This is a genomic window from Streptomyces sp. NPDC088350 (assembly GCF_044753545.1).
In the GTDB taxonomy this organism is placed as follows: domain Bacteria; phylum Actinomycetota; class Actinomycetes; order Streptomycetales; family Streptomycetaceae; genus Streptomyces.
Genome location: NZ_JBIVNL010000020.1, coordinates 56,850 through 114,520 on the forward strand (window position 1 = coordinate 56,850; position 57,671 = coordinate 114,520).

Sequence of the window (57,671 nt, forward strand, 5' to 3'; positions counted from 1 at the left end):
CCCACGCAACCGGACACCGGCCGAAGCCGATTGCGGCGGTACGGCTCGAACAGGCCCTGCCCGTCGAGCTGTTGCCCACCACCGACCTGCGCACCGTCCCTGCCTACGCCGAACCCCAGGCGGCGGCACGGGCGTTGGCCCACGCCGCCCACCGCGCGGCCTGGCTCGCCCGGCCCGCCGGGACCATCCCCGACCTCGACGGAGTCGAGACCGCGCGCGCCCACACCGTCGTCGAGACCTACCTCGACGCCAACCCGGACGGCGGCTGGCTCGACCCGCGCCAGTGCGCCGAACTCCTCGGCTGCTACGGCATTCCCCAGCTCGCCTGGGCCTGGGCGGAGACCGAGGACGACGCCGTCCTCGCCGCCGACCGGCTGCGCGGCGCCGACGGCCGGGTGGTCATGAAGGGCCACTGGCCGGGCCTGCTGCACAAGAGCGAACAGCGCGCAGTCCATCTCGACCTGCGCGGCGGCGCCCAAGTGCGCGCCGCCTTCAGGGACTTGGAGACACGGTTCGCCGGACTGCTGACGGGCGTGGTGGTGCAGCCGCTCGCCGAACGCGGCACCGAGCTGTTCGCCGGCGTCGTCCAGGACCAGGTCTTCGGACCGCTCGTCCTGTTCGGGCTCGGCGGCACCGCGACCGAGATCCTCGCCGACCACACCGCCCGGCTCGCCCCGCTCACCGACCACGACGTGCACGACCTGATCACGGCCCCGCGCTGCGCCCCGCTCCTGTTCGGCGCGCACGGCAGCCGGCCCGTCGACCTCGAAGGCCTCGAACAGCTGCTGCTGCGGCTGTCCCGGATGGCGAGCGACCTGCCGCAGCTGGCCGAGGCCGACTTCAACCCCGTACTCGCGGCACCGGGCGGAGTCTCCGTCCTCGATGCCCGCGTCCGCCTGCTGCCCCGCGGGGCGCAGGACCCGTATCTGCGCCGACTTCGCTGAGGAGGGAACACCATGAAGCACAACAAGGTCGGCTCCGTGATGACCATGGAGGTCGTTCGCGCCACCTACGGAACGTCGTTCAAGGAGGTGGCACGCCTGCTCGGCGAACACCGCATCAGCGGCCTGCCCGTGATCGACGAGGACGACAAGGTCGTCGGAGTCGTCTCCGAGACGGACCTGATGGCCCACCAGGCAGAGGCCCCCGACCCGTACGAGCCGAAGAAGCGGTTCCGGTTCGCCGACCTGACGCGCAGCGCCAGGCGCCGGGCGGTGAAGGCTGCAGCCCGCACCGCCGGTCAGCTGATGACCGAGCCACCGGTCACCGTGCACGCCGAGGACACCATCGTCGAGGCCGCCCGGACCATGGCGCAGCATCGCGTGGAGCGGCTGCCCGTTCTCGACGAGGAACAGCGGCTCGTCGGCATCGTCACCCGCCGCGACGTGCTCCAGGTCTTCCTGCGGCCGGACAAGGACATCCACGACGAGGTCGTCGAAGAGGTGCTGGTCCGTGCCCTGTGGCAGGGCCCGCGCAGCATCGACGTCTCCGTGGTGGAGGGCGTCGTCACACTCGCCGGCCAGATGGAGCGCAAGAGCGAGACGGAGATCGCCCTCTCCATGACCCGCCAGATCGACGGCGTCGTCGCGGTCGTCGACGAGCTCACGTATCGGCTGGACGACTCGCAACTCCGCCCGGAGGAGCCGAGGTTCCACGGTGTCACCGAGGACTGGGTGCGCCACCTGTGAAGTGAGAGGAGGGGACCGCCATGCCCACCAGCGTGCTGGTCACCTACGGAACGACGAACGGATCGACCGCGCAGATCGCCGAGGCCGTGGCCGAGGTCCTGCGCAAGGCGGGCCTCACCACCGACCTGCTGCCCGCCAGGTCCGTCGTGGACGTGCGGCTGTACGGCGCCGTGGTGCTCGGCAGTGGCCTGTACGCCGGCCGCTGGCACCGCGACGCCCGCCGGTTCCTGAGCCGGCACGGCCGTCAACTGGCAAAGCGCCCGCTGTGGTTGTTCAGCAGCGGTCCACTGGATGCCTCGGCCTCGGAGCGGGACATCCCGCCCGTGTTCGGCGTGCGGCGGGCCATGTCCCGGCTCGACGCCAGGGGCCATGTCACCTTCGGCGGCTGTCTGGAGGACGGCGCCAAGGGGCGCATCGCCCAGTCGATCGTGCGCAACGGGAAGGGCGGAGACTTCCGCGACTTCGGCGCGATCGAGGAATGGGCGGCGTGGATCGCGGACGAGTTGCTGGCGGAGAGGGAGGAGGGCTGACCTGTTGTACCTCCCCTGCGGCAGAGAACGGCCCCGGCGCGACGGATCTGCGCCGGGGCCGTTCCATTGACCGTTCGAAGCGAGCACGGCAGCCGGGGCGGCGACAGCCCCGGCGGACGGTCCGGCACCGGTCCGGCATCGTTCCGGAGGGGGCCAACCAGGCCTGACGAGGGGACGGAAGGCCCATGCGCCGGGGGCCGGTGAGCGAGGACCCTGAAAGGGAACGGTTGACGAAGGAGTCACCATGTCTCTGGCTCACGAACAACACGGCCGTGCCACCCTGCACTTGGCCCACGCCGCGTCCCTCGCGCCCTCGCCGCACAACAGCCAGCCCCGGTTCTTCGTCGAGGAGGGCCACGACCAGGGCTTCGAGATCCACGCGGACCGCGGGCGGCGCCTGGCCCTGACCGATCCGGGCGGCCGGGAAACGGTCATCGCCTGCGGGGCGGCGCTGTTCAACGCGCGGATCGCCGTACGCAACCTCGGCTTTCGGCCCGCCGTCGACCCGCTTCCGGAGACCGGGAACCCGGCCTACCTGGCCCGCCTTCGGCCGGTTCCCGCAGATGGTCCTGCGCCTGGGCCACACGACCCAGGCCTGGGCCACGCCACGACGCACGCCCGCCGAGACGCTGCTCCGCAGTGACACGCGGGTCAGGTGAGGACGGTGGCCCCCAGCAGGCACGGAAGGCCGGCCGGAGTGCGCGGGTGGCGGCTTCGGCGCAACCCCCTCAGGCGCCGCAGCTACCTCGTCGAGGCCTGGCTGTTGCTCGCGGCCTGGATCCTCGCGGTCGTGGCGGCGGTCGGCACGGGCGCTTGGACGGCCCTCGCCGTCGAGCGGCACATCGATGCCCTGCGGGCCGAGCGGCACCCGGTGTCGGCCGTGCTCGTCTAGGACGCCGTGCGCACCGTGGGCACGAGCGACGGCAGCGACAGCTACCGGGCCACCGTGCGCTGGACCGGGTCGGACGGGACGCAGCGCATGGGACTGGCCCACGTGGACTCCAGTAGCAAGGCCGGGTCCACCACCCACGTGTGGCTGGACGCCGAGGGTCGTCTCGTGCCCAACCCCCCGACCGCGGCTCAGGCACGGATCGAGGGTGTGGTGCTGGGCGTGTGGGCCGCCGGGGGCGCCGGCGGGGCAATGCTCCTCGTCGGCCGGGGGCTGTCCGGGCTGCTGGAACGGCGGCGCCTGGACCAGTGGGACGCCGAGTGGGCGCGCATCGGTCCGCAATGGGGGCACAAGACCGGCTGATGCGCCTGTAGGTCAACGGTCGTTATATCTATGGGAGTTGGTCGACTCAGCCGCCGCTGGGCGAGTACCGGCCGGGAGCCGGTACTCGCCCAGGGAACTTCAGCGGTGCGTGAGGTCGAGCCGGACGTCCACGACCCCTTCCACCGCCCGCATCGCCCGGGCAGCCACAGGCACGAGCGTCCGGTCGGGCAGGGAACCCCCGAGCGTGACGACGCCGTCGGTCACCTCGACGGTCAGCGCGGTGGTCACCGGGAGCCGGCCGAGGACGCTGCGCCGGATCTCCCCGGCGATCTCCTCGTCGGGACGGAGGAAGACCTTGAGCAGGTCTCCGCGGCTCACGACCCCTTGCAGCAGGCCGACTCCGTCCACGACGGGCAGCCGTTTGACATGCAGCCGGGCCATGATGCGTGCGGCCTCCGCGAGCGAGGCATCGGCATGTACGGTCACGGCCGGGCTGCTCATCAACTCGCCCGCAGTGACTGCTCCTGCCTTGGCGCGGTGCGCGGAATCGGTTTGGCTCGCCGTGCCTTCGCCGCCGCGGAACTCCTCCTTGGCGAGCAGGTCCGCCTCGGACACCACCCCGACGACCCGGCCCTCGCCGGCCAGCACCGGGACGGCGCTGACCTTCCACTGATCGAGCAGTTCGACGATGTCCTTGAAGGGCGCCTCGCTGCCGACGGCGACGACGGTGTGGGTCATCACATCGCTCACGGTGTACGGAGATTCAGACATCACAGCCTCCCGTGGTCTTTCCTTGGGTGGGGACGGGCGTCGGATCGAGGAAGCGGGTGGACCTCCGGATCCCGTCGCGTGGGTACGGCGGTCATCGCGGTTCTTGCTCCGCGTATGTCGAGGGAAGGCTGACCAGTCGGACGCGGGCAGCACTCAGGCGGTGGGCCAGCACCCGGCCGACCCAGTGCTCGACGGCCTGGCCGAACTCGGCGTCGTCCAGGCACATCAGACGGACGGCGACCGCGTCGAACTCGTAGGCCTGCACCTGGGTCACCGCCGCGGCCCCCAACTGCCAGGCGTACGGCTCGTACAGCCAGGACCAGCCGACGAGATCACCGACCCCGAGCGTTTCGACGACCGGCTGCCGGCGGTCGGGAAGGCGTATGTCGAGAGCGGCGGTGCCGGCCTTGATGATCCAGAACCGGTCGGCGTGCCCGCCTTCCTCGAACAGCCGAGTACCCGGCGGGAAGCTGACCTCGCGGGCGATCCGCAACAGGCGTTCGCGATGGACGGAAGGCAGCGCGTGGTTCATGCGGAGCGCTATCGAAGGGGGCATCGCTCTGTCTCCGTTCCGTGTTCGGCCTCCAGCGCGGAGACTTACAGTTCGTGGCCGGACCAGGTGCCGGCGTCGACTTGGGCCGATGGATACGGCCAGGGTGTCTGGGGTGTGCGTGGGCCGTGTTGTCGACCACGCTGAGCGCGGCGCGCTCCCACAGCCCGACCAGCGGTCCGGGGTCGCCATCGGGCCGGAACTCGTTCCCGACGCCGATGACGGCGATGCGCAGACGCATCCTCATACCTTTCACCGTGCGCCACCGGCGCCCGGTCCTACAGGGGCCGAACGACCCATCGGCCGGGGCCGACCCGCCTTGCCCGGACTAAGCGGGCACAATGGCGACCGGGCAGCGCGCATGCCTCAGCAGGGCCAGGGCGGTGGTGCCCGGTGCGGTGTGCCGGCCGACCACCACCAGCCCTGACGTCTCGGAGGCGTGGGCCAGGGCCTCGGCCGGCGGGAGCAGCAGCGCGTCCGCCCGGACCTCGACGTCCGGGTACTTGCCGCGCCACGGGCGCAGCGCGTCGGACAGCAGGTCCTCCTCGTGGTCCTCACGGGCGGCGCGCTCCTGCTCAGGCAGCGGGAGGAGCGAGGCGGCGGCGCTCGCGGGAAGTGCCCAGGCGTGCACCGCGTGCAGCCGGACGCGGTGCAGCCGGGCCGTCTCGAAGGCGAAGGCGAGGGCGCCGCCGGACGGGTCCCGGGCGTCGACACCCACGGTCACGGCGTCGGTGTGACCTGGCACATCGCGCCCCGCGAGAGTCCCGGGCACGAGGACCAGCGGCCCGGCGCACCCGGTGGCGAGGGCCGCCGTGGTCGAGCCCAGGGGCATCCGGGCGTGCTGGCCCTCGCCGCGCAGCCCGAGCACGACCAGTTCCGCGTGCGCGCTCGCCGCGCGCAGTTCGGGGACGGGCGCCCCGGTGAGGCTCAACCCTTGGACGGTCAACGACGGGTGGCGGACGGTGAGTTCGGCGACCACACGGCCCGCCACGGTGTCCGGGCGGTAGGGCCACCGTTCCACCGGGTCGAGGTTCTCCGGTGGTGCCACATGCACCACGCGCAGCGGCAGCCCGCGCCGCAGCGCCTCGCGCGCGGCCCAGTCCGCGGCGACACGGCTACGTCCCGACCGGTCGACTCCGGCGATGATCACTCGTTCCATGGTGTGCCGCCCTCCAGATCCGTGGCCTCTCCACCATGACGGTCCGGGGCGGACGTGTGCTGGGGCCGAACGGACCCGGGTGGTGACCTGGCGGCCCATACCTGCGGGCACGGCGCCGGACGACGCTGGAAGCGAGGGGCAGACCGAGCGCAGGAGGTGCGGATCATGCTTCCGCCCGTCATCGCCGGAGTCGACGGTTCCGCGGAGAGTCTCGCCGCGGCCGACTGGGCCGCCCGGGAGGCGGCACGCCGCGACCTGCCGTTGCGGCTCGTGCACGTCTGGAACTGGCATCCGCGCCAGGAGGACGGCGAACCCGTCACGGCGGCGCAGCGGCAGCAGGCGGGCCGCGTCCTGCGGCAGGCCAGGGCGAGGTGCCGTGCCGTCGCCCCGGAGGTCCGCCCGTACGAGGAGCAGGTGGAGGGTCCCGCGACCGCCGCCCTGCTCAGGGCGGCCGAGGAGGCGGAGCTGCTGGTGCTGGGCTCGCGCGGCCTGAGCGGGTTCACCGGGCTGCTGATGGGCTCGGTCGCGCAGGGCGTGGTGGCTCGCGCCACGCATCCCGTGGTGCTCGTGCGGGCGGACGAGAGGGCCGCCGACGAGCACTTTCCGGCGGGCGACGGACGCGGTTCCGTCCTGACCGGCTACCGGGACGTGGTCCTGGGCGTCGACCTGGGCGATCCCTGCGACGCGGTGATCGAGTTCGCCTTCGAGGCGGCCCGGGTGCGCGGCGCCCGGCTCCGCGCCGTCCACGCCTGGCGGCCACCGACCTCGCTGGGGTTCGGCCCCGGCGAGATCGGTCTGGTGAGCGGCCCGCGGCGAGCCGAGGAATGGCACGGCTTCCTGTCCGCCGTGCTCCAGGTGTGGCGCGACAAGTACCCCGGCGTCGAGGTCACCGAGACCGTCGCGGAAGGCCGGGCACAGTCCGCGCTGCTCCGGGCCGCCTGCGAGGCGGGCCTCCTCGTCGTCGGCCGGCACCTCACCGACCGGCCGGCGGGACCGCACATCGGCCCCGTCACCCATACCGCCATCCACCACGTCGGCTGCCCCGTGGCCGTCGTACCCCACGAGTGAGAGGCCCGAGTCCTGATGACTGCGCCCACCAAGTACGTGTACGAGTTCACCGAAGGCAGCCGCGAGATGGCCGCCCTGCTGGGCGGAAAGGGAGCCGGACTGGCCGAGATGACCCGCCTCGGGCTGCCCGTGCCGCCCGGATTCACCGTCACCACCGAGGCCTGCAAGGCCTATCTGAAGACGGGGGAGGAGCCACCCGAGCTGGCCGTCGAGACGGCCCGCGCGCTGGCCGGACTGGAACGGACGATGGGCCGCACCCTCGGCGCGCCCGACGATCCACTGCTGGTGTCCGTCCGCTCGGGCGCCCGCTTCTCCATGCCCGGCATGATGGAGACCATCCTCGACATCGGCCTCAACGACCGTTCCGTCGTAGGGCTGGCCGAGGCGTCCGGGCAGGAGCGGTTCGCCTGGGACTCCTACCGGCGGCTCATCCAGATGTTCGGCCACACCGTGATGGGCGTGGACGGCGACCTGTTCGAGGAGGCCATCGCGACGCACAAGGCACAGCGCGAGATGACCGGCGACCACGATCTCGACACGGTCGAACTCGCCCTGATCACCGAGGAGTTCAAGGCCATCATCCGCAAGGAGACCGGCGAGGACTTCCCCCAGGACCCGGCCGAGCAGCTGACCCGTGCCATCCGTGCGGTCTTCGACTCCTGGAACGGCGAACGCGCCCGTATCTACCGCCACCGCGAACACATCTCCGAGGACCTCGGCACCGCCGTCAACGTCCAGGCCATGGTCTTCGGCAACCTCAGCTCCCCTGTGACATTCGAAAGCAGCGGCACCGGCGTCACCTTCACCCGCGACCCCGCCACCGGCGAACGCGGCATGTACGGCGACTACCTGCCCGACGCCCAGGGTGAGGACGTCGTCGCGGGCGTCCGCGACGCACTGCCCCTGACCGAGTTGAAGCGGCTCAACCCAGGCGCCTACCACCAGCTCGCCGATCACCTCCAGACCCTGGAGCACCACTACCGCGACCTGTGCGACGTCGAGTTCACCGTCGAGCGCGGCAAGCTGTGGATCCTCCAGACCCGCGTCGGCAAGCGCACCGCCGAGGCCGCCTTCCGCATCGCCCACGACCTGCGCGAGGAGCGCACGATCGACGCGGACGAGGCCCTGGTCCGCGTCGACGGCACCGAACTGACCCGCCTGATGTTCCCCCGCTTCGACACCACCCCGGCCGACGTTCCCCTCGCCCACGGTGTCCCCGCCTCCCCGGGCGCGGCCGTCGGCGTCGTGGTCTTCGACTCCGCCGAGGCGGTACGACGCGCCGAGGCCGGCGAGGCCACGGTTCTCGTCCGCCGGGAGACCACCCCCGACGACCTCCCCGGCATGATCGCCGCCCAGGCCGTCCTGACCAGCCGGGGCGGCAAGACCAGCCACGCCGCAGTCGTCGCGCGCGGCATGGGCAAGGTCTGCGTCTGCGGCGCCGAATCCCTCACGGTCGACCCGACAGCCCGTCAATTCACCACGGAATCAGGTGTGCTGGTGCACGAGGGCGACACCGTCTCCGTCGACGGCACCGAGGGTACCGTCCACCTCGGCGCACTCCCGCTGACCGCGTCCGACGTAGGCCGCGCCCTGGAGACCGGCACCGCGAGCGGCCCGCTCACCGAGGCGGTCCTCGGCGCCCTCACCCACGCTGATTCCGTACGACGCCTCGAAGTGCGGGCCAACGCCGACACCCCCGAGGACGCCGTACGCGCCCGTAGCCTCGGCGGGCAGGGCATCGGCCTCTGCCGTACCGAGCACATGTTCCTCGGCGAACGCAGGGCACTGGTCGAGGCGATGATCCTGGCCCGCGACGACGGCGCCCGCCAGAAGGCCCTGGCCGCCCTGCTGCCCCTCCAGCGCGAGGACTTCACCGGCATCCTCACGGCGATGGACGGACTCCCGGTGACCATCCGGCTCATCGACCCGCCCCTGCACGAATTCCTGCCGGACCGCACGGAGTTGGCCGTACGCCTGGCCCGCGCCGAGCACCCGGACCCGCACGACCGCGAGCTGCTCGCCGCCGTCGAGCGCATGCACGAGCAGAACCCGATGCTCGGCCTGCGCGGCGTCCGGCTCGGCCTGGCCGTGCCCGGACTGATGGCCATGCAGGTGCGGGCGATCGCCGAAGCAGCGGTCGCGCGACTGCGGGCCGGCGGCCGGCCGCGCGCCGAGATCATGATCCCGCTCGTCGGCACGGTCGAGGAACTGCGACTGGCCCGCACCGAGGCGGAAGCGGTCCTCGCCGAGGTCCAGGAGGAGACCGGTACGACCCTCGACTGCCCGATCGGCACGATGATCGAACTGCCGCGCGCCGCGCTCACCGCCGCCCGTATCGCCGAGTCCGCCGACTTCTTCTCCTTCGGCACCAACGACCTGACCCAGACCACCTGGGGCCTGTCCCGCGACGACGCCGAGGCCTCCTTCTTCCCGCTGTACCTGGAGAAGGGCGTCTTCACCGTGTCACCGTTCGACACCATCGACCAGGAGGGCGTGGGCCGACTCGTGGAACTGGCCGTCGAGGCGGGCCGAGCCGTCAACTCCCGCCTGGAGACCGGTGTTTGCGGCGAACACGGCGGTGACCCGGAGTCCATCCACTTCTTCCACCGGGTGGGCCTGGACTACGTCTCCTGCTCGCCGTTCCGCATTCCGGCGGCCCGGCTGGAGGCGGGACGGGCGGCGCTCATGGACATCACCGGAGGCAGCGACAGCAGGTGAGTGGTTCGGTCAGCGATGAGGGCAGAGGGCACAGGTCTCCGTGGTCAATCAAGGAGCGATGACCATGGGCCGTGTGCCCGCCTGGGCTTGCGGCTTGGCCGCCGCACTCTAGTGGCCGTCCGTGCACTCGTACTGTCCCCAGCTCAGTGAGCCGTGCGCGCGGTCTACCTTGATCTGTCCGTGGTTGAGGACGTACGGGGCGGCGGCGAGACCGGGGTCGGTCCGGACAATATTGGCGGCGAGCGCCGCGACGCGTGAGTCGATCGCGGGCTCGGCACCCAGCAGGATCTGATCCAGGTACGCGGCGTAGTGCCGCGCGGCGCCGGGGCGTCGGTCCAGGGCGGACCTGGCGGTACGGAGCTGCTGCTCGGTCAGCTCGCCGTCCTGGTGGTTGCGTTGGCATCTGCGGCACAGGCGGATCGGTCGCCACGGATCGGGTGCCTCGGGCTGCTCTCCCGTCTTGCGGAATCCGGGTGGCCATGGCGTCGGTTCGGGGTCCTCCATGAGGACGATGTCGATGAATTGTCGGGTCTCCCCGCACTCTGAGCACTCGGGGCTGAGCGCGTGCATCAGCCCCCGGGTGGCGTCGGACATGGGTGGCGGCTCGGCCTGGTTGGCTTGGGCATCCTCCTCGTGGCGGGCCTGCTTCCAGAGCCGATCAATGCGCCGGTCGATGTTGTCGAGACTTTCCTCGCGGTCGGTCTCGGTCCCCAAGTCTCTTGCCCGCTCTGCCAGTTGGAGGGCGACGGCCGTCACTACGTCCAAACTGGGCAACTTCGCCTTGGCGAAGGCGTTGTGGATGGTGGTGTGGCGGGGCCGGCCTCCGAGACGCTTGGCGATGTCCCGGGTGGTGGGGCACCCGGCCCTTTGGTGCAGCATGTGCAATTGCCGATTGAGATCGCGGCGTGCACCGGGAGGCAGTTGAGGCTGTTTGATGGCTCCAGCTCGGCCCATGTAGCGCTCCCTTCCGTACCAGTGTCGGGCATCAATTCTCGGAGGTTTCTGCGTCTGGCATCGGCGCCAATGCAACCTCACCCGGCTGATGCCCCAGACGATCAGCGCGACGAGGAGGCCAGAGGCGACGTTCTCGATGAACGACATAGGGCGAGCCTTCACCCGGCCCAGGGCCGGATGGACAGATATGAACAGCGGAGGCCCGCCGATTTCAGTGGGCCGGACGAGAATCGCATTTCTGATGCTGGGCCAGTTCTCCGACGCCGTTGGTCAGGGTGGTACCGGGACGGAAAATCCTGCCCGGATGTCAGTGGCTGCGGCCACACTGGATGCATGACGCAAGACCGTGCCGCTTGGGCATCGCAGTTGCTGGTCCCCACCGGGCCCGCCATCAACCCGATGGTGTTGAGCCGGCAGATGCTGCTGCCCATCCTCGATGCCAACGCGCTCCTGGTCGAAGCCTGCTCCATGGTCAAGCACGGCCTTCACCAGGACAAGATCACCGGTCTGGCGGGAACGGGCCGATCCAACCCCTACAGACGTCGGCCGCGCCCAGTTCGAGCAACTGCCCGCCGAGCGTCTCCACATCGGCTTCGAGCCGCTCGGTCGACTGCCCTTCGAGGACCGCGACCAGATAGGCGAGTGCCGTGTCGCGGACCTGTTGCGGGATGCCGAGCCCGAGGTCTTGTTGGGCGGTCATCGCCGCCATCGTGAGCATGTCGACGTACTCCAGGGCCAGCGGATCCAGGCCCGTGGCCAGCAGGCGCGGCACCGCGCGGGTGATCTCCTCGGCCGTCGCGAAGGGTGCCAGCATCGTCGCGCCGTGCCCGGCGCGGGGCTTCAGACGCAGGGTCGCCTCGGTGACGAGGGCGAGGGTGCCCTCGGAGCCGACGAGCAGCTGGGTCAGGTCGTAGCCCGTGCTCGTCTTGACGTACTTGCCGCCGCTGCGCACGATCGCGCCGGAGGCGAGGACCGCCTCGACTCCGAGCACGTGGTGGCGGGTGACGCCGTGCCGGACGGCGTGCATGCCGCCGGCGTTGGTGGCGATCGTGCCGCCGACCGACGCGCTCGGCTCACCCGGGCGTACCGGGTAGCACAGCCCGAACTCGGCTGCGTGGTCGTCGAGTTCAGCCAGGGTGACCCCCGGCTGGACCACCGCCACGTGGTTGTCGGCGTCGATCTCCACCACGTGGTTCATCCGCTCGAAGGACACGACGATCCCGTCCGTGCCGGGCACGCAGGCCCCGCACAGCCCGGTGCCGGAGCCCCGTGCCGTCACGGGGACCCGCTGCATGGCGGCGACCGCCAGGATCTCGGACACCTCGGCCGTCGACGCGGGACGCACCACGTACCTCGGCCGTCGTGCCGCGACGGCCAGCGACTCGTCGTGCCCGTACTCCTCGGGATCGCGGTCCTCCATGAGCATGTGTTCTGGCCCCACCACCTTCGCCAGGAGCGATCCGGTGTCGGTCATGATCCGGTTCCCTTCGTTGGGTTTCCCGCCCCGGGCCTGCGCGAGAGGGCCGGCGCCGCGCTCACCGGAATGTGGGCGCGGCGACGGACACAGGGAAAGGCCAACCAGCTCCAATACAGGGCCAGTTGGCCCATCCGGTCGTACTCAGGCCAGCGCCGACCTGAGCACGTCGAAGGCCGTCGCCGGATCGGCCAGGGCGTGGTAGATGCCGGGTATCTCGCGCTCGTCGAGGCCGAGCAGGCCGTAGACCGCGTGCATGGCGCCGCGCACGGAGTACTCGACGGTGAAGACCACGTCCTCGGGGATCTCCGTGAACTGGCCCAGGAAGGCGAAGTTGGCGGAGCCGTCCGGGATCACCAGAGGCCGGTCGTGCACGGTGCGCGGGGCGAACTGGCTGGTGATGTACGGCATCATCACCGGGATCACGGTCGTGGTCGCCGCGACCTGTTCCTCGATGTCCGGCATCCCGAGGTGGCCGAGGAGTTCGGTGAGGATCTCCCGGCCCGTGGCCTCGGCCATCGGCTTGCCGACGAAGTCGCCGTCGCGGTCGGTGAACAGGCCGTAGCCCCACAGGGTGGAGACGTTCTCGGGCTGGCCGTCGAAGTGCGGGGCGTGCGGTACGACCACGGACATCAGCCAGTTGGAGTCCTTGAACGTCATCAGGGCGCCCGTGCCGGGGAGGTTGCCGGACAGTTCCTCGATGCGGTGCAGGAGGAGCGGGTCGCGCATGGTGAGGGTGAAGGACTCCCACTTGGCCTCGTCCACGTTGCCGTTGAAGGCGGTGGGCCGGCCGAAGTCGTCGGCCTTGGCGGCGATGGTCTCCCAGAGCCGCCAGCCACCGTCCCGCTTGTCGCGGACCAGTTCCGGCGCGCTGTCGTCGGTGCCGTAGGCGGCGTCTGCAGTCATCGATCCCAGGGTGAGGAACGCATAGTCGTCGGCGGTGAGTTCGTACGTGTCCGGTCGCCCGTCGCGTTCCACGTGCAGGCGGCGAGCGCGTCGTACGCCCTCTTCGTCGGTGGTGAAGTCGACGTCGGTGACCCGCACGCCGTACTCGAAGACCACACCGCGGGCCTCAAGCCAGGTACGCAGCGGGCGGATGATCGAGTCGTACTGGTTGAGGCGGGTGCGGCGCACGCCGACGAGGGTGTGCATGCGCGGGAACTCCTGCATGAAGCGCAGGAGATACCGCTTGAGCTCGATCGCGCTGTGCCAGTTCTGGAAGGCGAAGGTGGTGCGCCACATGGCCCAGAAGTTGGTGGCGAAGAAGTGCGGCGAGAAGAAGTCCTCGATCCGGCGGGCGCCGATGACCGCTTCCGGCAGCACCAGCAGGCGGGTGAGCTCCAGGCGGTCGCGGGTGTCGAGGCCGTAGTCCGCGGCGTCGAGGATCGTGGTGCCCGGGCCGATCAGGCGGGCCTTGGCGTCGGTGGGCCACTTGGCGTTGAACTCGGTGATCTCCTCGCGTACCGAGACTGTCTCGTCGGTGAGGGTGGGGATCGTCTCCAGGAGGTTCCACAGGCAGGTGTAGGCCTCCTCCTCCAGCATCCGGCCGCCCCGGGTGACGTACCCGGCGGGCTCGCCGCTGCCGTCCATCGAGCCGCCGGCGACGGGGAGTTCCTCCAGGACGTGGATGTGCTCGCCGGGGAATTCGGCGTCGCGGACGAGGAAGGCGGCGACCGCGAGGGAGGCGATGCCGCCGCCGACGAGGTAGGCGTGGGATGAGTGGTGCGGAGCGTCTGCCATGACGTCCCTCCGTTCTGCCGCCCGGGGTTCCATGGGCGGCCGACAGTGTTCAGGATCCGGCGCGCCGGACTCCGGTCGGAGTCCTGGAGTGCGGGGCGCGCCGTGGCGCCGGGCTGCTCGGGGTGAGCGTGGCGGCCGTGGCAGTCAGTCAACTCTTGGGGCGATGGCACGGGCATGGGCTGGAGGTCCCTCTCCGCCTGTCGATGGGCCCTGGCCGGACAGCCGGGCGGTGCGGTAGCGTCAGCCGTGACCAGCCCGCTCGGGGGTGCGTCGGCAGTCGGTGGGCGCGTGTCTTCGTCCGGGTAGGTGGCCACGTCGAGCCGCTCGTGCAGTGGCTGTCCAGTGAATGATCTTTGGTCCGAGGATCTTCCAGGTCTTCACGCGGGCAACAACGTGCTCGCCGCAGGCGCGAACCTGTTTGTGTGCCTTCTTCAAGCCGGGCAGATCTTCACCCTTGCGCCGGTCGGGCATGACGGGCTCGGTGCCGGGACAGCCGCCGTCGGCAGCACTCGGTCATTCCTGCGGTGGGCCCCATGGCCGACCCTTTCGCACCGCGTCCGCCTCCTCGCGCAGCAGCACGCTCACCAGCTTGCCGAACAGGCGAGCGCTCAGCCCGGTGAACGGGGCTGTCATGGACGGCTCGGACGCCGTGATCCCACCGGCCACCCTGGACCGTCTCAGTTGCAGGCGGACGGATGCGTACGGCCACCACCCCTTCCGGGCGGTGGCCGTAGGCTTTTCTGCTACAGGGTGTCCGGACTGTGAGAGCCGCCTTCACAGGAGGTGTTGGCGCCGGGGTGAACCAACCCTGGGGTCGTTCTGACGACCGTGCCTGCGCAGCGCTGCGATTCGTCGGGTTCTGCGGTCAGACCGGGTACACGTAGCCCTCGACCCGGACCAGGCTGTAGCCGGCGGCGAACGCCGAGTTGATCCCCGTCTGGGTAGCGGTGACGAAGTTGTCCCCCAGGGCACCGTTCCAGAACTGGTAGAGCGGCACGGTACCGCTTACCTGAGACGTGTAGACGTAGCCCTCGACCCCGGCGAGGGTGTAGCCGGCGGCGAACGCCGAGTCGATGCCCGCGTCCGTCGCTGTGCTGAAGTTGTCCTCTCGGCTGCCGCTCCAGAATAGATACAGCGGAACCGTGCCCGGATCCTGGGTTTGCAGGAGCCAGCCCTCCTGGCGGACAAGCGAGTAGTTCGCGTCCAAGGCGCTCTGCACTTCGGCGGTGGTGCCAGTGGTGAAGTTGTCGCCCCGCGCTGGGTTCCACCAGAGGTACAAGGTGGTGCGGGCGGCTGCGGCGACGACGGCGGGTTTGGCAGGGGCGGCCTGGGCTGCTCCTGCCCCTGCCAGGCCCAAGCCGGCCACGATTGTCGTCATGCCGGCCAGTAACATACCGACCCATCTGCGTCTGTTCATGTCGTCTCCTCCCGACGAAAACCGATGATCTTTGCCGTGCTCACTCACGTCCCCGCGAGTGTTTTCACGCGTGCGTTGATCTTTCTCGTTCCCATGCGGCCAGCCCCCGATGAGGAGAACTGGGTGATCTGGCGACAACGTTGCCGCCGTGAGACACGGTGCCCGCGCCGCCTCGCCAGGGGATGAGTAACCGTTACTCAACTACCCCGATGGATTGGGCGAGTTCGTGGCGGGTGGTGACGCCGAGTTTGGCGTAGGTGTGCTGGAGGTGGTTGTCGACGGTGCGCACCGACAGGGCCAGGAACTGGGCAATGTCCTTGCTGGTGTTGCCGGCGGCGGCGAGCAGGGCGATCTCGTGTTCGCGGGCGGTGAGCGCGGCCGTGGTCTGAGCCGTGGTCAGCAATGGTGTGCGGGCGCCCTCGCAGTGGGCCCGGGCGGCGTCGGCCCGCCGGTCGGCTGCTGCGGCGCGGCGGGACCTTTTCGCCCTGCGCCAGGCGGTCGCGGCGGCGGTGGCCGCCTCGGCGGCGAGCAGGTCCGCGCCGATGGCCTGACAGGCGTCGGCGGCCCGGAGGAGCAGTTCGGGGTCGTCGGCGGCCAGCGCTGCCGCCAACTGGGTTCGGGCCGGGGCGAGTTGTCCGTCGCAGGTCAGGGTAAGCGTGGTCAGCCGGCCGGTGACCTCCTTGGCTCCGCCGAGCCGGGCCACGTCGGTCAGCAGCAGGGCCTCGCTGGTGGCGTGACAGGAGTCACGGGCGATGGCGGCGGCCGTGGTGAGCACTGACCGGGCCCGCGCCAACTGTCCGTGGGCGGCCAACAGCCAAGCCTCGCCCAGGAGTTCCTCCCCGGCGGACAACAGGCCGGGTTCCACCGGCGGCAGGGCGCGGTGCTCGGCCAACGCCGTCTCGGCCGCGTCCAGGTCGCCCAGGACGGCCGCGCAGGCGGCGAGGCCCGAGAGGACCAGGCGTAGGGCCATGGCGTGGTCGATGGAGCGGGAGACGGTGGCGGCCTCGGCCCACCAGCGGCGGGCGGTGACGGGGTGGCCGGCCAGCCAGTGCGCGCGGCCGAGGAGGACGGCCAGCCAGATCCGCACGGGGGAGCCGGCGGCGGTGAGTTCGGCGTAGGCGTGCTCGCCCTCGCGGCAGGCCTCGGCCGCCGGGAGACCGGCTTCGGTGAGCGCGAGGACGAGCGGGACGCGTTGGAAGGCCGGATGGGAGGCGAGGGCGCGTTTCTGGACCAGCCGGTGCGCGTCGTGGGCGCGCCGGGCCCAGGTGGTGGCCTCGGCGGTACGGCCCAGGAGGGCGAGCGCGGCGGGTTTCATCCAGGCACCGCGCAGCCAGGCGTTGAGGTCGGGGGCGTCGCCGACGTCGGTCTCCAGATCGTCCAGCAGGGCCAGACCTTCGACCGGCTGGCCGCCGACGATCCGCAGGAAACCCTCGTTGATCGTGAGCTTGCGGCGATCGGCCGGGCTGCTGAGATGGTCGCGGGTGGCGTCGTTGACGGCGAGGGCCTCGGCGACGGGGGCGTTGCTCCACAGCAGGTTCGTCGTGCGGACCAGGGCGACGGCGAGCTTGTCCTGTTCCTCGACGGCGAGGGCGTCGGCCCGGGCGAGCGTGGCCTCCGCCCGGTCCCATTGGCCCAGCTCGAAGAGGGCCTCGCCGAGCCGCAGGTCGGTGGCGGGGGTCCGGTGCTTCTCCGGCAGGGCTTCCAGGAGGGCGACGGTCTGGGGTAAGTCGTGGGCGTGGCGGGCCAGCACGGCGGCCTGGGCGAGGAGGGCCGGGTCGGCGGTGCCGGTCGCGGCCAGCCTCCAGCTGGCGATGAGCAGCAGGTCGCCGCGACGCCGGGCGCCGCGTGCCTGCACCCGCGCGGCCTGGTCCAGGAGCAGGGCGCGGCGGCGCAGGACCGGCATCCAGGCGCGCAGCACCTCGCCGTACAGGGGGTGGGCGAGCGAGACGGTGGTACGTCTCCGGTCCTGGTCGACGCGGATCAGCCCCGCCTGCTCCAGGGCCGCCGTCACCTGCGGCGGGGCGAGGGCTTCGGCGTCCGCCAAGGGTAACGGCTCACACAGTGCCAGCAGTTCGAGCACGGGGCGCCCCCTGGTGCCCGCGGCGGCCAGCCGTGCACCGATCGTCTCGGTGAGCCGCGCGGTGCCGGGTAACCGGTCGTCGACCAGGTCCCAGATCTCCCCGTCCTCGGTCAGGTTTCCGGCGGCCATTGCACCGAGGACGAGTTCACGCAGGTAGAGCACGTTGCCACCGCTGGCGGCCGACAGCTTGTGCAGGGTTCTTCGGGCGACCGGTCTCCCGAGTGCGACCTGCAACAGCGCTTCCACCTGCTCCGGGCTCAGAGCGGTCAGGTCGACCCGGTACACCGCGTCCCCGCCACGCAGGGCCGCGACGGCCTCCCCGTACGGCTCACCGGTGCGCACGGTGCCGATCAGCAGCAGTGCGCCGGTGTCCATCAACTGCCGCAGCAGTACGGCGGATGCGGCGTCCAGCAGATGCATGTCGTCGACGAACAGCACCCACTGCCGTCCGGGTCCGGACGCCAACTCCCGTGCGACGGCGGCGAATCCCGCGACGGGGTCGGTCAAGTCGACCCCGGAGGGCAGGAGATGGGCGATCGCCCCCAACGGCACGGCACCCGCAGCGACGTTCGCGGTGGCCCGCCCTACGCGGAACCCGGCAGCCGCGGCCCGTTCCAGACACTCCTCCGCCAGCCGCGACTTGCCCACCCCGGCGACCCCACCCACCACGAACCCGCGACATTCCCGGTCCGCCAGCGCGGCGCCGAAGTACTCCAACTCCGACTCACGGCCCGTCAACGGCCAACGTCCGGCCCAATCCCGCACCCCGGCTCCCCCTCCCCGGCAGGGCTGGACACGTAGGCCCACCCGATCAGTACACCTGGGGCAGTACCCACGCTCCTGTCATATGCCGCTCGGCACCATCTCATCAGTTCACGACACCTCCATCGGCCGGAGTTCAAGGCATTGTCGAGGGCGACGGCGAGTGGCCCGCAACATCAGGTTGCGGGGAGAACGGCAGGTCGAGGTCGCGGTTCCGCCGGTCGGCACGATCAAGGAACCTCGGATCGTGCGGGCTACGGCCGAACCCGGCGTGGCCGAAGTGCTGACCGCCGTGGAACGTGCGTCCGACCGTTCCATCACCACGATGATCGACCGCTCCGCTCCGCGTCGTACTGAACCGACTGCCGACGGGATCGCCGTGGGCGCCGACCTCTTGCTCGCAACGTCCCGGGCCGCTCGATGGGCCGTTCGGGACGCGACGCCCTGGGACCAATGGCCCAGGCGGGGGACGTCCGGCCACTGACTACCAGCACTGCCCCCGAGAAAGATCGTGCACAGATCGATTCGACCGCACCAGACCTGCACAAGGAGCACCACCATGCCCAGGACCCCAAGAAGCAGTGAAGGGGCGGTTCCCAAAGCGGCGCTCGGCCTCTCCGGCGCGACCGCGCTCGTGGTCGGCACCATCATCGGAACCGGAGTGTTCGCGCTCCCCTCGGCCCTCGCACCGTACGGGCCGATCTCGCTCGTGGCGTTCGGGATCGTCACGCTGGGCGCACTCGCGCTGGCGGTGACCTTCGGGGCGCTGTCGAAGCGCGTCCCGGCGAGCGGCGGACCTTACGTCTACGCCCGCGAGGCCTTCGGCGAGTTCGCCGGATTCCTCAACGCCTGGTCGTACTGGATCACCGCCTGGGCGGGCAACGCCGCGATCGTGGTGGCCTGGGTCGGCTATGTCGAGGTGTTCGTCAACACCGGCCACAAGACGGCGATTTCGATCCTCATCGCGCTGATCGGGCTCTGGATACCCGCCGCGATCAACCTCACCGGCGTACGGAACATGGGCGCCTTCCAAGTGTTCACCACCGTGCTGAAGTTCCTCCCGCTGCTCTTCATGGCCACCGTCGGCCTGCTGTTCGTCGACCCGCACAACTTCGGCTCGTTCAACGCGAGCGGCCAGTCGGCCATGGGCGCGATCTCGGCCGCCGCGCCCATTGCGCTGTTCAGTTACATCGGCCTGGAGGCGGCCTCGGTGGTCGCCGGCCGGGTCCGCGAGCCGGGCCGCAACGTGCCGCGTGCCACGATCTACGGCACCCTCGCCTGTGCCGTCATCTACATCTTGGGCACCCTCGCGGTCTTCGGCACCGTCTCCCACGGCCGACTCGGCGCCTCCACGGCCCCGTTCACCGATGCCGCCAACAACATCCTCGGCGGCACCTGGGCCGGCGACACGGTCGCCGTGGCCGCCATCGTCTCCGGCATCGGCGCCCTCAACGGCTGGACCATGCTCTGCGCCGAGATGCCGTACGCCGCCGCCCGCGACGGACTCTTCCCCGGCGCCTTCGCCAAGCTGCGCGGCGAGAGTGGCGTCCCCGTCTTCGGCATCATCGCCTCGACCGTGCTGGCCTCGCTGATCACCGTGTTCAGCTACACGCGCTTCGACGACGTGTTCACCAAGATCGTGCTGCTGAGCGTGCTCACGGCCGTGATCCCGTACCTGTTCTCCGCCTCCGCCCAGCTGTACTGGCTGGTGGTCCGCGGACGCGAGAGCATCACCGGCCGACGGCTGGCCCGCGACGTCACCGTCTCGGCCCTGGCGATGGCCTTCTCGTACTGGGCGATCCAGGGAAGCGGCTACCAGACCGTCTACTACGGCCTGTTCGTCCTGCTCCTCGGCCTGCCGGTGTACATCTGGCTGAAGCGCGGCCAAGGGGTCTACGGCGAGGAGCCGACCCGGAAGCCGGTCTCCGAGGGCCGGGCCCCCGAGACCGTCACACCGCCGGTCAAGCGGATCTCCCGGGGACTGCCCACCACCCGTACCGGCGGCCTCCGGGGGAATCTCCTCCGTCACCGCGACTGACCGCACCCTGCGCATCAGCCCCGCACCCGTACGACCACAGGAGCAGCCCCGCCATGAACACCAGCACCTTCCACGTCGACTCCGAGGTCGGCCGCCTCCGCCAGGTGATCCTGCACCGCCCAGGCCTCGAACTCTCCCGCCTCACCCCGCGCAACGTCGACGCCCTCCTCTTCGACGACATCCTGTGGGCTAAGCGAGCCCGCGAGGAGCACGACGCCTTCGCCCAGGTCCTGCGCGACCACGGGGCCCGCGTGCACTACTTCGCCGACCTGCTGGCCCAGACCCTCGACGCGCCCGAAGCCCGCGACTGGCTGCTGGAACGGGTCTTCACCCCGGCCACCGTCGGCCCCGCACTCATCGACCCCCTGCGGGAGCTGTGCGTCGACCTCGACGGGGAGACCCTCGCCGGCCATCTCATCGGCGGAATTCTCAAAAGCGACCTGCCGCTCGCCACCCCGCACAGCCTGGTCTGGAACGCGCTGGACGCCGAGGACTTCGCGCTGACCCCGCTGCCCAACCACCTCTTCCCGCGCGACAACTCCTGCTGGATGTACGACCGTCTGTCGGTCAACCCGATGGCCAGGACCGCCCGGCGCCGCGAAAGCCTGCACGCCGAGGCCATCTACCGCTTCCACCCGATGTTCGCCGGCACCGTCACCACACCACTCCTGGACGGCGAGGTCGGCACCCTGGAGGGCGGCGACGTCCACGTCCTGGGCAACGGCGCCGTCATGGTCGGCATGGGGGAGCGCACCACCGCCCAGGCCGTGGAGAACCTGGCCGCCCGGCTCTTCGCCACCGGCACGGCGAACCGTCTGATCGCCGTCCAACTCCCCGCCGCCCGCGCCTACATGCACCTCGACACCGTGCTCACCATGGTCGACCGCGACGCCTTCACCGTCTACCCGGGCCTCGCGGACTCCCTGCGCTCGTGGACGCTACGCCCCAGCGACACCCGCGACACCGGCTTCGACGTCACCCCGAACTCCGACCTTGCCGGCGCCCTGGCCGAGGCCCTGGACCTGGACAAGGTCCGGATGCTGTCCGCACCGCAGGACATCCGCGGCGCCGAGCGCGAGCAGTGGGACGACGGCAGCAACTTCCTCGCCCTCGCTCCCGGTGTGGTCGTCGGCTACGAGCGCAACGTCACCACCAACACCTACCTCCGCAAGCAGGGCATCGAGATCGTCACCATCGCCGGCGCCGAACTCGGCCGCGGCCGGGGCGGACCGCGCTGCATGAGCTGCCCCATCGAACGCGACCCGGCCGCCTGACGGCCCGACCCCGCAAAGGGACCGTCCGACCGCCTGACCCAGCAAGGGGACCACCACCATGACCATCGACCTGCGAGGCCGCTCCTACCTGAGCGAACTCGACTTCACCGCCCCCGAGATCCACCACCTCCTCGACCTCGCCGCCCACCTCAAGACCGCCAAGCACAACGGCACCGAACATCCCCGGCTGACCGGCCGCAACCTCGCGCTGATCTTCGAGAAGACCTCCACCCGCACCCGCTGCGCCTTCGAGGTCGCCGCCTCCGACCAGGGCGCCCGCACCACCTACCTCGGCCCCGGCGACACCCACATCGGCGCCAAGGAGTCCATCGCCGACACCGCCCGCGTGCTGGGCCGCATGTTCGACGCCATCGAGTACCGGGGTTCCGACCAGGCCCTGGTCACCGAACTCGCCGCCCACTCCGGTGTCCCCGTCTACAACGGCCTGACCGACACCGCGCATCCCACCCAGAGCCTGTGCGACATCCTGACCATGCACGAGCACAGCCCCAAGCCCCTGCCCGACATCGCCTACTGCTACCTCGGCGACGCCCGCAACAACATGGGAAATTCCCTGCTGTCGATGGGCGCCCTGCTCGGGATGGACGTACGCATCGCCGCACCCAAGGCGCTGTGGCCGGCGGCCGAACTGGTCACCGTCTGCCGGGAGTTGGGCGAGAGCAGTGGAGCCCGGATCACTCTCACCGAGGACGTCGACACCGCCGTACAGGGGGTCGACTTCCTGCACACCGATGTGTGGGTCTCCATGGGCGAGCCCGCCGACTCCTGGAGGAAGCGGATCGAGCTGCTCCTCCCGTACCAGGTGAACGAGAAGACGCTGGCCGCCACCGGAAACCCGGACGTCAAGGTCATGCACTGCCTGCCGGCCCTGCATGACCGCCGCACCCACCTCGGCCAGGACCTGTTCGACACCTACGGACTGGACGGCCTGGAGGTCACCGACGACGTGTTCTCGTCCCCCGCATCGATCGTCTTCGACCAGGCGGAGAACCGCCTGCACACCATCAAGGCCGTACTCGTCGCCACCCTGGAGGACTGAACCATGCGCATCGTCATCGCCCTCGGCGGCAACGCCCTGCTGCACCGCGGCGAACGCCCCGACGCGGCGGTCCAGGAGGCCAACATCGACCGCGTGACCACCGCGATCGCCGCTCTCGCCCACGACCACGAGATCGTCATCACCCACGGCAACGGCCCCCAGATCGGCCTGCTCGCCGTGGAGAGCGCCGCCGACCCCACCCTCAGCGCCCCCTACCCGCTCGACCTGCTCGGCGCCCAGACCCAGGGCATGATCGGTTCCCTGCTGGCGCGCACCCTGCACGACGCGCTGCCCGGCCGTCGTATCGCCGCGCTCGTCACCCACACCATCGTCCGGGCCGACGACCCGGCCTTCGAGCACCCCACCAAGTTCGTCGGCCAGGTGTACCCGTACGACGTGGCGTCCGCGCTCGCCCGCAAACGCGGCTGGCACATCGCCGCCGACACGACCGGCTGGCGGCGTGTCGTCCCTTCCCCGGCACCCGAACGGATCCTGGAGACCGACACCATCCACGACCTGCTGGGCAGCGGCACGCTCGTCATCTGCGCGGGTGGCGGAGGCATCCCCGTCACCGCGGACTCCGACACCGGCGCCCTCACCGGGGCGGAAGCCGTGGTCGACAAGGACCTCACGGCAGCGCTGCTCGCCGAGGACCTGAAGGCCGACTTCCTGCTCATCCTCACCGACGTGCCCTGCGTCTACTCCGGCTACGGCACCCCCGACCAGCGGCCCGTCCTCGGCGCCACCCCCGAGCAGCTGCGCGGCGGCGGCTTCCCGGACGGCTCCATGGGACCCAAGGCCGAGGCCGCCGCCCGGTTCGTCGAGCACACCGGGGGACTGGCCGCGATAGGAGCCCTGGACGCGGCCTACGAGATCGTCCACGGCCGGTCGGGCACCCTCGTCCGCCCCGACCTGCCCGTCGTGTGAGCGGGTCGCGGCGGGGGAGGGCCGTTCGGCCCCAGCAGGGGGTCGGACGGCCAGGACCAGGGCCCTGACCGGCCCTCCCACCAGCGGGGCAGGCCGCACGAGTATCGGTAGTGAGGCATTCCAGTGCGAAGCAAGGGAGAAAACCGGCGATGACCATCACAGCGACAGCCGGAACACGCGCGACCGAGGCATGGCGCGGCTTCGCCGGCACATCCTGGCGCGAGCGCGTCGACGTGCGCGACTTCATCCAGGCCAACTACACGCCGTACGAAGGCGACGCAGGCTTCCTGACCGGCGCGACCGACCGTACACGCGCCGTCTGGGAGAAGGTCAGTTCCCTGTTCCCGGAGGAGCGCAGCCGGGGCATCCTCGACGTCGACACCCGGACCCCCTCCACCATCACCTCGCACGCGCCCGGATACATCGACCGCGAACGGGAGTTGATCGTCGGCCTGCAGACCGACGCCCCGCTGAAGCGCGCGATCATGCCCAACGGCGGCCTGCGCATGGTCGAGAACAGCCTGAAGGCCTACGGCTACGAGGCCGACCCCTTCGTCACGAGCGTCTTCGGCACCTACCGCAAGACCCACAACGACGGTGTCTTCGACGCCTACACCCCCGAAATGCGCGCCGCCCGCAAGGCCGGCATCATCACCGGACTGCCCGACGCCTACGGCCGCGGCCGGATCATCGGCGACTACCGCCGCGTCGCGCTCTACGGCACGGACCGGCTGATCGAGGCCAAGCGCGTCGAGCGGGCCAAGCTCGACGCCTGCGCGTCCGTCGCCGACATCATCCGGGACCGTGAGGAACTCGCCGAGCAGATACGGGCGTTGGGCGAACTGACGCGCATGGCGGCGACATACGGCTGCGACGTCTCCCGCCCCGCTGCCACCGCCCACGAGGCCGTCCAGTGGCTCTACCTCGGCTACCTCGCCGCCGTGAAGGAGCAGAACGGCGCCGCGATGTCGCTCGGCCGCACCTCCACCTTCCTGGACGTCTACCTCCAACGGGACCTGGCGGAAGGGCTCCTGGACGAGACCCGCGCCCAGGAACTGATCGACGACTTCGTGATCAAGCTGCGGATCGTACGGTTCCTGCGCACCCCCGAGTACGACGCCCTGTTCTCCGGCGACCCGACCTGGGTGACCGAGTCCATCGGCGGCATCGGCACCGACGGCCGCCCCCTGGTCACCCGCACCTCCTTCCGCTTCCTCCAGACCCTCTACAACCTCGGCCCGGCGCCCGAACCCAACCTGACCGTCCTGTGGTCGCCCCGACTCCCCTTCGCCTTCAAGGAGTTCTGCGCGCAGGTCTCGATCGATACCAGCGCCGTCCAGTACGAGTCCGACGACCTGATGCGCCCGCGCTCCGGCGACGACACCGCGATCGCCTGCTGCGTCTCCGCGATGCAGGTCGGCCGGCAGATGCAGTTCTTCGGCGCCCGGGTCAACCTCGCGAAGGCGCTGCTCTACGCCGTCAACGGCGGCCGGGACGAGATGACCGGCGACCAGGTCGCGCCCCCGACGCCTCCGCTGACCGGCGAGTACCTCGACTACGACGAGCTGTCGGCGGCGTACGACCACGTCCTGGACTGGCTGGCCCGGACCTACGTCAACGCGCTCAACGTCATCCACTACATGCACGACAAGTACGCCTACGAGCGCATCGAGATGGCGCTGCACGACTACCCGGTGCACCGCTTCATGGCCTGTGGCATCGCCGGCCTGTCCGTCGCCGCCGACAGCCTGTCCGCCGTCAAGTACGCACGCGTGAAGGTGTTCCGGGACGCCACCGGACTCGCCGTCGACTTCCGAACCGAGGGCGACTTCCCGGCCTACGGCAACAACGACGACCGCGCCGACGGCATCGCCGTAGGACTGGTGGAGTCCTTCATGGCGAAGGTGCGCCAGTACCCCACCTACCGGGACGCCGAGCACACCCAGTCGGTCCTCACCATCACCTCGAACGTCGTCTACGGCAAGCACACCGGCAACACCCCGGACGGCCGCCGTACCGGACAGCCCTTCGCCCCCGGCGCCAACCCGATGAACGGCCGAGACCGGCACGGAGTCGCCGCCTCCGCCCTCTCGGTGGCCAAACTGCCGTACGAACAGGCCCGTGACGGGATCTCGTTGACGACGACGATCACGCCCGAGGGACTGGGGCACGCGCCCGACGAGCGCGCCGGGCACCTGGTGGGCATCCTGGACGCCTACATGTCGGCGGGCGGCTTCCACATGAACGTCAACGTGCTGGACCGGGCAACGCTGGAGGACGCGATGGAACACCCGGAGAACTACCCGGACTTGACCATCCGGGTGTCCGGCTATGCCGTCAACTTCGTCCGCCTGACCCGCGAGCAGCAGCTCGACGTGATCAGCCGCACCTTCCACGGATCGCTGTGAGTGCCATGCTGACCGCGACCACCGGCCGGATCCACTCCTGGGACCTGTCCACCGGCGTGGACGGCCCCGGGACCCGGTTCGTCCTCTTCGTCTCCGGCTGCCCGCTGCGCTGCCTGTACTGCGCCAACCCCGACACCTGGCACATGCGGGACGGACGGGAGGCGACGGTCGACGAGGTGATGCAGGAGATCGAGAAGTATCGCGCCTTCATCACCACGGCCGGCGGCGGAGTGACGGTCACGGGCGGCGAGCCGCTGCTGCAGTCGGGCTTCACCGGTGAAATCCTGCATCGCTGCAAGGAAGTCGGACTGCACACCGCCCTCGACACCTCCGGCTTCCTCGGCGCCCGTGCCACCGACGACCTCCTCGCCGACACCGACCTGGTGCTCCTCGACATCAAGTCCTTCCACGCGCCCACGTATCGCCAGCTCACCGGAGGCGAACTGGCGCCCACCCTGGACTTCGCCACCCGCCTGAACCGACTGGGCAAGCGTGTGTGGATCCGGTACGTGCTGGTCCCCGGCTGGACCGATTCAGCGCAGGACGTCTACGGCCTCGCCCGCTTCCTCGCCGGCCTCGGCAACGTCGACCGGGTCGACGTGCTGCCCTTCCACAAACTCGGAGCCTCGAAGTACGAAGCCCTTCACGTGCCCTTCCGCCTGCTGACAACGCCGACTCCGGGTCCCGACCTGGTCGGACGGGTCCGAAACCAGTTCCGCGAGCTGGGTCTGGAGGCGTACTGATCGGCTCGGGGCGTCTCGGCTGCGTGAAGCACTGGGGTGGCAGAATTCTGGAACCGCCGAGCTTTCCCAATCGCTAGAGGGCAGATCCGGACAGCCCTGGAAAGCGATGTTTGAGGTAGCTGGGATCGCGGGTGAGCAGAGCGGCGCCACGCCATCCCCACGCGCGCATGTCGCCGTAGAGGTACTGCGGGGAGGTCCCCATGACACAGGCGGCCAGATGCTGGATGAAGGCCCGGCGGAAGGCATTGTTGCCCTGGAGGTATTCCGGGATCGTGCCGCACAGGGCGACGTAGGGGAGGTCGAGCGCGTCGAGGATCGCCGCTATGCCGACGGCGAAGAGCTGACCGTAGAGCACCATCAGTCGTTCGAGGAAGTGATGGAGCAGCGGATCGTCGACGACCACGGTGAGTGCGCGGTCGCCAAGGGCGCGCAGTACATGGAGGAGAATCATGCCCGCGATTTTCTCGGGGTCACCGCTGAGCCTGCCCACGACGTCCTCATGCCGGCCATCAGCGCGATAGGCAGCCATCACCGCGGTGAGGGTGTCACGGTCCAGAACGCCGGCGAGATGGCCGAGCCCGCCGATGCCGATCAGTGACTCGAAGTGGTAGCCGTGCTTCCCGCAGGAGCAACGGCGGGGCTGCAGGGTCAGGCCGCCCAGTTCGAGTATGTCGCCCATGTTGAGTTCGACGTGCCCCACTTCACCCGCGCGGAATGTGGCGCCGTAGGAAATGCGCCGGTCGAAGACGAGCCCGGATCCCACGCCGGTGCCGGCGAAGGTGTCTGGCAGGCCAATTGGTGTCGCATGCCCCCCACGGTTTACGACCGTGCGGGGAATGCCTTGCCCCGCCACCGGCGCGTTCGGAAGTACGAGACCGGGTTCGGGACATGAGGTGCTCGCGGTACAGCAAGTCGACTCGCGCCCAGTGCTTGAGGAACGCCGCGGAATGGCCATGTTTTGACGATCTTCCTGCACCTGCCGTGGCCTGCGCCCGTCACCTCAGTCTGCCGGAGTGGACTGCCTGCCAGGAAGCCCGTAAGCGGCACCACCGTCTGGCCGCGGAGCGCCGGAAGCAGGAGGCCGCGGAGCGCGACCATCTCGAAATCCCGCCTCCTTCACACGGCGACTTTCCGCCCAGCCGCCCGTGCATCGGGAAATGCGCGTCCAAGCAGAAGGAGTACGGCGATGACAGGGACGGAGCGATTACCGAATGTGCCCGTTGTGACGGCTTCGTCTGCCTGAATTGCGGCATGAAGCGAGTCGATGACGAGCTTGGCTGGTGCGATACCTGTGACCGGGTCCAGCCGGATGACGCCAGCTACGAGCCGGTGACGCCGCAGGGAAATGAGACGTATGACGGGCTCTTTCCCCAACGGCGGCTCACCTCGGCCGTGGCCAGGATCGTTGTCGCAACGGGACGCTCCTACCGCAGTGTCAACCGGGTCATCAACCAGCAGTCGGGTGTGAGGAGTCGCGTAGGGGCCGGAGAGCACGTGATCCGCCGAGCCGCTTGGGCCGCCCACTACTGGCTGCACCAACTCGATGAGCTCTCTGCCGGTTCATGACCGGCCAGCCCAGCTCAGGGCACGATGCGGCACCGCGGCCCGCCGTGCGCATCGGACCTGCAGTGTGGACCGTGTGATCGGACATGAGAGCAGCAAGAGCGAAGCTGTAACGAGGCTCAGTGAAGCGGCCCGCCGTGGGAGAGCCTCGGCGGGCCGCTTCGGGCGTACTGCTATGTCACGTGCTGCTCGTGGTGGACGACTGCAGCACCGTGCAGGCAGAGCCCCACCAGGGCAGTCTGTCCACAACCTGGCCGAGATTGCGCTGGCTGTAGTTCGGTGGCGCCTGGGGGATGCCGGGGACTTCCAGGAGATGGAAGTCTGCGCGATCTCCTGCGACAGAGAGTGCGCCGTCAGGGAAGAACCCAAGATTCAGCCGGACTCCGTTATCGGCGGTCACGGAGGGCTTGTATTCCTGTACGGAAAAGGCCGTCAATGGGCGATGCATCGGTGCCCCGTCCCAGTGAAACGACTGCAGGCCGTGGACTACGAGGATGGCGCCATTTCCTCTGGAGAACTGCTCTGCGGTACGCATTTCGAAAAGTAGTGCTGCGCGATTCGATGTCGGGCACACCCTGCAGTCGAGGAGTTGCGCATCGAGCAGAGCGTCATCTTCCCTGAACGGGTCGCAGTCGACGGGTTCTGCAGGATGATAGTGGTTTTGCCGTGCGAAGATGTCTTCGATGAGAGTCATGGAATCGGTATGTGCCAATACTGGTCGAATTTGTCGATGGTCTGCCCGGTTATCGGGTTGACGAACTGGCCGCCTTCGTTCACGTAGGTAACATACCCATTGGGGTATGGGTGCGGACCGGTGGTGACCGGATCCATCACGCGCACATACCTGACGCTCTTGTGGAATCCGTTGGCCGTAGCTTCGGATTCCTTGATTTCGAAGAACCAGCCCTTTCCATTGTTGGCTCTCGCAAGGGCTTTGCGGCCCTTGGGCAGCCAGAGCTTCTCGCCCTGGGGACCGATGACGTCGGCGATGAGGCATCGGCTGTTGTGGACCAGGACGGGGATGTTCCCGGCGAGCACATAGTACGTGTGCTACGCGGACGCCTGTACCTGCTTTTATGCAGGTCAAGCGCGATTTGCTGGTCCGGTGACGTGCGTGGGTATCCGTGGTTGTGCGGGGTTGTTGCCGTCAGCTACTGCCGTCAGCCGGTTCAGCCCAGGTACGGCTTTTCGCGCTGTTCCAGGAAGTGTTGGAGCCTGAGCTGTTGGGTGTGGTGCATCGGCAGCTGCTCGATCTCTTCCGGCGGTACGAACCGGAGTTCGGTGGACTCGTCGGAGATTGCCAGTCGGCCGCCGGTGATGCGGGCGGTGAAGCAGACGTTGAACTGGCGGCGGACCTCGCCGTCGGTGTAGGCGATGATGTGTTTCGGGTCGGTGTAGGTGCCGACCAGGCCGGTGATCTCGACGTCGAGGCCGGTCTCTTCTTTGACTTCGCGGACGGCTGTGCCTGGCAGGGAGTCGGTGAGGTCCATTCCGCCTCCGGGCAGGGCCCATAGGTCGTTGTCGCGGCGGCGCTGGAGGAGGATGCGGCCGTGGTCGTCGGTGACGATGGCGGAGGCGGCGACGACCATGCTGTTCGGCTTGGGGGCGTTGGGGTCGTCGTAGTGCTCGGTGCGGGCCACGGTCAGCCTTCCTCTCGTACGGGCGTCGCCGTCGCCCACACCGCGTCGAAGCTCTCGGCATAGGTGTCGAACATGCCGCCTGTCTCATGTCGCCGAAGATGCCACACGGGGGCGGCGTAGGCGTTGACGCCCCAGACGTGGGCGTTGACGAGTTGCTGGTCGTCGGCGCGGTAGAGGGAGTTGTAGAGAGTGGTGCCGTGGGTGCGGACCTCGATGCCGGGGCTGCCGGTGAGCGGCCTGTAGTGCATGAGGGCGAGGCGGCAGCGGGATTCGATGCCGTGGCCGAACCGCTCATCCTGGCCGCGGGCTTGGACGTTGTCGCTGTCGGCATCCCCGATCGCGATGCGGACGGTGCAGCCTTCGGCGGCGCGTTCGGTGAGGAGTTCGTTCAGCCGGGGGTACGCCTCGTGGAGGAAGACGGCCGCGTAAACGAGGATGTCGATCCGCTCCCGGGCCTGGGCCATCAGGTCGGTGAACGTCGAGGCGGGGATGTCGGCCCGCTGCTCGTAGAGCGCGACCAGTTCGGGGCTGATGGCGCGGGCGGGGCGGGCCTGGCGGAGCGCCGGCCAGAGTGCGTGCACGTCTTCTCCCAGGGCTCGGGCCGCCTGGAGGGCTGTGGTACGGCGTGGCGTGCGCCCGAGGTTCACCCAGCGCTCGACCGATTTGGGGTCGACCTCGACTTCCTGAGCGAGGGCGGCGTACGTCCAGCCTCCCGCCGACATGACGGCTCGTAGTCTTTCGTTCGGCATGAGTCTCCCCCTTCGTCTCAGGACGGCACTAGGGACGTTCTACATGGTGCGGGACGTCCCGGAGTGGGGTTTGGCGGAGGTTCCTTCGTCCTGGCGACCGGCGTGAGGATCGGTGCCGACCCTGCGGCACCGACAGGCCCAGAGGCACGGATTCACGCCGCTGAGGAGCGTCTACGTGCGAAAGTACGCCACACCTTATGTTCCCGCCCTGCGACTGGATGCCCGGTCGCGGACCGCCTTGCCGGGGTGGTCACGATGACGGACCGCAATTCTGACGCGGTCCAGTGCACCCCCTCGCCCAGTGTGGGCGCCGTGGCGGTCGACCGGCGGAACGGCAAGGTGGGCGTGGTGATGGGGCATGTCGGGCCGTACGTGCAGTTCCGGCCGCCACGCGGCGGCCGGGAGTGGGACGTGCCGCCCGAGGACGTACGTCCACCGACCCCGTCCGAGGAGCTGAGCGCCAAGGTGGCCGTGGCCAACCGGAGGTGGGGACGGTGACCCCTCGCTCGGTCCTCCGTTACGAGAGCTGGACTCTCCAGCCTGACCGCGAGCCGGACGCGGAGCCGGTCCTGTACGCGATGCAGTATGCCGTGGACGGCGAGACGTCCACGGCAAGCGAAGACTTCACCGAACCGCAGAACTGGGTGCTGCGGCACTGCGGCCAGAACCCGTCCCACCACACCTACCGGGAGATCATCACCCGGCCCTGGCGAGCCTGGCGGCAGACCTGACCACCCTGCTCGCCCGGGAACCGCGCTGCCCCACCCGACTCCCGTCCCTGCCGTGCGTAACTGATTGAGGCTCCCCCGTCCTCGTCAGCCTCGGCGGGGACGGGCCTTCACGTGCGCGCCGCGCCCATAACCGTGAGGTTCTGGCCTCAGCCCCAGAAAGTCAGCCACGACGGCGGGCATGCCGCCCGATCACCCGTCACGTGTGTCTCGCTCAACCCCGCACCGGCATCAGCCCAGTTATCTCCATCGTCACGGCCCCAGCCAGGCACCAGGACTGGCGTTCCGGACGACAGCACCGCCGGGATACTGACGCCGCACGGTACGAGCGTGCCGGACGGCCTCTCGGATGCCCGGCCGGTCTGCTCGAACTCGCCCTGCACACAGGCCTCCGCAAGGGCGAACTCCTCGGCCTGCGCTGGGAGGACCTTGACCTGGTCGGCGGAACCGCCAGCATCCGACGCACCCTCCAGCACACCAACTCCAGTGGCCTGACCGCCCTCCCGACCAAAACCCAGAGCTCAGAACGACGCATCGCCCTGCCGACACCGTGCCTGCGCGCCCTCGAACAGCTCCGCGCCCGGCAGCTCCAGGAACGCGAAGCGGCGGGGACGGGCTGGCAGCACAGCGGCTACCTCTTCACTCGCCCCGATGGTGCACCGATCGAAGGGTCCACCCTCACCCGACACTTCAACACCCTGCTCCACCGGGCCGGGCTCCGCCGCATCCGCTTCCACGACCTCCGCCACTCGGCGGCCACTCTCCTCCTGGAGCAGGGAGTGGAACTCGTCGTGATCAAGGAGCTGTTGGGGCACGCCCACATCGGCGTCACCGCCACCGTGTACGCCCACGTCCGGCTCCGCCTCCAACGCGACGCCATCGACCTCCTCGGCCACGCCCTCCGCAACCCTGCCGAGATCACCGGCAAGCCCGACGACGGCGACGAACCAACCCTCTGCGCAACCCCCGTCCGCTGACGTTGCCGTCAACTACTGCCGTCAGACCACACTGAAGCCCCGCCAAGATGCATCTGGCGGGGCTTCAAATTTGCGGCTGCACGCGTTGCTATCGACCCCAGGCGGACTCGCGGAACCGGCGCACTTGAGAGGTGCTCGTCAACCACTCAGAGATGCGGTTTCCATCCTCGTCAACCGAGGACCGAGGCTCGACGTACCGCCACGGCTCTTGCGGGTTGAACTGTTCGTCGAGTTCATCCAGGAAGATGATCGAGTTTTGCACGTAGACCTCTTCCCCCTCGCGATACATCGGCCAACAGGAGATGAAGTTACTGGTCTCCGGATTAGTGATTGAGGCAATGAGGCATGAGATCGAATTATCGATCTCCTCAAGTTTTCTCAGCGAGCCATCCCAGCTTCGGCAGTATTCATCTACCGTCCAGAAACTCAGGTCCATCGGAAACGTCTCCGTGAAACCACCGACCCTGATCCTGCCGACCGCCTCGGAGGGCGGTGAACTCGCACCCTCCGAGGTTGGGTAATCGATCACCTCGATAACGAAGCCGTCATTCCTTGAGGTAATTGAGGTCTGGGTCATAGGTTCCGATCCGTTGTCCCTTGCGACTAAACATCTTCCAGCCATCCGACACGTTATGCCCATCAACATCAGGCGTGATGTAGTTCTTCCCATTAGAGAAGACCACCTGGCCGTGCGAATTGAACGGGGCCTTTTGTGTGGGAATTCTCGTTCTGTACCCAAGAGCTCCCGCCCGATCTCCTACGGTTCCGGCATACAGCTCTCGGTTCTGCTGACTCCGTGCAGCCACCGAGTCCGGATGGTACGGATCACCCTCGAGTGCAGGGGAAGAGGTATACCCCTCGGGAAGGTCTCCGTTGCAGTTGTGGACGAGGACCGGTGTGGCCCCAGCGAGCACATAGTACGAGTGCAGGCCCTCGACAGTGAAGTTGAAGGTGCGCGCGTGCTGGTAGAAGAACCGCGTGGCTTGGACGGTGACGGTGTTGCCGTCGTCCGTGCGCAGCGTCATGCCGCTCTTGATGTCGGCCGCGTCGACCCACGCATTCTCGGACGGCGACCAGAAGGGGTGTTCTTCGGTGGCCGTCAGTTTCTCCTCGCCATGGGGTGTGGTGAGGAGAAGTTCGGTGAAGTACTTGTCGTCCTCGGTGACGATGAGGGCCGTGACCTTGCGTGGTCCTGATTGCTGTGTGACGGGGTCTGTGGCCAGCACCTCGTCGCCGACTTGGACGGATTCGATGTTCTTTGTCGAACCGTCGGCCAGGAGGACCTTGGTGCCGGCACCGCACTACGACCCCAACGCCAACGACATCCCGGACGCCGGTAAACTCGCCACCTGGCAGAAGGTCGTGCTGGGGGCCGTTATGGCGGTGGCGGTGGCCGTGGTCGCCGCTCCTGTGGCTGTCGCCGTGGGCGACGGCTGCCTTGCCGCGGCCCCGGTGTGCGCCGCTGAAATCGCGGAGATGGTGACCGGTGGGGCATCGGGCGGCAGCGCGGTAGTCGGCGGTGGTGCCGCGGTTGGAATCGGTGGTTACAGCGCAGCCCGTTCTACTCGCCTAGGCGGGACGTACTTCACGCCCGAAACAAGCCTCAAGGCTCTCATCAACCCAGGCGGAGGCAAGACGAACTGCCGGGCATGCGTGATTTCACTTGACCAACTCATGGCCAGCGGGGCACGCTCGAACGCTATCCCCATGCTGGAGCGCGGCTCCGAGAAGGCGATTGAAGACTTCTACGGCAGAAAATTCGGAAACAGGAGCTTTTCGAACATTGTGAGCGACATGCAAAATGCGGGCCCCGGGGCCCGAGGTATCGTGTGGGGCAAAGACCCTCAGGGTGGTCATGTGTTCAACGTGACCAACCTTGACGGAAAGGTTACGTTCCTGGATGGGCAAACCGGGAATGCAAGTCACGCGCCCACATGGGACAGTTACTCGTTCATGAGGACGGACTGATGATTTCAGAAGAGCAGGGCCGCCTGATTGCGGAGGAATTCCTGCAAGCAAGTCGAAGGCCCAACGAGCCCGAACTGGCGATCGACTGGAGTCGAGTGCGGGTAAAGGAGCGAATCCTTATCGCTCCGTACAACTCTTCGCAGTTCTTGACCGCGGGTGAGAATCAACTGCTGGACTGTTGGCCAATTCTGGTGGATCTCGTCTCAGGGCGGGCCCGATTCGGAGAGCTGGAGGAACGAGCCTTCTGGAAGGAGGCGTAGTCGACGTCTTTTCTGCCGGCTCGTAAACTAACGGGCCGGCAGAAAACGGGGCCTGTATGCAGTCTCTATTCCAGTCAGGAGAGCTTCGGGTCTTTCAGTGGTGTTGCGTTTCGACTCATTGATCCGAAACGGTCGATTTTCTGGGGCGTTGATCGCTGCGTGAGTGAATTGGTGGAGGACGCTCCGGCACCGGTCAGCCCCATACCTTGAGCTCTGTCACTGAACCTCTTTCATCCTGTGCCGTGGGGATGAAATAGGCTGGTCAGGTGTGGTGACGTGGCGAAGCCCCTCGTCGTTGGTGTGGTGATTTCACTCAACACGCCGACGGCCGGGGGGCTTCGTTGGTTCCGTATCCTTCCACGCTCGATGTCCCGTACGAGCTGGTCGAGCATGTCTCCTGGCTCATCTACACCCGAAGGCGTGAACTTCGCACACGCTGGCGGAAGTTGAACTGCTTCAAGCAGGCTTTGCTGACGCTGGCCCATCTACGGAAGAACGAGACGTTCGCACAAGTCGGTGCCGGGTTCGGGGTGTCGGAGGCAACGGCCGGCGCTACGTCGACGAGACACTCGAAGTCCTGGCCTCCTGGGCGCCGGGTCTGCACGAGGCCCTCGTCGGGCTGGGCGAAGGAGACTTCGTCATCGTCGACGGCACGCTCATCCCCACCGACCGTATCGCCGCGGACCAGCCGTACTACTCGCAGAAGCCCCAACGCCGGGACTCTGTTGGCGATCTTGTCGGGGATGCTGACAGGTCGTCTGTTCGGCGGTTTGCTGGGATGAGGCGGGGTGGTTCCGGGGAGAGGGCCGGAGATGTCCTTGCGGGCCAGGAGTTACCAACGGATCCCGATGCGAACGGTGTTGACGGCGTGGGCGGCGTGCCCGAAGGGCACGCCGGCGATGCTGATGCGGGACCGGCTGGATGTGGTGTTCAAGGACGAGGAGTTCGCGGACCTGTTCCCCAAGGACGGGCGGCCGGGCTTGTCGCCGGGGCAGTTGGCGCTGGTGTCGGTGCTGCAGTTCGCGGAGAACCTGTCCGACCGTGCTGCCGCGAACGCGGTCCGCACCAGGATCGACTGGAAGTACGCGTTGGGCCTGGAGCTGGACGATCCCGGCTTCGACCATTCGGTGCTGTGCGAGTTCCGGGCCCGGCTGGCCGAGGCCAACGCCGCGGACCGGCTGCTGCAGGTGATGCTGCACCGGCTGACCGAGGCCGGACTGCTCAAACCCCGCGGACGGCAGCGCACCGACGCGACCCACGTGCTCGCGGCGGTACGCACCCTCAGCCGGCTGGAACTGGTCGGCGAGAGCCTGCGGGCTGCCCTGGAACAACTCGCCCAGGCGGACCCGGACTGGCTGCTGCCGCTGGTCGAGCCGGAGTGGGACAAGCGCTACGGGCGCAAGGTGGAGATCGGGAGGGTCCCCGGCGGGAAGGCCGGGGTCACCGCCCTGGCCGAGGCCTTCGGCCGGGACGGGCAGAAGATCCTGGCCGCCGCGTGGGCGGCCGACGCCCCGGCCGGGCTCCGGACGCTGACGCAGGTGGAGATCCTGCGCCGGGTCTGGGTGCACCACTACTACTGGGACGCCCGTGGGCTGCTGCGCTGGCGCGACGGCCACGCGCTGCCACCCGCGTCGCTGCGGTTCGATTCCCCGTACGACACCGACGCGCACTACTGCGTCAAACGCGACACCGTCTGGTCCGGCTACCGCACCCATTTCACCGAAACGTGCACGTCAGACCTGCCGGAGGTGGTTGTGCACGTGGCCACCACGATCGCCCCGGTCCAGGACGGCAAGCTCACCGCCCAGATCCACGACGACCTCGCGGCGATCGATCTCACTCCGGCCGAGCACGCGGTCGACGCCGCCTACGTCAGCCCCGTGCAGATCGAGCGCGCCCGGCGGGTGCACGGCATCACCCTGCTCGGCCCGGTCGCACCCGACCACAGTCACCAGGCCAAAAGAGGGGCCGGGTTCGACAAGGCCGCCTTCACGATCGACTGGGAGCACCGCCGGGCCACCTGCCCCCAGGGCAACCTCAGCCGCGAGTGGCGGCCCCTGCGCATCAGCGGACACGACTACATCCAGGTCAAGTTCGACAAGGCCACGTGTCTGGCCTGCCCCGTGCGCACGCAGTGCACCGACGCGATCAGTGGTCCGCGCTCACTCGCGCTGCTGCCCACCCGCGAACTGCACGAGATCCAGCAGCACAACCGTCTCGACCAGCACACCGAGGACTGGCAGCGCCGCTACGCGATCCGTGCCGGTATCGAAGCCACCCTCTCCCAGAACGTCCGCGCCTACGGCCTGCGCAGAACCCGCTACCGAGGCCTGCCGAAAACGCACATCGGGCACGTCCTGACCGCACTGGCCTGCAACGTCACCCGCATCGCCGACTGGATCGCCGAACCGACCCGCCCCCGCCGGACACCCAGCCACTTCCGCGCCCTCTGCACAGCCCCCAGCTGACCCCGACAAGATCGCCAACAGAGTCACGGCATTGGGACAACGGCGTGAAGTGGGCCAGCCTGCCCGCGGACTTCCCGCCGTATCGGCGTGTGCATGCCTTCGCCCGCCGCTGGCAGGTCACGGGTCTGCTCGCTGAACTCCACGACCGGCTGCGCGACCGCGTCCGGGAGAAGGAGGGCCGCCTGCCGGACCCGACGGCCGCGATCGTGGACTCCCAGTCGGTGCGGGCGGTGGTGAACATCCCGCGCCCGACCTCCGGCTGGGACGGCGGGAAGAAGGTGGGCGGCCGCAAACGGCACCTGGTGGTGGACTGCCTCGGCCTGGTCCTGGCCGTCGCGGTGAGTGCGGCGAGCGTGCAGGACCGCGACGCCGCCGTGCCGCTGCTTCAGCGGCTGCGAGGGCAGTACTTCTCCATCCGTCTGGTGTGGGCGGACGGCGGCTATGCCGGCCGGCTCGTCGGCTGGGCCCGCGAGAAGCCCCGGCTCACCCTCCAGATCGTCAAACGCACCGATGACACAGCGGGGTTCGTGGTGCTGCCACGCAGGTGGGTGGTGGAAAGGACGCTCAGCTGGCTGATGCGCTGCGCTCGCGTCGCCTGGTGCGCGACGACGAGACGCTGCCGGCCATGCACGAAGCCATGGTGCTGTGGTCGATGACCATGCTCATGAGCGGTCGCCCGGCCGGACGCCGCCCGGCCGGCTGCAGACGGCCGGCACCGCGAGGGCGGTGAACACTCCCGGCCGCACCTGGAGTGCCCACCCGCGCTCCACCAGGCGTTTCGCCTTCGATCGCAGTCCCTCGACCTTCGCCGGGACGGCCTCCCGCCCGAGAGCGACGGCCAGTTGCCGGCAGCGCATGCCCTCGCCCGCTTCAGACTCCAGCACCGACAGGATCCGCTGGTAGTCCGGCGCGAGGGCTGCCGCCGCCATGCCCGTCTCCCGCCGGGGCACTGTCGAACCCGCCACCGCGCTGCCCGTCGGCTCCGCGACCGTCGAAGGCGGCCCGGCCAGCACCTCGGTCCCTGTCACCCGGCATCCACCAACCGCTGGAGCTCGCGTTCCGCCTCACCGAGCGCGGCCTGCACCCGCTCGGCCTCCTCCCGCAACCGCGTGATCTCCTCCCGGACTCTTCTCCCTGGCCTCCAGTAGACCGAGTACCGACGCCACCAGCGACCTCCACGAGCCAGACGAGCGGACGAACCACGCCCATCTCTCCCGCCACGAACGAGAGTTCATGCCCACCCACCCGAACTAAACGATCACGTTCGGAAAGCGGATGACGTCTCAGACAAAGAGGAATCCGGACACCATCACCCCGTCCTCACCGCAGCAAAGTTCCAGCCAGGTGCGGGCCAGAAACCTTCGAGCGTCAGCGCTCGCCGGCGCCCCGCCTGTTGACCACTCTCCACGACGGCCTCGTACCCACGCCTGCCCCGGACGCCGTGAACCGGGCACCTCGCTGACCCGAGCCCCTCGCCACCATCCTCTGCACCAGTTTGGCTCGGGGAGCAGAGTCTGTCCGTTGCGCCCACTCCACGTACGCCACCCCGCATGGGGCGCCCGCCGTGGTAGGGCCGGTGGAGCGGAGAGATGCGGGACCCATGTGTCGGAAGGGCAGCGCCCGCATGCGGGCGGGCACGATTCCGAATATGCAAGACCCGTTCGATTGCGCCCTCGTCCACCCACCCACGGTCGTAAGTGGCGGCACGACTCACGGGCCGGAGGACGACGACCCATCTGGCAACGGCTGTTCACCGGGGCGGGCTGGTCACCTCGGTGATGCGGTCGAGGAGGTCGGTGACCCCGGTGTGGCGGCGGTGGGGGCGCAGGTACTGGACCGCGGTGGTCAGGCGCTGGTCGGCTCGGGCGGAGTGGAGGGTGGGGTAGATGTCGATGAGCGCGTGCCAGTGGGTGAGGGCGGGTTCGAGGTGGCCCAGGCGTAGATGGGTCTCGGCCAGGCGTGCGCGGGTGAGCGCGGCGGGCAGGCGCTCGGTCTCGGTGCGCAGGCGCAGGGAGGTGGTCAGCGCGCTCAGGGCACCCGTGTGGTCCTTGAGAGTGGCGAGCACTTGGGCACGCTGGTAGTGCAGGGCGCCAGCCGGATAGCGGCTAAAGGGGCCCGGTTCAACATCGGCCTCGGTGTGGAGGCACTCTGCGCGGGCCAGGGCAGCCACAGTTGCGTGCCGGTCGTGGTGAGCGCTGAGGACGGCCAGGTGGATGTGGGTGTAGGCACGGACGGCGGGCGGGGCGTTGCGGGCGTGCTGGTCGGCCTGTTCGGCGAGGTTCAGGACGGCGGGGGTGTGCTGGCCGAGGTCGTGGGCGTGGGTGGCCATGGTGCGCAGCGCGATGGCGAGGGTGGTGGGGTCGCCTGCGTCGGCGGCGAGGCGGGCGGCGATCTGGTGGTAGTGCTGGGCCGGGGCGTGGTGGCCGCTGTCGGCGCACATCGAGCCCAGCAGCAGGGCGAGCCTAGCGGTGGCGGCCAGCAGAGCGTGGTGCACCGGGTCGGGGGCCGGGGCGTGCAGCAGGGGGGTGACCTCGTGAGCGAGGTAGGCCGCCAGGGCGGCGCGCATCCGCTGACCGCCGTGCTGATCGGCCGAGGCGGCGAACACCGAGGCCATGGCCCGCAGTTGCTCCACATCGCTCGCGGTGGCACGGCGCCCTGCACGTGCCGAGTCCACGGACCTGGCCGGGATCCGGTCCTGGGCGGGCAGGGCGAGTGCGGTGGCGGTGAGGACGCCCGCGCCGATCAGGGCACGGCGATGCGGGTCGAGTTCGGCATGGGTGAGGTGAAAGAGTTTGCGCATGGGGTCGGCCTCCCAGGCGGGATCCACAAGTGGGCCCGGGGCTCGGGTGAGGCCAGCTTCGTGGGCCGTGACGCACCTGTCCAGACGCCGGGAGAGGCATTCCAGGATCAGCCCGGGAAGCGGCGGGCGGGGCTGGGAGCCCTCCAGCCAGCGCCGCACCGTGGTGAGGTGCACAGTCAGCGTAAGCCCCTGCTCGGCGGCGGCGCCCCGCAGTGCGGCGGCGAACTGGGCGGGCCCCCAGCCCCCAGCCTCCATAAGGAGCGTGAGCCGGGTGTTGGGAGTGCGCGGCATGACGGCCTCCCGGGCGTACGAGCACGGGGTGCTCTGGCCGGTGTCTGAAGACGGGGTCTGGGTCTACCAGCCGCGGCACCATCGCAGCGGTCGCCGTTGCGATGGTGCGCTTTCCACTTGCCCGGGGACAAGCAGCACTTCGGTCAGATACCGTACGGCTCGCCGGACCATCCCGTGTGTCTCGTGATCACCACGCTGCCCGTGGCGGGCGGCGTCTGATGCCCAGCCTCCGGTCCGTCCCGGCCGCCGCGGCACTGATCACCGTCGGGTTGCTGTGCGCCGATTGCTCGCCGGACCCATAAGGGCAGACGCGCCCCTGCCAGGTGAGGGGGCGATGCCCATCTCCGCACCACAGCCCGGCGACTGCCGAAGGACCTCCCGGCGGTAGCGACTTCGGCGGTTAAGAAGGGATCTTGCACGGCGGGTTCCCCTTCCGCTCGCACGTTCCGTTCGCGGATATATGCGCGTGTGCGCTTTGGCAGTCAAGCGAAGCGATCAGGGCGGAGGGAAGCGTGTGCGAGGGGCATATGCGGGACGCCGGTTCCCACCCCGCGCGCTCCGCGCACACCTCCGGTGAAGCCCCGCCCGCAGGCCGGTGACCTCTTGTGCGGAAGAGTCCGCAGGGTGCCGGGAGTGCCTGCCGGCCCGGACCGGGCGGCCGTCCGGTCGCGCGATCGTCCCACCAACACCGCATGCACCACGGTGCACGGCGCGGTCGCCGCTCTGGCGGGGACCAGGCCCGTAGAAGCGTTTCACAAACGCACTAAGTTGCGACTAGTGCGACCAGTCCGTGGCCTGCACCTCTGGTTCGGTGCGGCAGCGCGGTGCTGAACTGGCCTTCCGCAGGGGCCTGTTGGCGTAGAGCCGGCCGTCAGCGGCTTGGTTGACCGTGCCCGTGCCTACTGCTTGCCGCTCCCTCAGGCGGAAGGACCAGTCGAATGGCGCATCTCTCGGCCCCACCAGTCCGGGCAGAAGTCTCCCGTCCTCTCCCGGATCCGGCCCGACTGCGGGATCTGTCGGAGCCGGAGCTTGGCCGGCTCGCTTGCGAGCTGAGGTCGTTTCTGATCGAGCACGTGTGTGCGACGGGCGGTCACCTGGGCCCGAATCTGGGCGTAGTGGAAGTGACCCTCGCTCTGCACCGGGTCTTCGAATCTCCCCGCGACAGCTTGATCTTCGACACCGGCCATCAGGCGTATGTGCACAAGCTGCTGACCGGCCGTGCCGGGCAGTTCGGCTCGCTGCGGCAGGCAGGTGGCCTGTCGGGGTATCCCTCACGGGCCGAGTCCGCACACGACCTGGTGGAGAACTCGCACGCCTCCACCGCGCTCTCGTACGCCGACGGTCTGGCCAAGGCCCGGCAGCTGTCCGGGGAACAGGAGCGGGCGGTGGTCGCGGTCATCGGCGACGGCGCGCTGACCGGCGGCATGGCCTGGGAGGCGCTGAACAACCTCGGCGCCGCCCGGGACCGGCCGGTCATCGTCGTACTCAACGACAACGGCCGCTCCTACGAACCCACCCGCGGCGCTCTGGCCCACCACCTGCACACTCTCAAATCCGGTACGGGCGCGACCGCGTGCCGGAACCTGTTCACCGACCTGGGCTTCACCTACTTCGGGCCCGTCGACGGGCACAGCATCGGGGATCTTGAGGGTGTGCTGCGGCGGGCCCGGAACCTCAACCGGCCTGTGCTGGTGCACGCGGTGACCGTGAAGGGCAAGGGATACGCCCCGGCCGAGGATGACGAGGCGGACTGCCTCCACGCCGTCGGCACCGTGGACCCGGCCACCGGACGCCCCTCCGCTCCTGGCCGGCCGTCGTGGACGTCCGTGTTCGGCCGGGCCCTGGCCGAACTCGCTGCCGAGCGGCCCGACCTGGTCGCCATCACAGCCGCGATGCTGCGGCCCACCGGCCTCCATCCGATGCAACAACGCTTCCCCGAGCGGGTCTTCGACGTGGGCATCGCCGAGCAGCACGCCGTCACCTCGGCCGCGGGGCTGGCGATGGGCGGTCTGCACCCGGTGGTCGCGATCTACGCCACGTTCCTGAACCGGGCCTTCGACCAGATGCTGATGGACGTCGCCCTGCACCAGTTGCCGGTCACCTTCGTCCTGGACAGGGCCGGCATCACCGGCCCCGACGGGCCCTCCCACCACGGCATGTGGGACCTGTCGCTACTAGCGATGGTGCCGGGCCTGCGGGTCGCCGCCCCACGGGATGCCGCGCGCGTCGAGGAGCTGCTGGGTGAGGCCGTCGCCCACGACCAGGGGCCCACCGCGGTACGAATCCCGAAGGCCACGGCATCGCGGGACATTACGGCGCTGGCGCGGATGGACGGGATCGACATCCTGCACCGCAGCCCCCACCGCCCCTTGCACGTACTGCTCATCGGGGCCGGCCCGCTCGCCGGAGCCGCCCTCGACGCAGCCGCTCTGCTGGAGGAACAGGGCATCGGGGTCACCGTCGCCGACCCCCGGTGGGTGCTGCCCGTCAACCCCGCGCTCACGGCCTTGGCGGCCCGTCACGACCTCGCGGTCAGCATCGAGGACGGTGTGCTCACCGGCGGGATCGGCTGGGCCCTGGCCCAGGCATGCAAGACCCAGGCCGTCAGCACCCCGGTGGTGCCGCTCGGCCTTCCCCGCTCGTTCATCGCCCACGGCCCGCGGACGGACCTGCTGACCCAGGCCGGACTCCACGCCGCCGAGATCATCCGCTCCGTCCAAGCCGCCCTTGCCCTACGGCCGTCGCCCACCCACACGTCCAGCGCAGCCCAAGGAGCGGTGCGGTGAGCGCCATCGACCTCGGCCTGCCCACCGTTGCCGCCCCGCGGGATCCGATGCGCCGCCGGAACACCCGTCAACTGCACGTCGGGGCGGTGCCGGTGGGCGGCGGCGCACCGGTGAGCGTGCAGACGATGACCACCACCAACACCGCCGACGTGGATGCGACGCTGCGGCAGATCGCTGCTGTCACCGCCGCCGGGTGCGACATCGTCCGGGTCGCCGTGCCCTCCCAGGACGACGCCGACGCCCTGCCCGCCATCACCGCCAAGTCCCCCATCCCCGTGATCGCGGACATCCACTTCCAGCCCCGCTACGTCTTCGCCGCCATCGACGCCGGCTGCGCCGCCGTCCGCGTCAACCCCGGCAACATCAAGAAGTTCGACGACAAGGTCGGCGAGATCGCCCAAGCAGCCGCGGCTGCCGGGGTGCCGATCCGGATCGGGGTCAACGCGGGATCCCTCGACCCGCGCCTGCTGGCCACGTACGGATCCGCGACGCCGGAGGCGCTGGTGGAATCGGCGCTGTGGGAAGCCTCGTTGTTCGAGGAGCACGGCTTCCAAGATCTGAAGATCGCGGTCAAGCACCACGACCCGATCACCATGATTGCGGCGAACCGGCTGCTCGCCGACGCCTGCGACTACCCCCTCCACCTCGGCGTCACTGAAGCCGGCACTGCCATGCAAGGCGCCATCAAATCCGCGGCCGCCTTCGCGATCCTCCTCAGCGAGGGCATCGGCGACACCATCCGCGTCTCGATCTCCGACCACCCCGTGCAGCAGGTCAAGGCCGGCAATCACATCCTTCAGTCCCTTGGGCTGCGGCCGCGCAAACTGGAGATCGTCTCCTGCCCCGGCTGCGGACGCCTCCAAGTCGACATCCACAAGCTTGCCAGCCAGGTCGAGGCGGCCTTCGACGGATTCCCCCACCCCCTGCGCATCGCCGTCATGGGCTGCGTCGTCAACGGCCCCGGCGAATCCCGCGAGGCCGACCTCGGCGTCTCCTGCGGCAACGGCAAAGGCCAGATCTTCGTCCGCGGCCAGGTCGTACGGACCGTCCCCGAATCCCGCGTTGTCGACGCCCTCCTCGACGAAGCCCTGCGCCTGACCGACCAAGCACCCACCGAGCCGGGAGGGAAGCCGTCATGAGCGCGCCGTCCCTGGACGCCCAGCCCATCAACCTCGCAGCCCTGCAGAGCCGGATCGAGGAGGTGCTGCACGGCTTCCTCGATGCCAAGACGCGTGCGGCCCAGGACCTGACTATGCCTGCAGATGTACCCACGGTGCTGCAGGACTTCCTGACCGCGGGCGGCAAGCGCCTACGCCCCCTTCTCTGCGTACTGGGCTGGCATGCCGCTGGCGGACAGGGCGACGATACGGCCGTGGTGCGCACGGCGGCGGCGCTGGAGATGTTCCATGCCTTCTGCCTTATCCACGACGACATCATGGACAGCAGCGTCACCCGCCGCGGCCGACCCACCGTGCACCGTACGCTCGCCGACCAGCACGGCCACGACCATCTCGGCACCAGCGCCGCCATCCTCATCGGCGATATGGCCCTGGCCTGGTCCGACGAACTCCTGCACACCGCCGGCCACCCACCCCACCGCCTCACCGCGCTGCGCCAGGTCATCGACGTCATGCGTCAAGAAGTCATCTACGGCCAGTACCTGGACCTCATGACACCCCTCGGACCGATCACCGACCATGAAGCGGCTCTGCAAGTGATCCGGTTCAAGACCGCCAAATACACCGTAGAACGGCCCCTGCACTGCGGGGCGGTCCTGGCCGGCGCCGAGCCAGAGGTGCACATCGCCCTGTCGCGTTACGCCCTGCCCCTCGGCGAGGCCTTCCAGCTCCGTGACGACCTCCTAGGCATCTACGGCCATCCCGACCACACTGGCAAGCCCGTTCTGGATGACCTGCGCGAGGGCAAGCGCACCGTCCTGATCGTCCTTGCCGCCCAACGCGCGGACACCGCACAGCGCAAGCTCCTCGACACCCTGCTCGGCAGCCCGGACCTGGACCACGACGGCGCCGCCCGCATCCGTACCGTCCTGGACGCCACCGGTGCCCGCGCCACCGTCGAGGACATGATCCACGCCCGGCGCGTGCAGGCCCTCACCGCCCTCGACGCTGTCCCGTACCCGCAACCAGCCGCCGCCGCACTGCGGCACCTCGCCGCCCGAGCCGTGGAGCGCACCTCATGAACCCCCGCAAGCGTGTACTGCTCACCGTCCCCCGCCGCTGCTGTGCCGGGGTCGACCGCGCCCTCGCCACCGTCGAGAAGGCCCTGGAACTGTACGGACCCAGTGATGACTCACCCGAGCCGTTGCCGCTCTCGTCGGTCGCCTGGCGGTGGGCTGTTGGCGCTGCAGGGGAGGCGTCGCGATCATGACTGCGACTTCACAGTCCTTGTGGCACCGTGCCGCCGGGTCGAGGGCCGCCACCACGGGGGGTTCCACACGGCTTGGGGAGTGCGTCGCGAAGCTGTCCGCGCACCTGGTGACGCACGTCGATGACCGGGGCGCGGTTCAGGAGGCGTGTGGCAGCCGGGTCCTGGAATCTGCGCTCATGCTCGCCTTGTTGCGCCGGGAAAGCATCTACCCGGGCGTGCGGGAGTCTCTTGCGTGCTTTCTTCATTCGCGCCGTGAGGACCGTGCCTTGACGATGCTGGAGCGGCAGCTGGCGGATGTGTGCCTGTCCGCCGTGCCGTCTCAGGTCGAGGCGGCGGTGCTCCTGGAGGGCTTTGAGCATTTCACCGCGGCGCGCAAGAGGCTGATGTTCGACACCTACCTGATGGTCCTGGGCGCGACGCCCCCTGACGAGAAGGTGGACCTGTCCGCGGTCGCGTATCACGGGCAGGCTTCCTGGGTTGGAGTCACGCTCAGCGCCGTCAAGATTCTCCATGCCTATGGGCGCGGGCGCCCCGATCTGGTCAGCGAGCAGGACCGGGAGTTTCTGGTCTCGCGGGTCAAGGCCGGCAGCAGACGGGAGGTCTGGGAAGGGCATCTGTCCGCGCACCTGCTGGCCCTCCACGCCGTCACCCGGTTCCTTCCTGGCAGTCGGCTGGTCCGTGAGGACATCGACCGGATACTCCAGCACCGCAACCCCGACGGTGGCCTGCCCTTCATCACCGACATGACCGTGTGGCTGACGGCTCTGGCCGGCTCGGCCCTGACCAAGGTCAATGCGGATCCGGCGGTGCTACAGAGGATGGGCGACTACCTGGCAATCCATCAGGCTCCCGACGGCGGCTGGTCCTACACCGAAAGCGTTGCGCAGACCGACGTCGACGACACCACCTGCAGCGCGGAGTTCCTCGCCGCTCTGAACCCGTCCCGATATGCCGAGGAGCTGCACCGGGCGGCTCGGTACCTCACCCGCATCGCCAACCAGGACGGCGGCTTCCCCACCTACCGCCGCGGTCACACTTCAGAGGCAACCATGACCGCCAACGCCATCAGTGCGTTGGCGCCCGACTGGGACCGTCATGCCGCGCTGCTGGAACCAGCCGTCGATTTCCTCCTGCAGGCACAGAAGCCCGACGGCACCTTCGAACGCAGCTGGAGCAGCGCCGATGCCTACGCGATCTCCCGTGTCCTTCACGCCCTCTCCCTTGCACCGCACCGCCACGTGGCCCGGTTCCAGACGGGCATCGCCCGGGTATCCACGCTCGCCCTGCGGTTCTTGGAGGGGACACAGAACCCGGACGGCGGCTGGGGCCATCGCAGCGGTGGCCCCAGCGACCCCATCAGTACCGCACACGCCCTGACCGCGTCCCTCCCGTCAGGGAGCGCGCCCTGGCGCCTGAGCGCAGTCCGCTACCTCATGGACCAGCAAGATCCCGACGGCGGGTTCACGTCCATCCCCGACCAAGCAGCACCACGTCCCATTCCCTATGACTTCCCAGTCCTCGCGGACATCTTCGTCCTCAAGGCCCTCGGCAGCACCCTCCACCTTCTTTCGCAGGGGGCGCGTCCTGCGGAGCGCGCCTCGTGACCCGCCACCGTGTCCTGCTCGCCTCTCCCCGCAGCTATTGCGCCGGTGTCCTACGCGCGATCCAGGCTGTCGAGAAGGCCCTGGAGCAGTACGGCGCGCCGATCTATGTCCGCCACGAGATCGTCCACAACAAGTACGTCGTGCAGACCCTGGAGAAGAAGGGTGCCATTTTCGTCGAGCAGACGGAGGAGGTCCCCGAGGGCTCCATCGTGATGTTCTCCGCGCACGGCGTGGCCCCGACCGTCCACGCGGAGGCCGCCGAGCGCAGGCTCGCCACCATCGACGCGACCTGCCCGCTGGTCACCAAGGTCCACAAGGAGGTGGTCCGGTTCGCCAAGGAGGACTATGACATCCTCCTGATCGGCCACGAGGGCCACGAGGAGGTCATCGGTACGTCGGGCGAGGCGCCGGACCACATCACCCTGGTCGACGGCCCCGACGACGTCGCCAATGTGACGGTCCGCGACGAGTCGAAGGTCGTCTGGCTCTCCCAGACCACGCTGTCCGTCGACGAGACGATGGAGACGGTCGGCGCGCTGAAGGAGAAGTTCCCGAACCTGCTCTCGCCGCCGAGCGACGACATCTGCTACGCCACGCAGAACCGCCAGATCGCGGTGAAGAAGGTCGCCGAGGACGCCCAGCTGGTCATCGTCGTCGGCTCCAAGAACTCCTCCAACTCGATCCGCATGGTCGAGGTCGCCCTCGACGCGGGCGCCCCCGCCGCCCACCTGGTGGACTTCGAGAGCGAGATCGACGAGGCCTGGCTGGAGGGCGTCACCACGGTCGGCCTCACCTCTGGCGCCTCCGTCCCGGACGTGCTGGTCGACGGCGTCCTTCAGTGGCTGGCCGAGCGCGGCTACGGCGACGTGGAGACGGTCAAGACCGCCGACGAATCCATCACCTTCAGCCTCCCCAAGGAACTCCGCCGCGACCTACGCGCGGAAACACATGCTTCATAGGCGACCGCATAGGAGAACGCCTGCAGCGCGACCTCAGCCGCGGCGACACCTGGTCCCCGCCTACTTGCTGGCCCACCACGAACAGTGCACCTGCCAAAAAGCTGTCGCGCTACTCCTGGCCGAGTCCTCCGCCTACAGCATCATCGCCCGACAGGAGCCACTCCGATGACCCCTCCCGTATCCGAACCTCCAACGTTCCGCCTCCGTCCGCTGGCCGCCCGCATCCCGGCTCGTGCTCACCCAGACACCGACAAGATCCTGGCCAGGTCAGGCGAGTGGATCGAGAAGAACCTGTCCTTCATGACCTCGCCGTTCCGCGCCGCGCAGGACCTGCACGACGAATGCGACCGCATCGGCTGCCTGTACTCGTCAGACCTGCCCGAGAGGTGGGCCTTGTTCGTCGTGACCTTCACCCACTACCTGGGTGCGGTCGACACCGAGATGTCCACCCCCGCGAGCCTGGGAGGCAGCTTCCTTGCCGCCCGCGACTACGCGGGCCGGATGATGGCCGACATGACGGGCTGGCGCTCTGGCCCCGACCCGACGCTTCCGTTCAGTACCACCTGGCGGGAATTCCGTGACGAGCTTCCCGCCCACCGCTGGGCACGTTTAGTCGCGGCCTGCGACGCGAGCTGGAACGGCTTGCTGCGCGATGCCTCCGCCACGAAGGCCGGTGAGTACGACGCCGACTTCGATAGCTACCTGGCCCAGCGGCGCGACGGTGTGTTCGTTGAATGGATCTTCCCGATCCTGGAACACGTCCTGGCCCCCGCCCTTCCGGAAGACCTTGTCACGGGGCCGGCCATGCAGGAGGTCCACAACCGCGTCCTGTTCCATCAGGCGCTGGCCACCGACCTTTTCTCGTATCGCAAGGAGTACTACTCCGGTGACCTCATCAACGCCATCGAAGTGTTCCAACGCATCGAGGGGTTGTCGCTGCAGGGCGCGGTCGACCGGCTCTGCGACGTCATCGACCGCAACGAGGAGGAATTCCTCCTCGGCTGCGAGGCATTGCTGGGAAACCACCCTGACTGGCACGACTCCCTGTCCGGGTACCTGAACGCGCTCGGCTCCCTCATGTCCGCAGCGCGCCACTGGTCGTATACGTGCCGCAGGTACCACGGCAGCGGCTCCGCAGGCGACGGATCCGAGCCAGGCACCCTCCTCCTGTGGCCCGACCGTACCGAGTTCCGTCCCGATGCTCCATGACTGGTCCCGCTGCGTGGCCGATTCCTCCCACGTCCGGGCGCTTAAAGGGGGCAGCACACGGGCCCCTCACCGGTCGACCGGGGCCGGGCCGACTCGAAACACCACCTGATAACCGACGGGCACGGCAGCCCGCTCGCCGTCCTGCTGACCGGCGGCAACCGCAACGACGCCACCCAGCTGCTGCCGCTGCTCGACGCGATCCCGCCCGTCCGCGGCCGGGGCGGCCGGCCCCGCCGCAAGCCCGACTCGCTCTTCGCCGACCGCGGCTACGACCACGACATCTACCGCGACCAGGTCCGCGCCCGGGGCATCGTGCCCGCCATCGCCAGACGCGGCACCCGGCATGGCACCGGGCTGGGTACTTACCGGTGGGTGGTCGAGCGGACCTTCGCATGGCTCCACGGCTTCCGCCGTCTGCGTATCCGCTGGGAACACAGAACCGACATCCATGAAGCGTTCCTCAAACTCGCCTGCTGCCTCATCACCCACCGACAACTCGGCTCATTGCGTTAGCCGTTGTTAGGCCGCTCGGCGGTCTATGTCGGCTCGCAGGCCCTGGTCAACACCTTCGCAATGCGAGGCATCAACCTAGAGCACCGGGACGGAGAACCCTATGAGTGACGGCATTGGCGGCTGGCGGATCCAGACAGACGGACAGGCCGAACCCTACGGCGAACGCCTCACCAGCGTGCCCTATAACTTTCCAGGCCTCGAACCGGTCCATCTCCCGGGGCTCCTCCTCCCGGTGCGGCACGCCCTCAGCCCGCACCTGGCCGAGGTCCGGACGGCCTACGTCGATTGGCTGGTCGACAGTGAACTGATCGAGCCGGGAACTCAAGGGCACGACGTCCTACTCGGCATGAAACTCGACGAGTGCTCCGCCCTGACCAACGCCAGGTGCAGCAAGGACCTTGTGTTCTACGGGGCCCTCAACCTGGCCCTGTTCTTCCTCTTCGATGACCTGATTGACAACGTCGCCGTCGGAGCCGACACCAAACTCTCCTACCTCGGCAAGCTGTCACGGATCGTGGACGGCGCACGACCATCACCCCACGACGACGCGCTGCTCAAAGCGTGGCACCGATGGCTGAAGGAGAGCGAAGCGTACGCGACACCCGCACTCTACTCAGCCTTCATCGCGGACCTTCACCGCTACCTCGGCGCGGTTCGCTCGCACATCCTCACCGACCAGCCAGCGACCGTGTGCGCCATGACTTATCTCATGCGCCGTCAAGAAGACATCGTCACCCGCTATTTCATGGCACACGGCGCCATCTTCCTGGCACACGAGTCCGGCCTCGACATCCGGCAGGTCGCCGACGAGCAACACGTGCGGATGATCACTGACATCCTTCCGTTCGTCATCGTCCTCCAAAACGACCTAATCGGCCTTTACAAGGACGTGAAGAGCGGAGAGCCGAACTTCGTCACGATCCTGCAACGCGAGTACGGCCTGGATCTGCAGGCCTCCATCGACCTCACCGGCAAGATCGAGGATGACATGGTCAGATCCATGCTTCAGATCGAAAACGATCGTCCCCGGCTGATCGACGGGTACTATACGAAACAAGAGGCGATCAGCAAGTATCTGAGCCTCGCCTACGGCATCATCCGCGGCACCTTCGACTGGTACATGATCAGTAACCGCTATGTCGACCCCCACTATTTCTCCGCCAGCGAGATCACTTCCTCACTGGGCTGATCCCGCGGGACAGCCTCGCGCCACGCGTCGCCGACCGAGCGGGGGGCGGTGTCGCTCACGGACCCGACTGGGTGCGGAGACCTGTTCACGCGCGATGTCGACAGACAGACAGACAGGCAGTGCAGTCGGTGAGACCTGTTGATGTCGACGGCCCGGCATGGGGTGCGTACGTCGGGGACCGGTTTCTTGGCATGGTCTACGCGGGGTGCGGCTGAGCTACAGATCAAAGGGGCAATGAGTTCTTCACCAGGACGTTGATCCCCGACGGCGATGCCCGACGCGGCCGTCCGCCCCGGCTCGCCTTCCCCGAACAGATCCTGGCCACCGTGCTCCATCTCCGGGTCGCCCTGGCCGCCGGACCTCTCGCCGTACTGTTCGGCAGCAGCCGGACCGCGATGCACCGCTGAAAAACAGAAGACTCCTTGAGGCGCACGGCATCGTCATCCCGCCGGCGACTACGCCACCCGTCGTCCTCGCGGCCCTCCACGCTCGGGTCCTCGCTCAAACCGGCGAGCCCCAAAACAAGATCAAGGCGACGTGTCAATGATCTGCAAGCCCTAAAGCCGTGGTGGAGTGTGCCCGTTGGCCAGATGCGGGCGGCATCGAGCAGACCATCGAATCGGCCACACGCCGCATGCGAAGATGTCGAGTGCGTCGGGATCGGCGGCTGCGCCTGCCGCCTGCTCGTCGGACCAGGACGCAGGTTCTCCGGACCGGACACTCTCGACGGACTCCACGGTTTCCAACTTCACGGCGGTTTCCGTCACTTGACATCTCTCCCATGATCGGCGGATCCGCCGCCATGTTTATGCTCGCCCTCGGAATCAAGCCGGTGGATCCGGCTCAGGAGTCGTCCCGGTGTGCGGCTTCCCCGGGAGCGGGGACGGGTGGATTCCTGGATCCGTTCTCAGACGACGAAACGGCACCAGAACTGGAATCCGGCCCGGTGCCGGCGTCGGGTGTGGCGTGCGGCAACAGCAGAGTGAGCAGCGGGCCGGTCATGAACGTGGTCACCAGAGCCATGACGACCATCAGGGAGAACAACGCGCCGTTGAGTACACCGACTTCCAATCCCACGGTCAGTACGACCAGTTCGGTCAGACCTCGCGTGTTCATGAGGGCAGCCAGAACCCAGGGGTCGCGCCCGCGCATCCCCTGCAGCCGCGCCCCGCTCCACGCGCCGAGCATCTTGCCGACCACCGCCACGAGCAGGATCAGCGCGAGGTCGGTGAGCGCGCCTCCGGACAGCCCTGACAGATTGACGTTCATGCCCGCGAGGACGAAGTACAGCGGCAGCAGGAAGGGCGTGCCGAACGCTTGCAGTCGGCGCGTGAACAGAGCCACCTCAACGGTGGGATCGCGCGGCATGACCGCGCCGAAGACGAACGCCCCGAAGATGTAGTGCAGCCCGATCCACTGGGAAGCGCAGCACGAGAGGAACATCCCGCACACCACCACAACCTGCGCGTTGGTCCCAGAGACGATGAGCAGCCGGTGCAGCGCAGGCCGTGCGCCCCACCACATCAGCGCCAGGTAGGCGGGGATCAGCAGCGCGTGCCACTGGCCCGCCCCGATCACCGTGAGGACGACGGCGAGTACCGACCAGGCGATCAGATCGGCCAGCATCGCGCCGCCCAGCGCGATGCCACCGATGTGAGTCTGCAGAAGCCCGCGGTCGGCAAGGATCCGCGCAAGCACGGGGAAAGCGGTGACGGCGACGGCCGAGCCGATGAAGAGCACGAATCCGGCCGAGTTGCCGCGTGCGTATTGCCCGGCGAGATACAGACCGAGCCCGGAGCCGAGTGCGAACGGCAGCAGGAAGGAGGCGACTGCGACGCTAGCCGCCACTCGGCCCTGTGAACGCAGCAGCGTGCGCTCAAGTTCCGCTCCGGTGGCGAACATGAAGACGGCGAGTCCGACGGTACCGAGTGAACTCAGGTACGGCCGGACGTCGGTGGGCAGCAGGTGGTCGGCGATCGTGCCGTGGAAGAAGGTCGGGCCGATCAGGATGCCGGCGAGGATCTCACCGAGCACGGACGGCTGGCCGAACCGCTGCGCCACGGCGCCGAGAACCTTCGCCAGGACCAGGGCCGTGAACAGAGCCAGAAAGAAGGAGGCTGCCAGGGTGTCGGGCACAGGAGGCCTTCCTGTCGTCGGTGGCGGTAAAGTCCCGAGGCGCGCCGCTGATGGTGGCAGGCCGGGGCCGAATGGCACGGTTGGGCGGCTACCCGGATGCTCCGGACGACAACTGGCGGGTATCGGCGGTCTGTTGGAGCTGCCGTACCAACTCTTCGGGTGCCGGACCGGGCGGCCTCACAGGTGCTTCGGGAGCCTCGTGGGAGTTTGGGCGGTCGGGCCGTACGCCACAGGGCAGCTAGGCCTCGCCCGGCAGGAAGCCGTCGATGACGATGCCCTGGGAGGCCGCCTGCGCGATGCGGCGGACGCGGTCGGCGAGCGCGATGTCGAGGCTCCCGAGACCGAAGGGTGAGTAGATCGCCCGGCGGGCCGGGTCGCGGCGGAACGAGGCCGGGTCGCACAGGATCGCGCCGATCTCGGCGTCGATGAAGTCACGGGAGCCGCTCGCCTGTTCGGCCAGGTGCACCGAGGTCTGCTCGCGGGAGACATGGTCGGCATCGTCCACGACGTTCTGCGCCGCGAGGATCTCCGGCACCTGCACGTCGCGCAGGGAGACGTGCAGAACGGTCGCGTTCCCGGCCGCGGGCCCGAGATCGAGATGGGGCGTGGTTGCGGTGGTGGCGAGGGCGATCAGACGCTGCCCGGCGATCGTCTCGGCCACGGACCCGCCGACCATCACGTTCAGGCCGTGCCGCTTCGCGGCCTCCTCGCCGAAGCGTCGTGCCCGCTCCGCGTCCAGGTCGAAAAGCCGCAGCCGGTCCAGGGTCGGCCAGGTGTCGCAGAGATAGTGGAGCACCTGGCGGTTGATCGGGCCGCAGCCGACGAGGGCGACCTCCTCCGGCGCCGTCTCCAGGGAGAGCGCCCGCGCCCCGATCGCCGCACTCGCCGCGGTGCGGTGCGCGGATATCTCGGAGCCCTCGACCAGTGCCGCCGGCCGTCCGGTCTCCGGATCGTTGAGCACGATGACAGCACTGGCGCGCTCGATTCCGCGCGCGACGTTGCCCGGGAAAGAAGCGATCCATTTCATCCCGATCGCTGCGGACTTCTCGCCGTCACGCACGTAGGCCGGCAGGCCGATGATGCGGTCCTTGGGCATGTCCGGGAAGCGCAGGAAGATGGAGTGCGGCACCGTGGTCAGGCCCTCGGCGTGCCTGCGGTAGGTGTCGCCGACCTCCTCCACGACCAGGTCGCGCCGGGAGGCGAGAATGTCACGCACTTCGCGGTGGCGCAGGATCAGCATGGCGTGCCTTTCGTCGGGGAGTCTGGGCTTCGGGGCGCGAAGGTCGCCGGACATGCGCGCGTCAGCCGCGGATGAGCGGTGCGAGCAACGCGCAGCCATTCGTCCGGCCGCGGACAAGCCGCGCGGCGTAACGGTGTCCCTCGTCTGGAAAGAGCAAGACGGCATTCGCGTCAGGCGTCAGGCGCCATCCCGGCCCGCGAGTTGTTCTGACGCGGCCAGAGCTGTCCCGGACCCCCTCGACGCTCGGCTCCGGCGCCGCGGTGCACGGCACTGCCTCACACCTCCTGACCCGCGGCGGACACGGAGGATGCCCTGCAGCGGAAGTCGCGGCTGCAGGGCATCCCACCCTGCCGCGTCAGGGAGAGATGCCGGCCGCCTGGGCGGCACCGTCTGCACTCTCTTGATCGGTGAGGGCGGTGAGGAGGGTGTTGAGCCGCTGGACGAATGTGGTGGGGTCCGCGATCCGGGCGCCGAGGGTGAGTACCGCCTGATTGAAGAGGACCAGTGCCCACTCCCGGAGCTGTGTGCGGTCCTGTGTGCCGTTGAGGCGCTGGATGAGGGGGTGCTTCGGGTTGAGTTCGAGAACCGCCTGGCGTGGGAGCCCGGTTCCGCGCAGCCGCTCCATGAGATTGACGTCGGTCTCGGGTTCGTTGCTGACGATGCAGGCGGGCGAGGCGGTGAGACGGGTGGACAGGCGCACATCCCAGGCCTGTCCGGCCAGGTGGGCCTTGAGACTGGCGAGCAGGTCGGCGTACTCGGTGTCGGCCTGCTCCTTGGCCTTCCTTTCCTCGTCGTCCGCCATGGCGCCCAGGTCTCCGGTCCCCTGGGCGACCGACTGCAGCTTCTTGCCGTCGTACTCGCGAAGGCTGGACACGACCCAGTTGTCGACACCCTCGTCGAGCAGGAGCACCTCCACGCCCTTTGTGCGGAACGCCTCCAGGTGGGGGCTCGACTTGGCGGTGCCCAGGGAGGGGGAGAGTAGGTAGTAGATGTGCTCCTGGCCCTCCCTCATCCGTGCGACGTACGCATCCAGCGAGGTGTCCGGGGCATCGGTGGGGGACTTGGTGGAGGTGAACCGCAGAAGCTTGGCGATCTCGTTCCGGTTGGAGTAGTCGTCGGCGACTCCCTCCTTCAGGACGGCGCCGAACTCCCTCCAGAACACCGCGTACTTCTCCGGTTCGGACTCGGCGAGTCGGGCGAGCTGCCGCAGCACCCTTTTCGTCGCGTTGGCGCGGATGTTGTCCACCGCGCGGCTGCCCTGCAGAGTCTCCCGGGAGACATTCAGCGGAAGGTCGGCGGAGTCGATGACGCCGCGGATGAACCGCAGGTACTTCGGCAGGATCTGCCCCGTGTCCTCCATGATGAAGACCCGCTGCACATGGAGCCGAACACCGCGGCGTGCCTGGGGCACCCACAGGTCGTACGGCGCGCGGGAGGGGACGAACAGCAGCAGCGTGTACTCGTAGGTGCCTTCGATCCTGGCGTGCACCCAGGTCAGCGGGTTGCTGACTTCGCCGGCGACGTGCTGGTAGAAGTCGTTGTAGTCCTTCTCGGTGAGCTCGCCCTTTGGGCGGGTCCACAGCGCGGAGGTCCGATTGAGGGTGATGTCCGGCCTCGGGGCGTCCGCCTCCTCCCCGGACCGGTCTTCGGGTTCGCCGGGCATCACGATCGGCACGCTGATGTGATCGGAGTACTTCTCGACGACGGACCGCAGCCGCCAGCCGTTCGTCAGATCGTCCTCACCCTCCCGCAGGTGCAGGACGATCGTGGTGCCGCGCTCGGGCCGCTCGATCGTCTCCAGCGTGTACTCGCCCTGCCCGTCCGATTCCCAGCGCACCGCCTCGCCCGGTTCGAGACCTGCCCGTCGGGTGGTCAGCAGCACCCGGTCGGCGACGATGAACGCGGAGTAGAAGCCCACCCCGAACTGGCCGATCATGGTGGAGTCCTTGCGCTGGTCACCGGAGAGTGACCGCAGGAACTCCCGGGTGCCGGACTTGGCGATCGTGCCGATGTTCTGGATGACCTCGTCCCGGCTCATACCGATGCCGTTGTCGGCCACGGTGACTGTGCCGGCCTCCCTGTCGTATCCGATGCGGATCCGCAATTGCCCCTCCGCCTCGGGCAGCTCCGAGTGTGAGAGCAGTTCCAGTCGCAATCTGTCGATCGCGTCCGAGGCATTTGACACCAGCTCGCGCAGAAAGATTTCCTTATTGCTGTACAGAGAATGGATCATAAGGTCCAGGATCTGTGCCGCCTCCGCTTGGAAACTGTGGACTTCCTGCTTCACCTGCTCTACCTGAACCGACATCCGAAGCCTCCATGATCCCCATTGAGCGGTCTGGCACGAGTGCCGAATCGGCGAAATCCGCTGGCGCGTCGGTTTGGGGCGTGCGGGATGCACGACGCCGCGCGCGACTCACCGTGCAACGCCAAGCGGTGCGTTGCCGAAGGCGAGAGTACAGCGGCCCTTCAGCTGGCGTGCAGTCGTACGTGAACAAGGCTGATGTCGACATGCTATTGCTGGGAACGTGTAGTGAGTCCAGCGTGCCCGGTCGATCGGCACGGCCTCGCCGACCGGCTGTTCAACTGGTACCCGACCGCAGTTGAACGGCCGGCGTTGAATAAACGTGTCGTGGATTGCGATAGTGGATGCCCTGACCGGGGAAATGGAGGCCGCCATGAGAACCATAGGGTTCCACTTCGATTCATCGGAAGTGCTCATGGCCGCCGATGCCGTATCAGCCCAGACCTTCGCAGAGTTTCTCGACAGGAACTGACAGTGACCACTCGCTATGCTTTACGGCGGAAGCACTCCGGGTCTCGGGAATTGGTCACCGGCGCCGGACCGGGGTGCGTCTGACAATGTCGAGCGCAACCGGTAATTCCTCCAGCCCGTTCATGAGTCCGGTGAGGCGTGCCGACCGCCCGGTCCCTCGGGGGTACACCGCGCCGGTGCGGACCCGCCGGGTGATCGCGGCCGCCCACTCCACCAAGCTGTGGCTGTCCACCGCGCAGGCGGTGGCGGACCAGACCGTCATCGTCACGATCCTCATCCTCGGGGCCTGGCCTGCCCTCTGGACCGGATGGCATGTCGTGGCCGGGCTGGCCGCGGCCGGAATCGGCGCGGTGCTGCTCGGCCGGCAGTACCGGGCCCTCGAATGCATGGCCCACGAGGCATCCCACTACAACTGGACTCGGGCCAACCGCCGTCTCAACGATCTGCTGGCCGCCGCACTGGCCGGTGTCCCGACCGGGGCCCGACTCGACGTCTATCGCGCGTCGCACTATCGACACCACAGGCGCTTCGGCACCCGGGACGACCCCGACCTCGCCAACTACTGGCAGTTCGGGCTGGAGGAACTGGACCGGGGGAACATCCTGTCGTTCGCACGGGATTCGTTCAGCCGGATGCCGGCCTATCGCCGACGGTGGAAGGTGACCTCGACGGGGACGGGAAATCTTCCCTTCCGGCCGCTCGTCTGGGCTCTCGTGCTGGCGGTCGTCCCGGCGGGGCTGGTCTGGGGGAGCTGGTGGTCCGCGCTGGCCGCGGCCGGCCTGTGGCTCATCGGCTACGGCGTGGCGCTGCCCGTGGTGCGCTTTCTCGGTGAGAGCAGCGAGCACGTCTACAC

At 68.8% G+C, this 57,671-nt stretch carries 48 protein-coding genes and 6 pseudogenes (2 of these 54 cut by a window edge); 32 read left to right on the top strand and 22 right to left on the bottom strand.

From position 1 onward, the window contains the following. The 6 genes from ACIQBL_RS45110 to ACIQBL_RS45135 form a co-directional block, all read left to right on the top strand. Positions 1-944 carry the end of a GNAT family N-acetyltransferase gene (locus ACIQBL_RS45110; RefSeq protein WP_401954074.1) on the top strand. 1,747 nt of this gene lie to the left of the window's left edge, so only the last 944 of its 2,691 coding nucleotides appear in the window; the start codon falls outside the window, past its left edge; its stop codon occupies positions 942-944. A gap of 12 nt (positions 945-956) precedes the next feature. Next, the gene (locus ACIQBL_RS45115; protein ID WP_401954076.1) at positions 957-1,688 is read left to right on the top strand and encodes a CBS domain-containing protein; all 732 of its coding nucleotides are present in this window, start codon (positions 957-959) and stop codon (positions 1,686-1,688) included. Between the two features lie 20 nt (positions 1,689-1,708). Further along, positions 1,709-2,218: a flavodoxin domain-containing protein gene (locus tag ACIQBL_RS45120; protein ID WP_401954079.1), complete on the top strand. Its 510-nt coding sequence runs from the start codon at positions 1,709-1,711 to the stop codon at positions 2,216-2,218. A 244-nt stretch (positions 2,219-2,462) separates the two neighbouring features. Continuing rightward, entirely contained in the window at positions 2,463-2,861 is a 399-nt protein-coding gene (locus ACIQBL_RS45125; protein WP_401954081.1) for a hypothetical protein, read from the top strand. A gap of 21 nt (positions 2,862-2,882) precedes the next feature. Beyond that, on the top strand, positions 2,883-3,110 hold the full coding sequence (locus tag ACIQBL_RS45130) for a hypothetical protein (RefSeq protein WP_401954084.1): 228 nt from the start codon (positions 2,883-2,885) through the stop codon (positions 3,108-3,110). A 15-nt stretch (positions 3,111-3,125) separates the two neighbouring features. After that, on the top strand, positions 3,126-3,470 hold the full coding sequence (locus tag ACIQBL_RS45135) for a hypothetical protein (RefSeq protein ID WP_401954086.1): 345 nt from the start codon (positions 3,126-3,128) through the stop codon (positions 3,468-3,470). Between the two features lie 99 nt (positions 3,471-3,569). On the opposite strand, the gene ACIQBL_RS45140 is transcribed toward ACIQBL_RS45135, so the two are convergent. The 3 genes from ACIQBL_RS45140 to ACIQBL_RS45150 form a co-directional block, all read right to left on the bottom strand. Next, complete coding sequence (locus ACIQBL_RS45140; protein ID WP_401954089.1) at positions 3,570-4,202, bottom strand: CBS domain-containing protein; 633 nt, start codon at positions 4,200-4,202, stop codon at positions 3,570-3,572. A gap of 91 nt (positions 4,203-4,293) precedes the next feature. Next, positions 4,294-4,758: a Crp/Fnr family transcriptional regulator gene (locus tag ACIQBL_RS45145; RefSeq protein WP_401954091.1), complete on the bottom strand. Its 465-nt coding sequence runs from the start codon at positions 4,756-4,758 to the stop codon at positions 4,294-4,296. Between the two features lie 322 nt (positions 4,759-5,080). Beyond that, the gene (locus tag ACIQBL_RS45150) at positions 5,081-5,911 is read right to left on the bottom strand and encodes a universal stress protein (protein WP_401954093.1); all 831 of its coding nucleotides are present in this window, start codon (positions 5,909-5,911) and stop codon (positions 5,081-5,083) included. Positions 5,912-6,076: 165 nt separating this feature from the next. Here ACIQBL_RS45150 and ACIQBL_RS45155 point away from each other — a divergent pair, with 165 nt between their 5' ends. After that, a complete protein-coding gene (locus ACIQBL_RS45155) occupies positions 6,077-6,979 on the top strand; it encodes a universal stress protein (protein ID WP_401954096.1) in 903 nt (300 codons plus the stop codon). 15 nt (positions 6,980-6,994) lie between these two features. Next, positions 6,995-9,697, top strand: coding sequence for a pyruvate, phosphate dikinase (gene ppdK, locus ACIQBL_RS45160; protein WP_401954098.1), 2,703 nt, complete (start codon positions 6,995-6,997; stop codon positions 9,695-9,697). A gap of 108 nt (positions 9,698-9,805) precedes the next feature. Here ppdK and ACIQBL_RS45165 read toward each other — a convergent pair whose 3' ends face one another. The 6 genes and pseudogenes from ACIQBL_RS45165 to ACIQBL_RS45190 all read right to left on the bottom strand — a co-directional run bounded on the left by ACIQBL_RS45165 (position 9,806) and on the right by ACIQBL_RS45190 (position 18,100). After that, positions 9,806-10,576, bottom strand: coding sequence for a hypothetical protein (locus tag ACIQBL_RS45165; protein ID WP_401954101.1), 771 nt, complete (start codon positions 10,574-10,576; stop codon positions 9,806-9,808). A 574-nt stretch (positions 10,577-11,150) separates the two neighbouring features. Further along, positions 11,151-12,125 (bottom strand): FAD-binding oxidoreductase, encoded by a 975-nt coding sequence (locus ACIQBL_RS45170; protein WP_401954103.1) that lies wholly within the window; start codon positions 12,123-12,125, stop codon positions 11,151-11,153. A gap of 144 nt (positions 12,126-12,269) precedes the next feature. Then, positions 12,270-13,865 (bottom strand): oleate hydratase, encoded by a 1,596-nt coding sequence (locus tag ACIQBL_RS45175; protein ID WP_401954106.1) that lies wholly within the window; start codon positions 13,863-13,865, stop codon positions 12,270-12,272. A gap of 531 nt (positions 13,866-14,396) precedes the next feature. Next, positions 14,397-14,531 (bottom strand): annotated as a pseudogene (locus ACIQBL_RS45180) (IS5/IS1182 family transposase); the annotation flags it as partial. Between the two features lie 199 nt (positions 14,532-14,730). Then, entirely contained in the window at positions 14,731-15,243 is a 513-nt protein-coding gene (locus ACIQBL_RS45185; protein ID WP_401954108.1) for a hypothetical protein, read from the bottom strand. Between the two features lie 232 nt (positions 15,244-15,475). Then, on the bottom strand, positions 15,476-18,100 hold the full coding sequence (locus ACIQBL_RS45190) for a LuxR C-terminal-related transcriptional regulator (RefSeq protein ID WP_401954110.1): 2,625 nt from the start codon (positions 18,098-18,100) through the stop codon (positions 15,476-15,478). 658 nt (positions 18,101-18,758) lie between these two features. Between ACIQBL_RS45190 and ACIQBL_RS45195 the strand changes: the two genes are divergently transcribed. From ACIQBL_RS45195 to pflA, 6 genes are all read left to right on the top strand, one after another. Then, complete coding sequence (locus ACIQBL_RS45195) at positions 18,759-20,162, top strand: APC family permease (RefSeq protein ID WP_401954204.1); 1,404 nt, start codon at positions 18,759-18,761, stop codon at positions 20,160-20,162. Positions 20,163-20,215: 53 nt separating this feature from the next. Then, positions 20,216-21,436: an arginine deiminase gene (locus ACIQBL_RS45200; protein WP_401954112.1), complete on the top strand. Its 1,221-nt coding sequence runs from the start codon at positions 20,216-20,218 to the stop codon at positions 21,434-21,436. 58 nt (positions 21,437-21,494) lie between these two features. Beyond that, complete coding sequence (gene argF, locus ACIQBL_RS45205; RefSeq protein WP_401954115.1) at positions 21,495-22,496, top strand: ornithine carbamoyltransferase; 1,002 nt, start codon at positions 21,495-21,497, stop codon at positions 22,494-22,496. Positions 22,497-22,499: 3 nt separating this feature from the next. After that, positions 22,500-23,423 (top strand): carbamate kinase, encoded by a 924-nt coding sequence (locus tag ACIQBL_RS45210; RefSeq protein ID WP_401954117.1) that lies wholly within the window; start codon positions 22,500-22,502, stop codon positions 23,421-23,423. 149 nt (positions 23,424-23,572) lie between these two features. Continuing rightward, on the top strand, positions 23,573-25,831 hold the full coding sequence (gene pflB, locus ACIQBL_RS45215) for a formate C-acetyltransferase (protein WP_401954120.1): 2,259 nt from the start codon (positions 23,573-23,575) through the stop codon (positions 25,829-25,831). A gap of 5 nt (positions 25,832-25,836) precedes the next feature. After that, on the top strand, positions 25,837-26,574 hold the full coding sequence (pflA, locus tag ACIQBL_RS45220) for a pyruvate formate-lyase-activating protein (RefSeq protein ID WP_401954122.1): 738 nt from the start codon (positions 25,837-25,839) through the stop codon (positions 26,572-26,574). Between the two features lie 73 nt (positions 26,575-26,647). On the opposite strand, the gene ACIQBL_RS45225 is transcribed toward pflA, so the two are convergent. From ACIQBL_RS45225 to ACIQBL_RS45245, 5 genes are all read right to left on the bottom strand, one after another. Further along, positions 26,648-27,427 (bottom strand): ROK family protein, encoded by a 780-nt coding sequence (locus ACIQBL_RS45225; RefSeq protein ID WP_401954125.1) that lies wholly within the window; start codon positions 27,425-27,427, stop codon positions 26,648-26,650. A gap of 888 nt (positions 27,428-28,315) precedes the next feature. Continuing rightward, a complete protein-coding gene (locus tag ACIQBL_RS45230) occupies positions 28,316-28,831 on the bottom strand; it encodes a hypothetical protein (RefSeq protein WP_401954127.1) in 516 nt (171 codons plus the stop codon). Then, positions 28,828-29,175, bottom strand: coding sequence for a hypothetical protein (locus ACIQBL_RS45235; RefSeq protein WP_401954129.1), 348 nt, complete (start codon positions 29,173-29,175; stop codon positions 28,828-28,830). The genes ACIQBL_RS45230 and ACIQBL_RS45235 overlap by 4 nt, the downstream gene beginning before the upstream one ends. A 131-nt stretch (positions 29,176-29,306) precedes the next feature. Beyond that, complete coding sequence (locus ACIQBL_RS45240; protein ID WP_401954132.1) at positions 29,307-29,777, bottom strand: NUDIX domain-containing protein; 471 nt, start codon at positions 29,775-29,777, stop codon at positions 29,307-29,309. A 2-nt stretch (positions 29,778-29,779) separates the two neighbouring features. Next, positions 29,780-30,526, bottom strand: coding sequence for an XRE family transcriptional regulator (locus tag ACIQBL_RS45245; RefSeq protein ID WP_401954134.1), 747 nt, complete (start codon positions 30,524-30,526; stop codon positions 29,780-29,782). Positions 30,527-30,781: 255 nt separating this feature from the next. Here ACIQBL_RS45245 and ACIQBL_RS45250 point away from each other — a divergent pair, with 255 nt between their 5' ends. The 3 genes and pseudogenes from ACIQBL_RS45250 to ACIQBL_RS45260 form a co-directional block, all read left to right on the top strand. Beyond that, positions 30,782-31,024, top strand: coding sequence for a hypothetical protein (locus ACIQBL_RS45250; protein ID WP_401954136.1), 243 nt, complete (start codon positions 30,782-30,784; stop codon positions 31,022-31,024). Further along, complete coding sequence (locus ACIQBL_RS45255) at positions 31,012-31,257, top strand: hypothetical protein (protein WP_401954139.1); 246 nt, start codon at positions 31,012-31,014, stop codon at positions 31,255-31,257. The genes ACIQBL_RS45250 and ACIQBL_RS45255 overlap by 13 nt, the downstream gene beginning before the upstream one ends. Positions 31,258-31,616: 359 nt before the next feature. Further along, positions 31,617-32,231: pseudogene (locus ACIQBL_RS45260) on the top strand (site-specific integrase); the annotation flags it as partial. An 88-nt stretch (positions 32,232-32,319) separates the two neighbouring features. Here ACIQBL_RS45260 and ACIQBL_RS45265 read toward each other — a convergent pair. The 3 genes and pseudogenes from ACIQBL_RS45265 to ACIQBL_RS45275 all read right to left on the bottom strand — a co-directional run. Further along, positions 32,320-32,808 carry a hypothetical protein gene (locus ACIQBL_RS45265; RefSeq protein WP_401954142.1) on the bottom strand — a complete coding sequence of 163 codons (489 nt, stop codon included), beginning with the start codon at positions 32,806-32,808 and terminating at the stop codon, positions 32,320-32,322. Then, entirely contained in the window at positions 32,777-33,037 is a 261-nt protein-coding gene (locus ACIQBL_RS45270; RefSeq protein ID WP_401954206.1) for a toxin C-terminal domain-containing protein, read from the bottom strand. Before ACIQBL_RS45270 ends, ACIQBL_RS45265 begins: the two co-directional genes overlap by 32 nt. A 66-nt stretch (positions 33,038-33,103) precedes the next feature. Then, positions 33,104-33,526, bottom strand: a pseudogene (locus ACIQBL_RS45275) (polymorphic toxin-type HINT domain-containing protein); the annotation flags it as partial. A 181-nt stretch (positions 33,527-33,707) separates the two neighbouring features. On the opposite strand from ACIQBL_RS45275, the gene ACIQBL_RS45280 reads away from it, so the two are divergent. The 5 genes and pseudogenes from ACIQBL_RS45280 to ACIQBL_RS45300 all read left to right on the top strand — a co-directional run bounded on the left by ACIQBL_RS45280 (position 33,708) and on the right by ACIQBL_RS45300 (position 37,583). Beyond that, complete coding sequence (locus tag ACIQBL_RS45280; protein ID WP_401954209.1) at positions 33,708-34,199, top strand: toxin glutamine deamidase domain-containing protein; 492 nt, start codon at positions 33,708-33,710, stop codon at positions 34,197-34,199. Further along, positions 34,199-34,459, top strand: a complete 261-nt coding sequence (locus ACIQBL_RS45285) for a hypothetical protein (protein WP_401954144.1) — start codon at positions 34,199-34,201, stop codon at positions 34,457-34,459. Before ACIQBL_RS45280 ends, ACIQBL_RS45285 begins: the two co-directional genes overlap by 1 nt. A 300-nt stretch (positions 34,460-34,759) precedes the next feature. Continuing rightward, positions 34,760-35,174: pseudogene (locus ACIQBL_RS45290) on the top strand (transposase family protein); the annotation flags it as partial. 133 nt (positions 35,175-35,307) lie between these two features. Next, complete coding sequence (locus ACIQBL_RS45295; RefSeq protein WP_401954146.1) at positions 35,308-36,927, top strand: IS1182 family transposase; 1,620 nt, start codon at positions 35,308-35,310, stop codon at positions 36,925-36,927. A 44-nt stretch (positions 36,928-36,971) separates the two neighbouring features. Further along, a complete protein-coding gene (locus ACIQBL_RS45300; protein WP_401954211.1) occupies positions 36,972-37,583 on the top strand; it encodes an IS5 family transposase in 612 nt (203 codons plus the stop codon). A gap of 6 nt (positions 37,584-37,589) precedes the next feature. Here the strand turns inward: ACIQBL_RS45300 and ACIQBL_RS45305 are convergent, their stop codons facing one another. Then, positions 37,590-37,955 (bottom strand): hypothetical protein, encoded by a 366-nt coding sequence (locus ACIQBL_RS45305; protein ID WP_401954149.1) that lies wholly within the window; start codon positions 37,953-37,955, stop codon positions 37,590-37,592. 722 nt (positions 37,956-38,677) lie between these two features. Beyond that, a complete protein-coding gene (locus ACIQBL_RS45310; RefSeq protein ID WP_401954151.1) occupies positions 38,678-40,018 on the bottom strand; it encodes a tol-pal system YbgF family protein in 1,341 nt (446 codons plus the stop codon). 938 nt (positions 40,019-40,956) lie between these two features. Here ACIQBL_RS45310 and ACIQBL_RS45315 point away from each other — a divergent pair. The 9 genes and pseudogenes from ACIQBL_RS45315 to ACIQBL_RS45355 all read left to right on the top strand — a co-directional run. Continuing rightward, positions 40,957-42,804, top strand: a complete 1,848-nt coding sequence (locus ACIQBL_RS45315; RefSeq protein WP_401954154.1) for a 1-deoxy-D-xylulose-5-phosphate synthase — start codon at positions 40,957-40,959, stop codon at positions 42,802-42,804. Beyond that, a complete protein-coding gene (gene ispG, locus ACIQBL_RS45320; protein ID WP_401954156.1) occupies positions 42,801-43,943 on the top strand; it encodes a flavodoxin-dependent (E)-4-hydroxy-3-methylbut-2-enyl-diphosphate synthase in 1,143 nt (380 codons plus the stop codon). Before ACIQBL_RS45315 ends, ispG begins: the two co-directional genes overlap by 4 nt. After that, complete coding sequence (locus ACIQBL_RS45325; RefSeq protein WP_401954159.1) at positions 43,940-45,004, top strand: polyprenyl synthetase family protein; 1,065 nt, start codon at positions 43,940-43,942, stop codon at positions 45,002-45,004. The genes ispG and ACIQBL_RS45325 overlap by 4 nt, the downstream gene beginning before the upstream one ends. A gap of 364 nt (positions 45,005-45,368) precedes the next feature. Continuing rightward, the gene (locus tag ACIQBL_RS45330) at positions 45,369-46,796 is read left to right on the top strand and encodes a prenyltransferase/squalene oxidase repeat-containing protein (protein ID WP_401954161.1); all 1,428 of its coding nucleotides are present in this window, start codon (positions 45,369-45,371) and stop codon (positions 46,794-46,796) included. Positions 46,797-46,810: 14 nt separating this feature from the next. Continuing rightward, positions 46,811-47,755 (top strand): 4-hydroxy-3-methylbut-2-enyl diphosphate reductase, encoded by a 945-nt coding sequence (locus tag ACIQBL_RS45335; RefSeq protein WP_401954214.1) that lies wholly within the window; start codon positions 46,811-46,813, stop codon positions 47,753-47,755. Between the two features lie 513 nt (positions 47,756-48,268). After that, a complete protein-coding gene (locus ACIQBL_RS45340; protein ID WP_401954216.1) occupies positions 48,269-48,964 on the top strand; it encodes a terpene synthase family protein in 696 nt (231 codons plus the stop codon). Beyond that, a pseudogene (locus ACIQBL_RS45345) lies at positions 48,963-49,477 on the top strand (IS5 family transposase); the annotation flags it as partial. The gene ACIQBL_RS45340 and the pseudogene ACIQBL_RS45345, both read left to right, overlap by 2 nt. A 100-nt stretch (positions 49,478-49,577) precedes the next feature. Further along, positions 49,578-50,666 carry a terpene synthase family protein gene (locus tag ACIQBL_RS45350; RefSeq protein ID WP_401954164.1) on the top strand — a complete coding sequence of 363 codons (1,089 nt, stop codon included), beginning with the start codon at positions 49,578-49,580 and terminating at the stop codon, positions 50,664-50,666. 245 nt (positions 50,667-50,911) lie between these two features. After that, a pseudogene (locus ACIQBL_RS45355) lies at positions 50,912-51,213 on the top strand (ISAzo13 family transposase); the annotation flags it as partial. Between the two features lie 296 nt (positions 51,214-51,509). Here ACIQBL_RS45355 and ACIQBL_RS45360 read toward each other — a convergent pair. The 3 genes from ACIQBL_RS45360 to htpG form a co-directional block, all read right to left on the bottom strand. Then, complete coding sequence (locus tag ACIQBL_RS45360; protein WP_401954167.1) at positions 51,510-52,880, bottom strand: cation:proton antiporter; 1,371 nt, start codon at positions 52,878-52,880, stop codon at positions 51,510-51,512. Between the two features lie 160 nt (positions 52,881-53,040). Then, complete coding sequence (gene sbnB / locus ACIQBL_RS45365; RefSeq protein WP_401954169.1) at positions 53,041-54,096, bottom strand: 2,3-diaminopropionate biosynthesis protein SbnB; 1,056 nt, start codon at positions 54,094-54,096, stop codon at positions 53,041-53,043. A gap of 301 nt (positions 54,097-54,397) precedes the next feature. Then, entirely contained in the window at positions 54,398-56,350 is a 1,953-nt protein-coding gene (htpG, locus tag ACIQBL_RS45370) for a molecular chaperone HtpG (RefSeq protein ID WP_401954172.1), read from the bottom strand. Positions 56,351-56,994: 644 nt separating this feature from the next. Here htpG and ACIQBL_RS45375 point away from each other — a divergent pair. After that, positions 56,995-57,671, top strand: partial view of a fatty acid desaturase gene (locus ACIQBL_RS45375; protein WP_401954174.1) — the 5' portion only. 262 nt of this gene lie beyond the right edge of the window; the window shows 677 of its 939 coding nt (coding positions 1-677); its start codon is at positions 56,995-56,997; its stop codon lies beyond the right edge, outside the window.

Excerpts from the sequence above, each read along its gene's own strand:
- ACIQBL_RS45115 (WP_401954076.1), top strand. The coding sequence starts at position 957 with ATGAAGCACAACAAGGTCGGCTCCGTGATGACCATGGAGGTCGTTCGC.
- ACIQBL_RS45230 (WP_401954127.1), bottom strand. The coding sequence starts at position 28,831 with ATGACTCTCATCGAAGACATCTTCGCACGGCAAAACCACTATCATCCT.
- ACIQBL_RS45350 (WP_401954164.1), top strand. The coding sequence starts at position 49,578 with ATGAGTGACGGCATTGGCGGCTGGCGGATCCAGACAGACGGACAGGCC.
- ACIQBL_RS45325 (WP_401954159.1), top strand. The coding sequence starts at position 43,940 with ATGAGCGCGCCGTCCCTGGACGCCCAGCCCATCAACCTCGCAGCCCTG.
- ACIQBL_RS45285 (WP_401954144.1), top strand. The coding sequence starts at position 34,199 with ATGATTTCAGAAGAGCAGGGCCGCCTGATTGCGGAGGAATTCCTGCAA.
- ACIQBL_RS45250 (WP_401954136.1), top strand. The coding sequence starts at position 30,782 with ATGACGGACCGCAATTCTGACGCGGTCCAGTGCACCCCCTCGCCCAGT.
- ACIQBL_RS45150 (WP_401954093.1), bottom strand. The coding sequence starts at position 5,911 with ATGGAACGAGTGATCATCGCCGGAGTCGACCGGTCGGGACGTAGCCGT.
- ACIQBL_RS45280 (WP_401954209.1), top strand. The coding sequence starts at position 33,708 with ATGGTGACCGGTGGGGCATCGGGCGGCAGCGCGGTAGTCGGCGGTGGT.
- ACIQBL_RS45155 (WP_401954096.1), top strand. The coding sequence starts at position 6,077 with ATGCTTCCGCCCGTCATCGCCGGAGTCGACGGTTCCGCGGAGAGTCTC.
- ACIQBL_RS45315 (WP_401954154.1), top strand. The coding sequence starts at position 40,957 with ATGGCGCATCTCTCGGCCCCACCAGTCCGGGCAGAAGTCTCCCGTCCT.
- ACIQBL_RS45340 (WP_401954216.1), top strand. The coding sequence starts at position 48,269 with ATGACGGGCTGGCGCTCTGGCCCCGACCCGACGCTTCCGTTCAGTACC.
- pflA (WP_401954122.1), top strand. The coding sequence starts at position 25,837 with ATGCTGACCGCGACCACCGGCCGGATCCACTCCTGGGACCTGTCCACC.
- ACIQBL_RS45120 (WP_401954079.1), top strand. The coding sequence starts at position 1,709 with ATGCCCACCAGCGTGCTGGTCACCTACGGAACGACGAACGGATCGACC.
- ACIQBL_RS45145 (WP_401954091.1), bottom strand. The coding sequence starts at position 4,758 with ATGCCCCCTTCGATAGCGCTCCGCATGAACCACGCGCTGCCTTCCGTC.
- ACIQBL_RS45125 (WP_401954081.1), top strand. The coding sequence starts at position 2,463 with ATGTCTCTGGCTCACGAACAACACGGCCGTGCCACCCTGCACTTGGCC.
- ACIQBL_RS45175 (WP_401954106.1), bottom strand. The coding sequence starts at position 13,865 with ATGGCAGACGCTCCGCACCACTCATCCCACGCCTACCTCGTCGGCGGC.
- ACIQBL_RS45310 (WP_401954151.1), bottom strand. The coding sequence starts at position 40,018 with ATGCCGCGCACTCCCAACACCCGGCTCACGCTCCTTATGGAGGCTGGG.
- ACIQBL_RS45245 (WP_401954134.1), bottom strand. The coding sequence starts at position 30,526 with ATGCCGAACGAAAGACTACGAGCCGTCATGTCGGCGGGAGGCTGGACG.
- htpG (WP_401954172.1), bottom strand. The coding sequence starts at position 56,350 with ATGTCGGTTCAGGTAGAGCAGGTGAAGCAGGAAGTCCACAGTTTCCAA.
- ACIQBL_RS45140 (WP_401954089.1), bottom strand. The coding sequence starts at position 4,202 with ATGTCTGAATCTCCGTACACCGTGAGCGATGTGATGACCCACACCGTC.
- ACIQBL_RS45295 (WP_401954146.1), top strand. The coding sequence starts at position 35,308 with ATGCGAACGGTGTTGACGGCGTGGGCGGCGTGCCCGAAGGGCACGCCG.
- ACIQBL_RS45185 (WP_401954108.1), bottom strand. The coding sequence starts at position 15,243 with ATGACGACAATCGTGGCCGGCTTGGGCCTGGCAGGGGCAGGAGCAGCC.
- ACIQBL_RS45210 (WP_401954117.1), top strand. The coding sequence starts at position 22,500 with ATGCGCATCGTCATCGCCCTCGGCGGCAACGCCCTGCTGCACCGCGGC.
- ACIQBL_RS45200 (WP_401954112.1), top strand. The coding sequence starts at position 20,216 with ATGAACACCAGCACCTTCCACGTCGACTCCGAGGTCGGCCGCCTCCGC.
- ACIQBL_RS45330 (WP_401954161.1), top strand. The coding sequence starts at position 45,369 with ATGCTCGCCTTGTTGCGCCGGGAAAGCATCTACCCGGGCGTGCGGGAG.
- ACIQBL_RS45165 (WP_401954101.1), bottom strand. The coding sequence starts at position 10,576 with ATGCTGCACCAAAGGGCCGGGTGCCCCACCACCCGGGACATCGCCAAG.
- pflB (WP_401954120.1), top strand. The coding sequence starts at position 23,573 with ATGACCATCACAGCGACAGCCGGAACACGCGCGACCGAGGCATGGCGC.
- ppdK (WP_401954098.1), top strand. The coding sequence starts at position 6,995 with ATGACTGCGCCCACCAAGTACGTGTACGAGTTCACCGAAGGCAGCCGC.
- ACIQBL_RS45170 (WP_401954103.1), bottom strand. The coding sequence starts at position 12,125 with ATGACCGACACCGGATCGCTCCTGGCGAAGGTGGTGGGGCCAGAACAC.
- ACIQBL_RS45265 (WP_401954142.1), bottom strand. The coding sequence starts at position 32,808 with ATGACCCAGACCTCAATTACCTCAAGGAATGACGGCTTCGTTATCGAG.
- argF (WP_401954115.1), top strand. The coding sequence starts at position 21,495 with ATGACCATCGACCTGCGAGGCCGCTCCTACCTGAGCGAACTCGACTTC.
- sbnB (WP_401954169.1), bottom strand. The coding sequence starts at position 54,096 with ATGTCCGGCGACCTTCGCGCCCCGAAGCCCAGACTCCCCGACGAAAGG.